The organism is Microvirga guangxiensis (genome assembly GCF_900102135.1).
Lineage (GTDB): Bacteria > Pseudomonadota > Alphaproteobacteria > Rhizobiales > Beijerinckiaceae > Microvirga > Microvirga guangxiensis.
Genome location: NZ_FMVJ01000004.1, coordinates 452,029 through 505,858, shown reverse-complemented (window position 1 = coordinate 505,858; position 53,830 = coordinate 452,029). Strand labels below are relative to the sequence as shown.

The 53,830-nt window shown below is 62.3% G+C and carries 64 protein-coding genes, 2 tRNA genes and 1 pseudogene (2 of these 67 running past the window's edge); 36 read left to right on the top strand and 31 right to left on the bottom strand.

Translation table 11 applies throughout. The annotated features are described in order from the left end of the window. The 8 genes from purC to BLP10_RS08835 form a co-directional block, all read left to right on the top strand. A protein-coding gene (gene purC, locus BLP10_RS08875) for a phosphoribosylaminoimidazolesuccinocarboxamide synthase (RefSeq protein ID WP_091133442.1) crosses the window boundary here: on the top strand, window positions 1-574 show its 3' portion. 221 nt of this gene lie to the left of the window's left edge; 574 of the gene's 795 nt are visible here — the last part of the coding sequence; its start codon lies beyond the left edge, outside the window; the stop codon is at window positions 572-574. Between the two features lie 756 nt (window positions 575-1,330). Then, a complete protein-coding gene (locus BLP10_RS08865) occupies window positions 1,331-1,864 on the top strand; it encodes a hypothetical protein (protein WP_091133438.1) in 534 nt (177 codons plus the stop codon). Between the two features lie 67 nt (window positions 1,865-1,931). Further along, a complete protein-coding gene (gene purS, locus BLP10_RS08860) occupies window positions 1,932-2,171 on the top strand; it encodes a phosphoribosylformylglycinamidine synthase subunit PurS (RefSeq protein ID WP_091133436.1) in 240 nt (79 codons plus the stop codon). Between the two features lie 7 nt (window positions 2,172-2,178). Beyond that, complete coding sequence (purQ, locus tag BLP10_RS08855) at window positions 2,179-2,877, top strand: phosphoribosylformylglycinamidine synthase subunit PurQ (RefSeq protein WP_091133434.1); 699 nt, start codon at window positions 2,179-2,181, stop codon at window positions 2,875-2,877. A 182-nt stretch (window positions 2,878-3,059) separates the two neighbouring features. Next, a complete protein-coding gene (gene purL, locus BLP10_RS08850) occupies window positions 3,060-5,270 on the top strand; it encodes a phosphoribosylformylglycinamidine synthase subunit PurL (RefSeq protein WP_091133432.1) in 2,211 nt (736 codons plus the stop codon). Between the two features lie 12 nt (window positions 5,271-5,282). Continuing rightward, window positions 5,283-5,519 carry a BolA family protein gene (locus BLP10_RS08845; protein WP_091133430.1) on the top strand — a complete coding sequence of 79 codons (237 nt, stop codon included), beginning with the start codon at window positions 5,283-5,285 and terminating at the stop codon, window positions 5,517-5,519. Between the two features lie 44 nt (window positions 5,520-5,563). Then, complete coding sequence (grxD, locus tag BLP10_RS08840) at window positions 5,564-5,899, top strand: Grx4 family monothiol glutaredoxin (RefSeq protein ID WP_009763309.1); 336 nt, start codon at window positions 5,564-5,566, stop codon at window positions 5,897-5,899. Window positions 5,900-6,101: 202 nt separating this feature from the next. Continuing rightward, window positions 6,102-6,419, top strand: coding sequence for a hypothetical protein (locus tag BLP10_RS08835; protein ID WP_091133428.1), 318 nt, complete (start codon window positions 6,102-6,104; stop codon window positions 6,417-6,419). Here BLP10_RS08835 and tlpA read toward each other — a convergent pair. Continuing rightward, a complete protein-coding gene (gene tlpA / locus BLP10_RS08830) occupies window positions 6,416-7,075 on the bottom strand; it encodes a thiol:disulfide interchange protein TlpA (RefSeq protein ID WP_091133426.1) in 660 nt (219 codons plus the stop codon). The genes BLP10_RS08835 and tlpA overlap by 4 nt on opposite strands. A 170-nt stretch (window positions 7,076-7,245) precedes the next feature. Here tlpA and lptM point away from each other — a divergent pair, with 170 nt between their 5' ends. The 10 genes from lptM to BLP10_RS08780 all read left to right on the top strand — a co-directional run bounded on the left by lptM (window position 7,246) and on the right by BLP10_RS08780 (window position 16,763). Next, window positions 7,246-7,488 carry an LPS translocon maturation chaperone LptM gene (gene lptM, locus BLP10_RS08825; RefSeq protein WP_091133425.1) on the top strand — a complete coding sequence of 81 codons (243 nt, stop codon included), beginning with the start codon at window positions 7,246-7,248 and terminating at the stop codon, window positions 7,486-7,488. Between the two features lie 9 nt (window positions 7,489-7,497). Next, entirely contained in the window at window positions 7,498-8,766 is a 1,269-nt protein-coding gene (gene lysA, locus BLP10_RS08820; RefSeq protein ID WP_091133423.1) for a diaminopimelate decarboxylase, read from the top strand. 173 nt (window positions 8,767-8,939) lie between these two features. Beyond that, on the top strand, window positions 8,940-11,519 hold the full coding sequence (locus BLP10_RS08815) for a TIGR02302 family protein (RefSeq protein ID WP_091133421.1): 2,580 nt from the start codon (window positions 8,940-8,942) through the stop codon (window positions 11,517-11,519). A 96-nt stretch (window positions 11,520-11,615) separates the two neighbouring features. Continuing rightward, a complete protein-coding gene (locus BLP10_RS08810) occupies window positions 11,616-11,807 on the top strand; it encodes a twin transmembrane helix small protein (protein ID WP_091133419.1) in 192 nt (63 codons plus the stop codon). 130 nt (window positions 11,808-11,937) lie between these two features. Next, window positions 11,938-12,489, top strand: a complete 552-nt coding sequence (locus BLP10_RS08805) for an acyloxyacyl hydrolase (protein ID WP_244510453.1) — start codon at window positions 11,938-11,940, stop codon at window positions 12,487-12,489. A gap of 27 nt (window positions 12,490-12,516) precedes the next feature. Next, on the top strand, window positions 12,517-13,092 hold the full coding sequence (locus BLP10_RS08800) for a cob(I)yrinic acid a,c-diamide adenosyltransferase (RefSeq protein ID WP_091133417.1): 576 nt from the start codon (window positions 12,517-12,519) through the stop codon (window positions 13,090-13,092). 12 nt (window positions 13,093-13,104) lie between these two features. Continuing rightward, on the top strand, window positions 13,105-13,854 hold the full coding sequence (locus BLP10_RS08795) for a rhomboid family intramembrane serine protease (protein ID WP_091133415.1): 750 nt from the start codon (window positions 13,105-13,107) through the stop codon (window positions 13,852-13,854). Between the two features lie 237 nt (window positions 13,855-14,091). Then, on the top strand, window positions 14,092-14,841 hold the full coding sequence (locus BLP10_RS08790) for an electron transfer flavoprotein subunit beta/FixA family protein (RefSeq protein WP_091133413.1): 750 nt from the start codon (window positions 14,092-14,094) through the stop codon (window positions 14,839-14,841). Between the two features lie 15 nt (window positions 14,842-14,856). Continuing rightward, window positions 14,857-15,798: an electron transfer flavoprotein subunit alpha/FixB family protein gene (locus BLP10_RS08785; protein WP_091133411.1), complete on the top strand. Its 942-nt coding sequence runs from the start codon at window positions 14,857-14,859 to the stop codon at window positions 15,796-15,798. A gap of 83 nt (window positions 15,799-15,881) precedes the next feature. Continuing rightward, window positions 15,882-16,763 (top strand): 3-hydroxybutyryl-CoA dehydrogenase, encoded by an 882-nt coding sequence (locus tag BLP10_RS08780; protein WP_091133409.1) that lies wholly within the window; start codon window positions 15,882-15,884, stop codon window positions 16,761-16,763. Between the two features lie 2 nt (window positions 16,764-16,765). Here the strand turns inward: BLP10_RS08780 and BLP10_RS08775 are convergent, their stop codons facing one another. Further along, the gene (locus BLP10_RS08775) at window positions 16,766-17,284 is read right to left on the bottom strand and encodes a DedA family protein (protein ID WP_091133407.1); all 519 of its coding nucleotides are present in this window, start codon (window positions 17,282-17,284) and stop codon (window positions 16,766-16,768) included. A gap of 294 nt (window positions 17,285-17,578) precedes the next feature. Between BLP10_RS08775 and BLP10_RS08770 the strand changes: the two genes are divergently transcribed. Next, on the top strand, window positions 17,579-18,148 hold the full coding sequence (locus BLP10_RS08770) for an HNH endonuclease (RefSeq protein ID WP_091133405.1): 570 nt from the start codon (window positions 17,579-17,581) through the stop codon (window positions 18,146-18,148). Window positions 18,149-18,154: 6 nt separating this feature from the next. Here the strand turns inward: BLP10_RS08770 and BLP10_RS08765 are convergent, their stop codons facing one another. Both BLP10_RS08765 and BLP10_RS08760 read right to left on the bottom strand, forming a co-directional pair. Next, window positions 18,155-18,655, bottom strand: coding sequence for a disulfide bond formation protein B (locus BLP10_RS08765; RefSeq protein WP_091133403.1), 501 nt, complete (start codon window positions 18,653-18,655; stop codon window positions 18,155-18,157). Window positions 18,656-18,665: 10 nt separating this feature from the next. After that, window positions 18,666-19,247, bottom strand: a complete 582-nt coding sequence (locus BLP10_RS08760) for a YqaA family protein (protein WP_091133401.1) — start codon at window positions 19,245-19,247, stop codon at window positions 18,666-18,668. Window positions 19,248-19,395: 148 nt separating this feature from the next. Between BLP10_RS08760 and BLP10_RS08755 the strand changes: the two genes are divergently transcribed. Beyond that, window positions 19,396-19,480 (top strand) — tRNA-Leu (locus tag BLP10_RS08755). Window positions 19,481-19,700: 220 nt separating this feature from the next. Further along, window positions 19,701-19,880: a hypothetical protein gene (locus BLP10_RS08750; protein WP_091133399.1), complete on the top strand. Its 180-nt coding sequence runs from the start codon at window positions 19,701-19,703 to the stop codon at window positions 19,878-19,880. Window positions 19,881-19,958: 78 nt separating this feature from the next. Here the strand turns inward: BLP10_RS08750 and BLP10_RS23835 are convergent, their stop codons facing one another. The 8 genes from BLP10_RS23835 to BLP10_RS08710 all read right to left on the bottom strand — a co-directional run bounded on the left by BLP10_RS23835 (window position 19,959) and on the right by BLP10_RS08710 (window position 27,231). After that, window positions 19,959-20,648 (bottom strand): DUF1236 domain-containing protein, encoded by a 690-nt coding sequence (locus tag BLP10_RS23835; protein WP_091133398.1) that lies wholly within the window; start codon window positions 20,646-20,648, stop codon window positions 19,959-19,961. A gap of 276 nt (window positions 20,649-20,924) precedes the next feature. Then, window positions 20,925-21,461 carry an RNA pyrophosphohydrolase gene (locus BLP10_RS08740; protein WP_091133396.1) on the bottom strand — a complete coding sequence of 179 codons (537 nt, stop codon included), beginning with the start codon at window positions 21,459-21,461 and terminating at the stop codon, window positions 20,925-20,927. Between the two features lie 208 nt (window positions 21,462-21,669). Then, window positions 21,670-22,986, bottom strand: coding sequence for a S41 family peptidase (locus tag BLP10_RS08735; protein WP_091133394.1), 1,317 nt, complete (start codon window positions 22,984-22,986; stop codon window positions 21,670-21,672). Beyond that, window positions 22,986-24,341, bottom strand: a complete 1,356-nt coding sequence (locus tag BLP10_RS08730; RefSeq protein WP_091133393.1) for a murein hydrolase activator EnvC family protein — start codon at window positions 24,339-24,341, stop codon at window positions 22,986-22,988. The genes BLP10_RS08735 and BLP10_RS08730 overlap by 1 nt, the downstream gene beginning before the upstream one ends. 3 nt (window positions 24,342-24,344) lie before the next feature. Next, window positions 24,345-24,839 (bottom strand): 23S rRNA (pseudouridine(1915)-N(3))-methyltransferase RlmH, encoded by a 495-nt coding sequence (gene rlmH / locus BLP10_RS08725; RefSeq protein WP_091133391.1) that lies wholly within the window; start codon window positions 24,837-24,839, stop codon window positions 24,345-24,347. 15 nt (window positions 24,840-24,854) lie between these two features. Next, on the bottom strand, window positions 24,855-25,184 hold the full coding sequence (gene rsfS / locus BLP10_RS08720; RefSeq protein WP_244510465.1) for a ribosome silencing factor: 330 nt from the start codon (window positions 25,182-25,184) through the stop codon (window positions 24,855-24,857). A gap of 152 nt (window positions 25,185-25,336) precedes the next feature. After that, window positions 25,337-25,963 carry a nicotinate-nucleotide adenylyltransferase gene (locus BLP10_RS08715; RefSeq protein WP_091133549.1) on the bottom strand — a complete coding sequence of 209 codons (627 nt, stop codon included), beginning with the start codon at window positions 25,961-25,963 and terminating at the stop codon, window positions 25,337-25,339. Window positions 25,964-25,989: 26 nt separating this feature from the next. Next, window positions 25,990-27,231: a glutamate-5-semialdehyde dehydrogenase gene (locus BLP10_RS08710; RefSeq protein WP_244510463.1), complete on the bottom strand. Its 1,242-nt coding sequence runs from the start codon at window positions 27,229-27,231 to the stop codon at window positions 25,990-25,992. A gap of 184 nt (window positions 27,232-27,415) precedes the next feature. Here BLP10_RS08710 and BLP10_RS08705 point away from each other — a divergent pair, with 184 nt between their 5' ends. Beyond that, window positions 27,416-28,198 carry a DUF72 domain-containing protein gene (locus BLP10_RS08705; protein WP_244510452.1) on the top strand — a complete coding sequence of 261 codons (783 nt, stop codon included), beginning with the start codon at window positions 27,416-27,418 and terminating at the stop codon, window positions 28,196-28,198. Here the strand turns inward: BLP10_RS08705 and proB are convergent. The 5 genes from proB to rplU all read right to left on the bottom strand — a co-directional run bounded on the left by proB (window position 28,168) and on the right by rplU (window position 31,989). Then, the gene (gene proB / locus BLP10_RS08700) at window positions 28,168-29,283 is read right to left on the bottom strand and encodes a glutamate 5-kinase (RefSeq protein WP_091133383.1); all 1,116 of its coding nucleotides are present in this window, start codon (window positions 29,281-29,283) and stop codon (window positions 28,168-28,170) included. The two genes, BLP10_RS08705 and proB, sit on opposite strands and share 31 nt — an antisense overlap. Next, window positions 29,280-30,317 carry a GTPase ObgE gene (obgE, locus tag BLP10_RS08695; protein WP_091133381.1) on the bottom strand — a complete coding sequence of 346 codons (1,038 nt, stop codon included), beginning with the start codon at window positions 30,315-30,317 and terminating at the stop codon, window positions 29,280-29,282. The genes proB and obgE overlap by 4 nt, the downstream gene beginning before the upstream one ends. Window positions 30,318-30,459: 142 nt before the next feature. After that, window positions 30,460-31,110 carry a GNAT family N-acetyltransferase gene (locus BLP10_RS08690; RefSeq protein WP_091133379.1) on the bottom strand — a complete coding sequence of 217 codons (651 nt, stop codon included), beginning with the start codon at window positions 31,108-31,110 and terminating at the stop codon, window positions 30,460-30,462. A 179-nt stretch (window positions 31,111-31,289) separates the two neighbouring features. Continuing rightward, window positions 31,290-31,556, bottom strand: coding sequence for a 50S ribosomal protein L27 (rpmA, locus tag BLP10_RS08685; protein WP_091133377.1), 267 nt, complete (start codon window positions 31,554-31,556; stop codon window positions 31,290-31,292). 40 nt (window positions 31,557-31,596) lie between these two features. Beyond that, window positions 31,597-31,989, bottom strand: a complete 393-nt coding sequence (rplU, locus tag BLP10_RS08680) for a 50S ribosomal protein L21 (protein ID WP_091133375.1) — start codon at window positions 31,987-31,989, stop codon at window positions 31,597-31,599. Window positions 31,990-32,266: 277 nt separating this feature from the next. On the opposite strand from rplU, the gene BLP10_RS08675 reads away from it, so the two are divergent. Further along, window positions 32,267-32,356 (top strand) — tRNA-Ser (locus BLP10_RS08675). Between the two features lie 161 nt (window positions 32,357-32,517). Here the strand turns inward: BLP10_RS08675 and BLP10_RS08670 are convergent. Then, entirely contained in the window at window positions 32,518-33,153 is a 636-nt protein-coding gene (locus tag BLP10_RS08670) for an ankyrin repeat domain-containing protein (RefSeq protein ID WP_244510451.1), read from the bottom strand. Window positions 33,154-33,305: 152 nt separating this feature from the next. Further along, window positions 33,306-34,115, bottom strand: coding sequence for a pseudouridine synthase (locus BLP10_RS08665; protein ID WP_091133372.1), 810 nt, complete (start codon window positions 34,113-34,115; stop codon window positions 33,306-33,308). Window positions 34,116-34,751: 636 nt separating this feature from the next. Here BLP10_RS08665 and BLP10_RS08660 point away from each other — a divergent pair. Both BLP10_RS08660 and BLP10_RS08655 read left to right on the top strand, forming a co-directional pair. After that, window positions 34,752-35,201, top strand: a complete 450-nt coding sequence (locus tag BLP10_RS08660; protein WP_091133370.1) for a GreA/GreB family elongation factor — start codon at window positions 34,752-34,754, stop codon at window positions 35,199-35,201. Window positions 35,202-35,218: 17 nt separating this feature from the next. After that, the gene (locus BLP10_RS08655; protein ID WP_091133369.1) at window positions 35,219-35,656 is read left to right on the top strand and encodes a GreA/GreB family elongation factor; all 438 of its coding nucleotides are present in this window, start codon (window positions 35,219-35,221) and stop codon (window positions 35,654-35,656) included. 422 nt (window positions 35,657-36,078) lie between these two features. On the opposite strand, the gene BLP10_RS08650 is transcribed toward BLP10_RS08655, so the two are convergent. The 7 genes from BLP10_RS08650 to BLP10_RS08625 all read right to left on the bottom strand — a co-directional run bounded on the left by BLP10_RS08650 (window position 36,079) and on the right by BLP10_RS08625 (window position 40,181). Continuing rightward, the gene (locus tag BLP10_RS08650; protein ID WP_091133366.1) at window positions 36,079-36,498 is read right to left on the bottom strand and encodes a GreA/GreB family elongation factor; all 420 of its coding nucleotides are present in this window, start codon (window positions 36,496-36,498) and stop codon (window positions 36,079-36,081) included. Window positions 36,499-36,551: 53 nt separating this feature from the next. Beyond that, a complete protein-coding gene (locus BLP10_RS08645) occupies window positions 36,552-37,016 on the bottom strand; it encodes a RidA family protein (RefSeq protein ID WP_091133547.1) in 465 nt (154 codons plus the stop codon). A 105-nt stretch (window positions 37,017-37,121) separates the two neighbouring features. Then, the gene (gene speE / locus BLP10_RS08640; RefSeq protein WP_091133364.1) at window positions 37,122-38,006 is read right to left on the bottom strand and encodes a polyamine aminopropyltransferase; all 885 of its coding nucleotides are present in this window, start codon (window positions 38,004-38,006) and stop codon (window positions 37,122-37,124) included. Further along, window positions 38,003-38,521 carry an adenosylmethionine decarboxylase gene (speD, locus tag BLP10_RS08635; protein WP_091133363.1) on the bottom strand — a complete coding sequence of 173 codons (519 nt, stop codon included), beginning with the start codon at window positions 38,519-38,521 and terminating at the stop codon, window positions 38,003-38,005. The genes speE and speD overlap by 4 nt, the downstream gene beginning before the upstream one ends. Window positions 38,522-38,631: 110 nt before the next feature. Next, window positions 38,632-39,054, bottom strand: a complete 423-nt coding sequence (gene rnk, locus BLP10_RS08630) for a nucleoside diphosphate kinase regulator (RefSeq protein WP_091133361.1) — start codon at window positions 39,052-39,054, stop codon at window positions 38,632-38,634. 37 nt (window positions 39,055-39,091) lie between these two features. Next, window positions 39,092-39,256, bottom strand: coding sequence for a hypothetical protein (locus tag BLP10_RS23140; protein ID WP_175493836.1), 165 nt, complete (start codon window positions 39,254-39,256; stop codon window positions 39,092-39,094). 355 nt (window positions 39,257-39,611) lie between these two features. Further along, entirely contained in the window at window positions 39,612-40,181 is a 570-nt protein-coding gene (locus BLP10_RS08625; protein WP_175493835.1) for a PTS sugar transporter subunit IIA, read from the bottom strand. Window positions 40,182-40,685: 504 nt separating this feature from the next. Here BLP10_RS08625 and rnk (BLP10_RS08620) point away from each other — a divergent pair. After that, window positions 40,686-41,138 (top strand): nucleoside diphosphate kinase regulator, encoded by a 453-nt coding sequence (rnk, locus tag BLP10_RS08620; RefSeq protein WP_091133357.1) that lies wholly within the window; start codon window positions 40,686-40,688, stop codon window positions 41,136-41,138. A 45-nt stretch (window positions 41,139-41,183) separates the two neighbouring features. Here rnk (BLP10_RS08620) and BLP10_RS08615 read toward each other — a convergent pair whose 3' ends face one another. Together BLP10_RS08615 and BLP10_RS08610 are read right to left on the bottom strand one after the other, a co-directional pair. Beyond that, the gene (locus BLP10_RS08615; RefSeq protein WP_175493834.1) at window positions 41,184-41,531 is read right to left on the bottom strand and encodes an HPF/RaiA family ribosome-associated protein; all 348 of its coding nucleotides are present in this window, start codon (window positions 41,529-41,531) and stop codon (window positions 41,184-41,186) included. Window positions 41,532-41,813: 282 nt separating this feature from the next. Next, window positions 41,814-42,002 (bottom strand): hypothetical protein, encoded by a 189-nt coding sequence (locus BLP10_RS08610; RefSeq protein WP_091133353.1) that lies wholly within the window; start codon window positions 42,000-42,002, stop codon window positions 41,814-41,816. A 578-nt stretch (window positions 42,003-42,580) separates the two neighbouring features. Between BLP10_RS08610 and BLP10_RS08605 the strand changes: the two genes are divergently transcribed. From BLP10_RS08605 to BLP10_RS08580, 6 genes are all read left to right on the top strand, one after another. After that, window positions 42,581-42,796, top strand: coding sequence for a helix-turn-helix domain-containing protein (locus BLP10_RS08605; RefSeq protein ID WP_139165449.1), 216 nt, complete (start codon window positions 42,581-42,583; stop codon window positions 42,794-42,796). Window positions 42,797-42,843: 47 nt separating this feature from the next. Continuing rightward, entirely contained in the window at window positions 42,844-43,068 is a 225-nt protein-coding gene (locus BLP10_RS08600; RefSeq protein WP_091133349.1) for a hypothetical protein, read from the top strand. Window positions 43,069-43,575: 507 nt separating this feature from the next. Next, a complete protein-coding gene (locus tag BLP10_RS08595) occupies window positions 43,576-44,241 on the top strand; it encodes a CBS domain-containing protein (protein WP_244510450.1) in 666 nt (221 codons plus the stop codon). 17 nt (window positions 44,242-44,258) lie between these two features. Further along, window positions 44,259-44,459, top strand: a complete 201-nt coding sequence (locus tag BLP10_RS08590) for a hypothetical protein (protein ID WP_091133345.1) — start codon at window positions 44,259-44,261, stop codon at window positions 44,457-44,459. 212 nt (window positions 44,460-44,671) lie between these two features. Beyond that, window positions 44,672-45,490: a TIGR02587 family membrane protein gene (locus tag BLP10_RS08585; protein WP_091133545.1), complete on the top strand. Its 819-nt coding sequence runs from the start codon at window positions 44,672-44,674 to the stop codon at window positions 45,488-45,490. Window positions 45,491-45,497: 7 nt separating this feature from the next. After that, on the top strand, window positions 45,498-45,914 hold the full coding sequence (locus BLP10_RS08580) for a hypothetical protein (protein WP_091133343.1): 417 nt from the start codon (window positions 45,498-45,500) through the stop codon (window positions 45,912-45,914). Between the two features lie 132 nt (window positions 45,915-46,046). Here the strand turns inward: BLP10_RS08580 and BLP10_RS08575 are convergent, their stop codons facing one another. Together BLP10_RS08575 and BLP10_RS08570 are read right to left on the bottom strand one after the other, a co-directional pair. Further along, window positions 46,047-47,360: a nucleotide sugar dehydrogenase gene (locus BLP10_RS08575; protein ID WP_091133341.1), complete on the bottom strand. Its 1,314-nt coding sequence runs from the start codon at window positions 47,358-47,360 to the stop codon at window positions 46,047-46,049. 62 nt (window positions 47,361-47,422) lie between these two features. After that, window positions 47,423-48,862, bottom strand: a complete 1,440-nt coding sequence (locus BLP10_RS08570; RefSeq protein WP_091133338.1) for an exopolysaccharide biosynthesis polyprenyl glycosylphosphotransferase — start codon at window positions 48,860-48,862, stop codon at window positions 47,423-47,425. 1,191 nt (window positions 48,863-50,053) lie between these two features. Between BLP10_RS08570 and BLP10_RS08565 the strand changes: the two genes are divergently transcribed. Further along, on the top strand, window positions 50,054-50,884 hold the full coding sequence (locus tag BLP10_RS08565; protein WP_139165448.1) for a heparin lyase I family protein: 831 nt from the start codon (window positions 50,054-50,056) through the stop codon (window positions 50,882-50,884). 23 nt (window positions 50,885-50,907) lie between these two features. Here the strand turns inward: BLP10_RS08565 and BLP10_RS08560 are convergent, their stop codons facing one another. Next, a complete protein-coding gene (locus BLP10_RS08560) occupies window positions 50,908-52,038 on the bottom strand; it encodes a glycosyltransferase (protein ID WP_175493833.1) in 1,131 nt (376 codons plus the stop codon). Window positions 52,039-52,301: 263 nt separating this feature from the next. Here BLP10_RS08560 and BLP10_RS24010 point away from each other — a divergent pair, with 263 nt between their 5' ends. The 3 genes and pseudogenes from BLP10_RS24010 to BLP10_RS08545 form a co-directional block, all read left to right on the top strand. Then, window positions 52,302-52,835: a helix-turn-helix domain-containing protein gene (locus BLP10_RS24010; protein WP_091133332.1), complete on the top strand. Its 534-nt coding sequence runs from the start codon at window positions 52,302-52,304 to the stop codon at window positions 52,833-52,835. A gap of 10 nt (window positions 52,836-52,845) precedes the next feature. Beyond that, window positions 52,846-53,745, top strand: a pseudogene (locus BLP10_RS24005) (polysaccharide deacetylase family protein); the annotation flags it as partial. Window positions 53,746-53,758: 13 nt separating this feature from the next. Continuing rightward, window positions 53,759-53,830, top strand: partial view of a glycosyltransferase gene (locus tag BLP10_RS08545; protein WP_175493832.1) — the 5' end (the start) only. Its footprint extends 2,367 nt past the window's final position; the window shows 72 of its 2,439 coding nt (coding positions 1-72); its start codon is at window positions 53,759-53,761; its stop codon lies beyond the right edge, outside the window.

Sequence of the window (53,830 nt, the reverse complement as noted above, 5' to 3'; positions counted from 1 at the left end):
CGGCATCCCGACCCATTTCATCCGCCGCCTGAACATGCGCGAGCAGCTGATTCGGGAGGTGGAGATCATCCCCCTCGAGGTGGTGGTGCGCAACGTAGCGGCAGGCTCGCTGGCCAAGAGGCTTGGCCTTGAGGAAGGCACCCCTCTGCCCCGCTCGATCATCGAATTCTATTACAAGAACAACGAGCTCGGCGATCCGATCGTCTCGGAGGAGCACATCACCGCCTTCGGGTGGGCCTCGCCGCAGGAGATCGACGACATCATGGCGCTCGCCATCCGGGTCAACGACTTCCTGACCGGCCTCTTCCTCGGCGTCGGCATCCGCCTCGTGGACTTCAAGCTGGAGACCGGCCGTCTTTGGGAAGGCGAGATGATGCGGATCGTCGTGGCCGACGAGATTTCTCCCGACTCGTGCCGTCTCTGGGACATCAAGTCCAAGGACAAGCTCGACAAGGACCGCTTCCGCCAGGACATGGGCGGGCTGGTGGAGGCCTATACGGAGGTCGCCCGCCGCCTCGGGATCCTGTCCGAGAACGAGAACATCATCACCGGCGGCCCTCGGCTGGTTCAGTAAGAACCGCAGCATCTCTTGCGAAAGCCCGGCCTCAGCGCCGGGCTTTTTGTTGCGGCGGCGCGATTTGCCAGATGGCCTCCCAGGATAAGGGGCCGATAGCGTGGTTATCAAAGAGCACGCGGGAACGTCCTCGCAGCGTGTGAGGCCCGAGGGTAATGGGTCGAGGGAGGGCGCGAGGAGGCGTCCGGCTCGTGTGTCTAATGTGTGAAGAACCTGACGGCTCCTCGCGCACGGTTCTTTTAGGCGTACACCGCATCTTGCAGCGATGGGCCTCCCGGCCCGGCTTGCGAGGCCTGACCCAGGACCGCTTCCGGCTCCACAATCACGACGCCTCGCGAGCGCGCCCCTCGGTGAGCCGAGATGAACAAGGATATAGCCCAGGTTAGGAACCTTGTCAAGAACAAAAGAGGAACATAAATCCAAGCCGTCATCCCGGATGGCACAGCCGAGCCGGGATCGTTTGCAGAATGAAGCGCGTGCTTCCCTCCCCTTGTGGGGAGGGCCAGGGTGGGGGTGCCGGCGCCAACCTTGCAGAACGTGGCGCTCACACCCCCTCCTCCAACTCCTCCCCACAAGGGGGAGGAGGGTTCCCGCGCCCTTCTCCTCCAACAATCCCGGGTTCTGTTGCTCGGCCCCGGGATGACGCCCTTTCCGTCATCATTGGCTTTGCGCCGGACGACCACAGCAGCGATTGCGCTCTCGGAGACAACAGCAATCCCATCGACCTCACCCCAGATGTAACGCTAAAAGGGAGCCATGCTCCGCCTGTTCTCCCGCTCCATTCTCGTGCTCCTGACTCTCAGCCTGACAGGCTGCGACTACATCCCGCGCACCGTCGCGGGCCTCCAGGCCGATGCCTCCTGGGGGGCGCTGCCCCTGCGCAAATGGCTCGCCGAGGACAGGACCGAACCTGTCGCTCTCTCCTTCTGCGCCCCTCCCTCCTGCAGTCCGGGCCTGGCCGTCAGCGTCATCCGCTTGAAGGGGAAGGATGCGCGGATCACGGAAAGCCTCCTCAAGGATCCTGAGCGCCTTGCCCGGGCCCTGCGCTCGCCGGTCGGCCGGACGAAACCGGTCAAGACCGACATTGCCGTCGAGCGCCTGAAAGGTACGCCCTATACGGGTTTCACGATCGCTCTTGCTCCCATGGACGGCGGCAAGCCCCCGGCTTACGGCGCGGCTCTGGGGCGGCGTTCGGGCGAGGACCTGGAGGTCGTTCTCGTGATCGGCGAGGCGGCAGATGTCGTCCAGCAGACCGCCCGTCAGGTCGCTGCCCGTGAATTAGGCACCTGAGGCGTTGTTTCTTCCCTTCATTCGCTTTATGGCGTGGGGCAAATCTTGAAACCCTCGAGGCCCCCCCATGAAAGCTCGTGTCACCGTCACCCTGAAGAACGGCGTTCTCGACCCCCAAGGCAAGGCCATCGAAGGGGCCCTGAAGTCCCTCGGCGTGGACGGCATCTCCGGTGTCCGCCAGGGCAAGGTGTTCGACATCGAGCTGGAGACGGGCGACAAGGCCAAGGCCGAGGAGGCCCTGAAGGCGGCTTGCGAGAAGCTCCTCGCGAATACCGTGATTGAAAACTACCGCGTCGAGATCGCGTGAGGCCGACATGAAATCCGCTGTCATCGTCTTCCCCGGCTCCAATCGCGAAGGCGATATGGTGCGGGCTCTCAAGCTGGCGGGCTCCGACGCCCAGAAGGTCTGGCACGCCGAGACCGAGCTGCCGAAGGGCACCGACCTCGTGGTCCTGCCGGGCGGCTTCTCCTACGGCGACTATCTGCGCTGCGGCGCGATTGCGGGACGCGCGACGGTCATGGACGCGGTTCGCGCCCATGCGGCGCGCGGCGGTCTCGTGCTCGGCGTCTGCAACGGCTTCCAGATCCTCTGCGAAGCGGGCCTGCTGCCCGGCATCCTGATGCGCAACGCGAACCTGAAGTTCATCTGCCATCGCCAGTTCCTCAAAGTGGAGCGCAACGACACCGCCTTCACGAAGAACTACGCCAAGGGCCAGGCCATCGATGTCTGCGTGGCGCATGGCGAGGGCAATTACACGGCGGATGCGGAAACCCTGAAGCGCCTCGAAGGCGAAGGCCTCGTAGCCTTCCGCTATTCCGACGCGCAGGGCAACGTGACCCAGGACGCCAACCGCAACGGCTCCATGAACTCAATTGCCGGCATCTATTCCGACAAGCTCAACGTGCTCGGCATGATGCCTCATCCGGAAAACTTGGTCGAAAACCTCGTGGGCGGCACCGATGGACGCGGCCTGTTCGAGAGCCTCGTGTCGAGTTTCAGCAAGGCGGCCTGATTTTCCAACGCGGGGACGAGACGCCCCCGCAGCCCTCATCCTGAGGAGCGCAGCGTCTCGAAGGACGAGGGCGTTTCCAGTGTTCTCTGGACCCTCCTTCGAGACGCCGCTCACGCGGCTCCTCAGGATGAGGACATCCGATTGTTTGTCCCTCCCTGGAGGGTGAAAGAAGCGAGACCCTGATGATCCGCAACGACGTCGCCATCACCCCGGAGCTGGTCAAGGAGCACGGGCTGAAGCCTGACGAATACGAGCGCTTCGTGAAGCTGATCGGCCGCGAGCCGACCATCACCGAGCTCGGCATCGTCTCCGCCATGTGGAACGAGCATTGCTCGTACAAGTCCTCGCGCATCCACCTGCGCGGCCTGCCGACGAAGGCGCCGTGGGTGATCCAGGGCCCGGGCGAGAACGCGGGCGTGATCGATATCGGCGACGGGCTCGCCTGCATCTTCAAGATGGAGAGCCACAACCACCCGTCCTTCATCGAGCCCTATCAGGGCGCGGCGACGGGCGTCGGCGGCATCCTGCGCGACGTGTTCACCATGGGCGCGCGTCCGATCGCGGCGCTGAACTTCCTGCGCTTCGGCGAGCCCGATCACCCCAAGACACCGCATCTCGTGTCCGGCGTCGTCGCGGGCATCGGCGGATACGGCAATTCCTTCGGCGTTCCGACCGTCGGCGGAAGCGTCGGTTTCGACAAGCGCTACAACGGCAACATCCTCGTCAACGCGATGGCGGTTGGCCTCGCGCGCACGGATGAGATCTTCTACGCCAAGGCCACCGGCGTCGGAAATCCAATCGTCTATCTCGGCTCGAAGACCGGCCGCGACGGCATCCACGGCGCGACGATGGCGTCTGCCGAATTCGACGACGCGTCCGATGAGAAGCGCCCCACCGTGCAGGTGGGCGACCCCTTCGCCGAGAAGCTTCTGCTCGAAGCCTGCCTCGAACTCATGAAGTCCGGCGCGGTGATCGCGATTCAGGACATGGGCGCAGCCGGCCTCACCAGCTCCGCGGTGGAGATGGGCGCGAAGGGCAATCTTGGCGTCGAGCTCGATCTCGACAAGGTGCCGTGCCGCGAGGAAGGCATGACCGCCTACGAGATGATGCTGTCGGAAAGCCAGGAGCGCATGCTCATGGTGCTCAAGCCCGGCATGGAGAAAGAGGCCGAGGCCATCTTCCACAAGTGGGGCCTCGACTTCGCCGTCATCGGCAAGACCACCGACACCCTGCGCTTCGTGATCAAGCACGAGGGCGAGGTGAAGGCGGACCTTCCGATCAAGGAGCTCGGCGACGAGGCTCCTCTCTATGACCGTCCGTGGGTGGAGAGCCCGAAGCAGCCTGTCATCGCATCGGAGAGCGTGAAGGCTCCGATGTCGGAAGCCGAAGCGCTTCTCAAGCTCGTCGGCTCGCCGGACCAGTGCTCCAAGCGCTGGGTGTGGGAGCAGTACGACCACCTGATCCTCGGCAACACCGTGCAGACGCCCGGCGGCGACGCTGCCATCGTGCGCGTCGAGGACGGCCCGAAGGGTCTCGCGCTCACCACCGACGTGACGCCGCGCTATTGCGAGGCCGACCCGTTCGAGGGCGGCAAGCAGGCGGTGGCGGAAGCCTGGCGCAACATCACGGCTGTCGGCGGCCTGCCGCTCGCGATCACCGACAACCTCAACTTCGCAAGCCCCGAGCGCCCTGAATCCATGGGCCAGTTCGTCGGCTGCCTGAAGGGCATCGGCGAGGCCTGCAAGGTGCTCGACTTCCCCGTCGTGTCGGGCAACGTCTCGCTCTACAACGAGACCAACGGCCAGGGCATTCTTCCCACTCCCGCCATCGGCGGCGTGGGCCTGCTCGACGACGTGACGGTGAACGCCTCCATCGCTTTCAAGGCTGAGGGCGAGGCGATCATCCTCATCGGCGGCATGGTGGGCTGGCTCGGCCAGTCGATCTACCTGCGCGACGTCTGCGGCCGTGAGGAAGGCGCTCCGCCGCCGGTCGATCTCGCGACCGAGAAGCGCAACGGCGACTTCATCCGCCAGCTCATCCGCTCCGGCCAGGTGAAGACGGTGCACGATTGCTCCGACGGCGGCATCGCCCTCTCGCTCGCCGAGATGGCGATGGCCGGCGGCATCGGCGCCTCGATCACGGCAATGCCCGACAACATGCCTCTCCACGCCTTCCTCTTCGGCGAGGATCAGGCCCGCTATCTCATTGCCGTCGATGAGGACGCGGCCGCCGACATCCTCTACGAGGCCGGCGCCCTCGGCATCCCGGCGGTGACGCTGGGCGTCACGGGCGGCGATTCATTGATTCTGCCAGGTCAGCAGGCCATATCCGTGAAGCAGCTCAAGAGCGCTCATGAGGCATGGCTGCCCGAATACATGACTGGAAAGTCATAAGGAGTTTGATCCATGCCAATGGACGCACGCGATATCGAGAGCATGATCAAGGCCGCCCTCCCCGACGCGGTCGTGGAGATCAAGGATCTGGCGGGCGACGGCGACCACTACGCCGCCACCGTCACCTCCTCGGCCTTCAAGGGCAAATCCCGGGTCCAGCAGCACCAGATGGTCTATGCGGCGCTGCAAGGCCGCATGGGCGGCGTGCTTCACGCCCTTGCATTGACGACTGTGGCACCCGACAATTGAGATGTGAACCCAGCGCCTTGACCGCTGCGGAACAGGAGAATTCCATGGCTGACGCCAACCAGATCATCGACAACGAAGTGAAGTCCAACGACGTCGTGCTGTTCATGAAGGGCACGCCGCAATTCCCCATGTGCGGGTTCTCGGGCCAGGTGGTTCAGATCCTCAACTATCTCGGCGTGCCCTATAAGGGCGTGAACGTCCTCGAGGACGAGACCATCCGCCAGGGCATCAAGGATTATTCCAACTGGCCGACCATTCCCCAGCTCTACGTGAAGGGCGAGTTCGTCGGCGGCTGCGACATCACCCGCGAGATGTTCCAAGCCGGCGAGCTGCAGCAGCTCTTCGCCGACAAGGGTATCCAGGTCCAGCAGAGCGCCTGATCGCGTTCCACACGGATTGCATCGAAGCGGGGTTCAGGCCCCGCTTTTTTGTTGGGCGGAACGGCCACGCTCCACCCGAACGGGGAGCGTCTTATGTCGCATTCCTCAAACGGCTCAGTTTCCGGCAGAATAGGCTCTCGTTCTTTCCAAAGCCGTCGCGAAAAACAACAGAATGCGGCGGCTCCTGTCGGGGGCAAGATCCATGTTCGAACCGGAGACGAATGTTGTCGCGTTCAAGCCGCGCGCGGGGGTGAAGCATCACCCCAAGACGATCCTTGAGCGGGTTTACGCCGCGGGCTCCCTGGCTGTGGGAGCGGACGACGTTTCCACCAAGACCGCCTGCCTGATCCTGCAGGCTTTCGGATTTCTCGTGATCGAGGAAGTCCTGGCGGACGGCACGCCGCGCCTGCTTCAGAAAGGCGAGGCCCGTAAGGCCATGGACCGCCCCTGGCGCCTCTCGAAGCCAGCCTTTTCCGGCGAGCTTGGCCTGCCCGACGGCGAAGGCAGCTTCCGGTCTTAAGTCCGGCCGAGCGCCGTGCGCACGAAGGTCATCGCGTCGGGCGAGGCCCATTCGGCAGGGCCTTTCAGGAGCGCGATCTCGCAGCCCGACGCATCCACCATGAAGGTCGTCGGCAGGCCGACCACGTGGCCGGATTTCTGCAGCACCTGGAGCAGCTTGCCCGACGGGTCCGCGTAATAGGCGAGCTTCCCGATGCCGTTCTCCTGGAGCCAGGCCTTCGGCTTGTCGGTGTTGCGGGTGTCCACGTTGATGGCGACCACCTGGAAGTCGGAACCGCCGAACTCCGCCTCGAGCTTGTCGAGGGCCGGCATCTCCTCGCGGCAGGGCACGCACCAGGTCGCCCAAAGATTCACGAGGATCGTCTTGCCCTTGAAGTCGGCAAGGCTCATCGGCTGCCCCTCGGAGCCCGCAAAGGAGATGACCGGGGCAGGCTTCGGAGACTTGCTTACCCCGAGCGCGGCAAGCTCGCCCTTCGCCAGCGGATCGAGCCGCTCGGTGACGGCCGTCGAGGCGCGGCACTCCCCGGCCGCGGCAACCTGGGAGCCGCTGTGAGACCAGCCGTACCAGGCGGCGCCCGCGCCGACGAGGGCCAGCGCAGCCAGGCCGATGACCCAGGAGCGGTTGCGTGCTTTCGGGATTTCAGGTGCGTTCGACATGAGCCCGATGTGGCCCTTTTTCGGCCAAGCCTCAAGCCCTGGCGGGGAGAAACCCCATCACGAAGCCGTGGAGCGGGAGCGCTCGCGAATCAGGCTCTCATAAGCCTCACCTTGCCTCTCGCATCCGGCGGCGCTTCCCGTTATGGTGCGGCCACGTTTCGGAGCTTTCGATGTCGACCTGCGTTTCTATCTCCCGTGCGGCCCTGGTGGCCGGCCTCATCGTTCTGGGCCTCACGGCCTGCGGCCGTCGCGGCGCGCTGGAGCCCCCGCCGGATGGATCGGCGCCCCAGGCGCAGCAGGCGGCCCCCGCCGATCAGGCCACCCTGCCCTCACCCGTGGGCACGCCCCGCTCGGCGCCCCGTCGCGGCTATACCATCCCCAACAAGCCCTTTATTCTCGATCCGCTGCTGTAAGGCCGCCCGATGCACCATTTCGCCTATCGTGACGGCGTCCTCCACGCCGAGGATGTCAGCCTGCGCCGCCTCGCGGACGAGGTCGGAACCCCGTTCTATTGCTATTCCTCGGCGACGCTCGAGCGGCATTACCGCGTGTTCTCCGAAGCGTTCGCGGATACCGACACGCTCGTCTGCTACGCCATGAAGGCGAATTCGAACCAGGCGGTTCTGAAGACGCTGGCGCGCCTCGGCGCAGGCATGGACATCGTGTCGGAGGGCGAGCTGCGCCGGGCGCTGGCCGCAGGCGTTCCGAGCGAGCGCGTGGTCTTCTCCGGCGTCGGCAAGACGAAGGCCGAGATGGCCTTCGCCCTCGACAGCGGCATCCTCTGCTTCAACGTGGAATCCGAGCCGGAGCTCGAAGCGCTCTCCGAGGTCGCGCTCTCCAAGGGCATGCGCGCGCCGATCTCGATCCGCATCAATCCTGACGTCGATGCCAAGACGCACCAGAAGATCTCGACCGGCAAGTCCGAGAACAAGTTCGGCATTCCGATCTCCCGCGCCCGCGAGGTTTATGCACGCGCCGCTTCGCTCAAAGGCATCGAGATCACCGGCGTCGACATGCATATCGGCAGCCAGATCACGGACCTGTCGCCCTTCGACAACGCCACCGCGCTCCTGGCCGAACTCGCCCGCGACCTGATGGCGGATGGGCACAAGCTCCATCACATCGATCTCGGCGGCGGTCTCGGCGTGCCCTATCGTGACGACAACGCGCCTCCGCCCGATCCGCAGGCCTATGCGCAGATCATCAAGCAGCATACCAAGTCGCTCGGCCTCAAGCTCGTCTTCGAGATGGGCCGCCTGATCGCCGGCAATGCGGGCGTTCTCGTTGCCAAGGTCATCTACGTGAAGGAGGGCGCAGGCCGCACCTTCGTGATCGTCGACGCGGCCATGAACGACCTGATCCGCCCCACCCTCTACGAGGCGTTTCACAACATCAAGCCGGTGACGGAGCCGTCGCCGGATACGCCGCATATGGTCGCCGATGTGGTGGGCCCCGTCTGCGAGACGGGCGACTACCTCGCTCTCATGCGCGACATGCCCGCCGTGAAGCCGGGCGATCTCATCGCCGTCATGACGGCGGGCGCCTATGGCGCGGTTCAGGCCAACACCTACAACACGCGCCTCCTTGTGCCGGAGGTCCTGGTTCGAGGCTCCGACAGCGCCGTGGTGCGCCCACGCCCCACATACGAAGACCTGATCGGGCTCGACAAGCTCCCCGGCTGGCTGGACTGAAGCCCCGGCCTCCGAGCCCGGGCCGCGCCTCTATGACGAGGATGTGAACGCGACACCGGCCTGGAGCTTCCCTTGCGGCGCTTTGTGCCGATTTGGCGGCTGGTCATTCGGGCATGGCGTGCTAGCTTTTCGAGGGGGGCTTTAGCACAACCTGTGCTGCGGAGAGTGTTGGCATGAGCGAAGGCCCGAACCCGTCGCCTGCGCAGAGCAACCTGAGCAAGAGGTTCGGGCGCCTGATCACGCATGCCCGCTGGTCTCTCTGGTGGGAGGAGGCGTGGCCCCGCCTGTGGCTGCCCCTCGCCATCGTTCTGCTTTTCCTGACGCTGTCATGGCTCGGCCTCTGGCTCGATGCCACCCCGTTCTGGCGCTCGGTGGGCCTGAGCCTCTTCACCGCGGCCTTTCTGCTCTCCCTCTGGCCCATCCTGCGCCTGCGGATGCCCAGCCGCACGCGGGCTCTCGACCGCCTCGACCGGGACACCGGCCTGACCCACGGCCCGGCCCGGGTGCTCGACGACAGCCTGGCGCTGGGCTCCAGCGATCCCGGAACGCGGGCTCTCTGGTCTCTCCATCGCAAACGGGCCGAGGAGGCCGTCGGCCGGATGCGGGTCGCCGCGCCCCGGCCCGACATGCCCCGGCGCGACCGCTATGCGCTTCGGGCGGCAGGCGTCCTTGCCCTGGTGACCAGCGCCTTCGTGGCGGGTCCGGAAATCGGCTCGCGCCTCAAGGCGGCCTTCGACTGGCGCGGGGCCTCGGCTTCGGCGCCCTCCTTCCGTATCGATGGGTGGATCGATCCGCCGCTCTATACCCGCATGCCTCCGCTGATGATCGATCTCGCGAAGGGCCAGTCCTTGCGGGCGCCGATCCGCTCCACCATCGTCATCCGGGTGGCCGGCGACGGCACGGCGGAGATCAGCCCCGGCAAGGGCCTCACCGCGCTGCCGCCCAAAACCAACCAGCGCGCGGATCTGCGCGAGGAACGCTACACCCTCGAAGGCAGCACGGAACTCACCGTCAGCACGGGCTTTGCCCAGAGCGTCACCCTCAATGTCGAAGCCATTCCCGACCGAATTCCGGAAATCGCCTTCACCGGGGAGCCGGAGGTCAATGAGCGAGGCACCTTCACCCTGATCTACAAGGGCAAGGACGATTACGGCATCACCTCCCTCGAAGGGAAGGTGGAGAAGGCGGACGGCACCAAGGGCCGCTCCCTCGTGCCCGCTCCCACCCTCACGCTCAGCCTCCCGAGCCACGAGGAGAATGCGCCCGACACCCGTTCTCCCGTCGACCTGACCAATCATCCCTGGGCCGGGGCCCAGGTGACGATCAGGCTCAAGGCGAAGGACGAGGCCGGTCAGGAGGCGACGAGCGACACCCTCACCTTCAAGCTGCCGCAGCGTCCCTTCACCAATCCCCTGGCGAAGGCCCTCGTGGAGCAACGGCGCAACCTCGTGCTCGCGCCCGACGACCGCAAGCGCGTGCAGACCGCCCTCGACGCACTTCTCATCGAACCTGCGGAATTCACGCCGCAATGGGGCGTGTTCCTGGGACTTCGCGCCGCTGCCGAGCGCCTGCGCATCGCCAGGAACGACGAGGGTCTGACCGAGGTCGCCGATTGGCTCTGGAGCATGGCGCTGCAGATCGAGGACGGAAATCTCTCCGATGCCGAGCAGCAGCTGCGCGCGGCCCAGGAGCGCCTCAAGGAAGCCATGGAGCGCGGCGCGGCGGACGATGAGATCAAGCGTCTCACCGACGAGCTGCGCCAGGCCATGGACAGGTTCCTGCGCGAATTCGCCCAGCGCATGCAGCAGAACCGGCAGGCCGAGAATCAGAACCAGCGTACGCCCGACCGGATGATCACTCAGGACGATCTCAACCGCATGCTCCAGCGGATGGAAGAAGCCATGCGCCGTGGCGACATGGCGGAGGCCCAGCGCCTTCTCGACCAGCTGCGCAACATCCTTGAGAACCTCCAGACGGCACAGCCCAACGGCCGCATGACCGATCCGCTCGGGCAGGAGATGAATCAGGCCATGCGCGACCTGGAGGATATGACCCGCGAGCAGCAGAACCTGCGCGACGAGACCTTCCGCGATGGCCAGAACCGGCGCATGCAGCAGGGCGACCGCAATGGTCAGCGCCAGGGACAGCGCCAGCGGGGCCAGCGCCAGCAGGGGCAGCAGGGTCAACAGGGAGAACAGGGCGAAGGCCAGGAGGAGAGCCAGAACGGCACCTCGGACCAGATGGACCCGCTCGGTCTTCGCCAGCGGCAGCAGGCCCTGCGCGAGCGGCTGGAGGAATTGCAGCGGCGCATGGAAGGCATGGGCATGCAGGGCGAGCAGGGATTCGGCGAGGCTGAGCAGGACATGCGTGAAGCCGAAGGCGCGCTCGGACAGGGACGGGACGGCCAGGCGGTCGATGCGCAGGGACGCGCCCTCGAAAATCTGCGCCGCGGCATGCAGGGCATGGCCCAGCAGATGCAGCAGGGCCAGGACGGCAACCAGCAGGCCGGCGATCAGCCCGGGCAAGGCGAGCCCCAGGGTCAGGGACAGGCCGCGCAGAACAACGACGATCCTTTGGGGCGTCCCAGACAGAACAGGGGCTATTCGGACAACACCCGTGACATGTTGAGCGGCCCAGGCGGAGCGGCCGGTGCAGCCCAGCGCATTCTCGAAGAACTGCGGCGCAAGCTCGGCGATCCGGCGCGTCCGCAGGAAGAACTCGATTACTTCGAGCGCCTGCTTCGCAGGAATTAGGTTTAGGGTTAAGAGAGGGCGGCTTCAAAAAGCGTGAAGCCCCCTCCTTCGCCTGGACGCCGCTTGCCGGCTTCCGGGTCCATTCATGGAATCACGATGACAAGTTTTGCCGATATCATTGTGCCGGTTGCGGTTCTGGCCGTGGCCTTCGTCCTGCTGCTCGGTCTCGTCAACATGTTGCGCGGCGGCAGCGCCAACCGGTCGCAACACCTGATGAGGCTACGTGTTCTGCTTCAGTTCCTGGCGATCATTGTGATCATGGGGGTAATTTGGTGGAGAGCGGCCTAGCCTTCTTGGTCTTGACACTTTTTCGCCACGGTTTGTATTAAGAGATCATTAGCCATAAGGGCGTAGCCTGGCGGCCTTAAATCAATAAGCATTGGATTTCTTAATAATGCGCGTCAGCAAAGCCATAGGCATGAGCCTTCTGGTCCTGTTCGCAGGATCGACCAGCCTGCTTGCCTCTGACGCAAGGAAATCGGCTCAGCCGAGCCTTCTTTCCGAGTTCCGGATGGGTTTCTCCGCCCAGGATCCTTGGGGTCCCGAAGGCGAGGATGGCTCCGCCAATCTCACCGGTGAAATCCTTCTCGCGAAGCCCTTCACGGCATCGGACCTGTTCACGAGCTACTTCATCCCCCGCCCCCATATCGGCGGCAGCCTGAACTTCGATGACCGGACGAGCTTCGCCTATGCGGGCCTCACCTGGACGCTCGACATCACCCCGAGCGTGTTCGTGGAAGGCAGCCTTGGCGGCGCCATTCACAACGGCGAGGACAAGGTCAACGACCCGTTCTCGGATCATCAGGCCCTGGGCTGCTCGCCTCTCTTCCGTGAATCCGGCTCCGTCGGCGTGCGTCTTTCCGCCAACTGGAGCGTGATGGCCACCATTGAGCATCTCTCCAATGCAGGCGCCTGCTCCGAAAATCGGGGCTTGACGAATGTCGGCGCCCGGGTTGGGTATTCGTTCTAAGCGAAACCCTTCAAATTCGGGCCTTTCATGGTCGTTCTCAATCGAATCTACACCCGCACCGGGGATAAAGGCACGACGGCGCTCGCCGCCGGCGGACGCCGCCCCAAGCACGATCTTCGCATCGAAGCCTTCGGCACGGTGGACGAAACCAATGCCTGCATCGGCATGGCTCGCCTGCACACGAAGGACATGAGCATCGATGCCATGCTCGGCCGCATCCAGAACGATCTCTTCGATCTCGGCGCCGATCTTGCGACCGTCGAGACGGACAAGCCGCTTCCCTACGAGCCGCTTCGCGTGACGCAAGGGCAGGTCGATCGTCTCGAGCAGGAGATCGATGCCCTGAATGCAGATCTCGAACCCTTGCGCTCCTTCGTGCTGCCGGGCGGCACCCCCGCCGCGGCGGCCCTGCATCTCGCCCGCACCGTCTGCCGGCGCGCCGAGCGCAACGTGGTCGAACTGATCCAGAAGCCGGACGAGAAGGTCTCCGAAGAGGCCGTGAAGTATCTCAACCGCCTCTCCGATTTTCTTTTCGTCGCATCCCGCCACGTCAACGACAAAGGAAATTTGGACGTTCTCTGGGTCCCCGGTCAGAATCGCTGAAAGGCCGGGCTCATGTTCCTTCCGCTCCACGATGGCGTCCCGCTCCAGCACATGAAGACGCCGGTCGTGGCGCGGTCCCTGATCGTGATCTGCATCATGGTCCATCTCGTCTTCGTTTATGGGCCATTGTCGGCCGATGAGATGGTCGGCGGCTTCGGCCTTATCCCGGCGGTGCTGTTCGGTTACGAGAGATTGCCCGAGGGCTACCCTTTCGTGCCGGTGTGGATGACGCTCGTCACCAACATCTTCCTGCACGGATCCTGGTTTCACCTGATCGGCAACCTGCTGTTCCTATGGGTGTTCGGGGACAATGTGGAAGACGCGATGGGGCATCTGCGCTTCCTTCTGTTCTTCCTGATCTGCGGCATCGCGGCGAGCTTCGTGCATGCGGTCGCCTCGTTCTCCATGGTGGGCGCGAGCATGCCGGAGAGCTTCATTCTTCCCGCACCGGAGCGTCCGCTCATCGGCGCGTCCGGCGGCGTGTCGGGCGTGGTGGCGGCCTATGTGATCCTCTATCCGCGCGTGCGGATCTGGGCCCTGTTCCTCGGCGGAATCCCTCTTCGGCTTCCGGCCTATTGGGCCATCGGCTTCTGGTTCGCCGTGCAGTTCGTGTCCGCTTTCTTCGGCGCGGATGAGGGCGTGGGATGGTTTGCCCATCTTGGCGGGTTCATCGCGGGCGCTATTCTCATCCCCATCATGCGTCATCGCTACGATCCGGTTCTGGCGCGCGCCGCAGCGCAGGAATTGCAGACGCCGCGTTGACATTCGAAGACGTAATGCTCGCGCATCGTGCGGACCCAGTGGGCCGCGCCAGGGAAAAGTGGTCCCGGTTTTCCCCACGAGCGGTGCGCTCCCCTATAAAAGGAGCATCGGATTGGCCCCAAAAGTGCATTCCACTTTCAGGTTCGATGCTCTAGGGTCCGTTCCGCCTTTTTCCTATCTGTCCGGAGAGCTTCCCATGGGCCATATCCGGACCTGACCTTCAATGAGGACAGACGAATGAAGCTTCTTGTGTGTGTGAAGCGAGTGGTCGACTACAACGTGAAGATCCGCGTGAAGGGCGATGGGTCTGGCGTTGAACTCGCCAACGTGAAGATGTCGATGAACCCCTTCGACGAGATCGCGGTGGAAGAAGCCGTGCGCCTGAAAGAGCAGGGCAAGGCCACCGAGATCGTTGCCGTCTCCATCGGCCCGAGCCAAGCCGGCGAGACCATCCGCACGGCGCTCGCCATGGGTGCCGACCGCGGCATCCTGGTCAAGACCGACGCCGCCGTCGAGCCGCTGGCCGTCGCCAAGATCCTCAAGGGCGTGATCGAGCAGGAGAAGCCCAATCTCGTGATCATGGGCAAGCAGGCCATCGACGACGATTCCAACCAGACCGGCCAGATGCTCGCCGCCCTCCTGGGCTGGCCCCAGGGCACCTTCGCCTTCAAGGTCAATGTGGGCGAGGGCGAGGTCGACGTGACCCGCGAGGTCGACGGCGGCCTGCAGACGGTGGGCCTCAAGCTGCCCGCCATCGTCACCACGGACCTGCGCCTCAACGAGCCGCGCTATGCGAGCCTTCCCAACATCATGAAGGCCAAGAAGAAGCCCCTCGACGAGACTTCGCCCGAGACGCTGGGCGTCGATGTGGCCCCGCGCCTGAAGGTGCTCAAGACCGCCGAGCCGGGCGGCCGCAAGGCCGGCGTGAAGGTGGGTTCCGTCGCCGAACTCGTCCAGAAGCTCAAGACCGAAGCCGGCGTGCTCTAAGGGAGAACAAGAACAATGACCACGTTGCTGATTGCCGAGCACGACAACACCCAGCTCAAGGACGCCACTCACAAGGCCCTCTCCGCGGCGAAGGCCCTGGGCGCACCGGTTCACGTGCTGGTGGCCGGCTCCAACGCCCAGGCTGCGGCGGAAGCCGCCGCCAAGCTCGAGGGCGTGGAGAAGGTGCTCCTGGCCGATGCTCCAGCCTATGAGCACATGCTGGCCGAGCCCGCCGCCGACCTGATCGTCTCGCTGGCCGGCTCCTACGATGCGCTCGTCGCGCCCTCGACCTCGAACGGCAAGAACATCATGCCGCGCGTCGCGGCCCTGCTCGACGTGATGCAGGTCTCCGACATCACCAAGGTCGTGTCGCCCGACACCTTCGAGCGCCCGATCTATGCCGGCAACGCCATCCAGACGGTGCAGGCCACCGACGCCAAGAAGGTGATCACGGTGCGCACGGCCGCCTTCCCGGCCGCCGGCGAGGGTGGCTCGGCTGCGATTGAGACGGTGAACGCGGCCAGCGATGCCGGGCTGTCGAGCTTCAAGGGCGAAGAAATCGCGAAGTCCGACCGTCCCGAGCTGACCTCGGCGCGGATCATCATCTCGGGCGGACGCTCGCTGGGCTCTGCGGAGAACTTCAAGCAGTATATCGAGCCGATCGCCGACAAGCTGGGCGCGGCCATGGGCGCTTCGCGCGCGGCCGTGGATGCGGGCTATGCTCCGAACGACTGGCAGGTGGGACAGACCGGCAAGGTCGTGGCGCCCGATCTCTACATCGCGGTCGGCATTTCAGGCGCCATTCAGCATCTGGCGGGTATGAAGGATTCCAAAGTCATTGTTGCGATCAACAAGGACGAGGAGGCGCCGATCTTCCAGGTCGCCGATTACGGCCTCGTGGGCGATCTCTTCTCAATCCTCCCTGAACTCAAGGATGAGTTGACCAAAGCCGGTTAATCGGTCCAGGAATAGGTGAGTGAAACAATCCGGGCGGGAGCGCTCGCCCGGATGCTTTGAGCATGGATGGCAGGCGAAGTCAGATGGGCATCGAGATCAAGACGGTTGGCGTGATCGGCGCGGGGCAGATGGGGAGCGGCATCGCTCATGTCTGTTCACTCGCAGGCTTCAGCGTCCTGCTGCACGACCTCTCGGATGAGCGCATCAATGCCGGGCTTGCCACCATTAACGGCAACATGGCCCGCCAGGTCGCCAAGGGGGCCATCGCCGACGCCGACCGCCAGGGGGCGCTGGAGCGCATCAAGCCGGCGCGGGGCTATGACGATCTCGGCGTCTGCGACATCGTGATCGAGGCCGCAACCGAGAACGAGGAGGTGAAGCGCAAGATCTTCACCAATCTCTGCCCCTCCCTGCGCCCGGATGCGATGATCGCGACGAACACGTCCTCGATCTCCATCACGCGCCTTGCCGCAGCCACGGACCGCCCGGAAAAGTTCATCGGCATCCATTTCATGAACCCGGTGCCGGTGATGCAGCTCGTCGAGCTGATCCGCGGCATCGCGACCGACGATCCCACTTACGAATCCGCCAAGGAATTCATCGCCAAGCTCGGCAAGACCTCGACCGTGTCGGAGGATTTCCCGGCCTTCATCGTCAACCGCATCCTGCTGCCGATGATCAACGAGGCGATCTACACCCTTTATGAGGGCGTGGGCTCGGTAGAGGCCATCGACACCGCCATGCGGCTCGGCGCGAACCATCCGATGGGCCCGCTGCAGCTCGCCGACTTCATCGGCCTCGACACCTGCCTGTCCATCATGCAGGTCCTGTACGAGGGCCTGGCCGATTCCAAGTACCGCCCCTGCCCGCTTCTCGTGAAATACGTCGAGGCCGGCTGGCTCGGCCGCAAGACCAAGCGCGGCTTCTACGATTACCGCGGCGAGCACCCGGTCCCGACCCGCTAGGCCTACAGAAAGCGGCGGAACAGGTCGGCGAAGAAATACGCCCCGAGGCTCCAGAAGGACGCCCAGAGCAGCGCCCCCAAGGCGTTCGCCAGTACAAAGCGCGGCCATGGCATGGCGACCGACCCGGCCAGAATGCCGTTGAGCTGGCGCAGCCCCACCACGAAGCGCGCCGTCATGACCATGATGAAGCCCTTGTCGCGGGCGGTTTTCTCAATCCGGGCCAGGCGATCCGGCGTCAACCGGATCTTTGGCGCCAGCCACAACAGCACAGGCCGCCCGCCGATGCGCCCAATGAGATAGCCCGTGCTGTCTCCCAGCACCGCCCCGCACCACGCCGCCAGAATGACATGCCCGATGGCATGATCGCCGTGGGCCGCCAGCAGCGAGACGGTGATCAGGGCGCTTTCACCGGGAAGCGGCACGCCAAAGGATTCGAAATAGAGAATGAGAAAGAGAGCCAGGACCCCATAGGCGGCGATGGCTGCCTCGACCGACCCGAAAACGTGCTGAAGAAGGGCCATTCCTCACCTCTTATCTTCTCCCGCATCCCCCATACCCCTCATCCTGAAGAGACCACGCCGCGATCGTCTCGAAGGACGAGACATCTCCAAAGAGCGCTGGATCCTCCTTCGAGACGCGGACTGGTCTGCTGCTCAGAATGAGGGCTGATGGGGTGGACACTCACAAAAAATGCCATTCTTGGCCGCATTTCCTGTGTGGTGCGTCACAAACGCATTTATCTGCGAACTTCACAACAGCGTCACAATGCCTATAGTCTACTCAGACGGGGCTACTCTTCTTTGAGAGGAGGCGATGTGACGGTACACGTCCAACCTGTTGTAAGGCCGGAAGCCTGTCCGGCCCTTGTGCTCAATGCCGATTACCGGCCTTTGAGTTACTACCCCTTGTCCATCTGGTGTTGGCAGGATGCGATCAAGGCGGTGTTTCTGGACCGGGTCAACATCGTCTCTGAATACGACAAGGTCGTGCGAAGTCCGAGCTTCGAAGTCCGCCTCCCCTCGGTGATTTCTCTGAAGACCTACGTTCAGCCCTCGCGGCACCCGGCCTTCACCCGCTTCAACGTTTTCCTGCGCGACCGTTTCAGCTGCCAATATTGCGGCACCCGTGAGGACCTGACCTTCGACCACGTCGTGCCCCGCTCCAAGGGCGGCCAGACGACCTGGGAAAACGTCGTCGCCGCCTGCGCCCCCTGCAATCTGAAGAAGGGCGACAAGATGCCCCGCGAAGTCGAGATGTGGCCCCGCCAGCATCCCTTCGCCCCCACCGTCCACGATCTGCACTCGAACGGACGGCTCTTCCCGCCGAACTACCTTCACGAAAGCTGGATGGACTATCTCTACTGGGACAGCGAGCTGGAGCCTTAAGAGCCGTCAGCGTCCGAGAAAGAAGCTTTTCCCTGAAGCAGCCTTCGCGGCGACAGCTGCAAGGGCCAGCGAGATCAGCACGTTCCAGCCCGCCAGCGACAGCCCCAGAAAACGCCATGCGGCCTCCGTGCAGCTCACCACGCGCGTGGTCTGAAGCTGGTTGAGGAAATCGCTCACATTGCCCGCGCCCGCGCCGGAGCCGCCTCCGCAATCGGCAGGCCCCGCGAAGAAGCCCCATTCAACGCCGGAATGGTAAGCGCCGAGCCCCGCGCTCACGAGGAAGACCAGCGCCAGCAGCCAGAGTCCTGCCCGGGTCCAGCGCGGCGGCAGAAGGGCCGCCACGATCCCGAGCGGAATGGCGATGTAATAGGGATTGCGCTGGACCAGGCACAGCTTGCAGGGCACGTAGCCGAACACATGCTCGAACACGAGCGCGCCGCCGATTGTGGCTGCGGCGCCGAGCGCCACCGCGAGGGCCGCTTGGCGCAGGGACAGGCTGAAGCGCATCGCCCTCACCTCAGAACATATACTTGAAGGCCACGAAGCCGCCGACGATGGCGATGATAGCCAAGGCGGCGACCAGATTGAAATTGTTGTCGATGATGGACTTGATGCGGGGGCCGAACCGGCTCATCAGCAGCGCCACGAGGAAGAAGCGCGCCCCGCGGGTGATCACCGAGAGCAGGATGAACCAGCCCAGGTGATAGCCTGCGAAGCCGGAGGTGATGGTCACGAGCTTGTAGGGAATCGGGGTCAGGCCCTTCAGCAGAATCACCCAGTGCCCGTATTCCGCATAGGCGTGCCGGAACGTCTCCGCGCTCTCGTTCAGGCCATAGAGCTGGAACAGCCAGGAGCCGATGGAATCGTAAAGCGCCAGACCGATCACATAGCCGAAGATGCCGCCCAGGACCGAAGAGATGGTGCAGATCAGGGCGTAGGACCATGCCTTGTCGGGGCGCGCCAACATCATCGGCACGAGCATCACATCCGGCGGCACCGGAAAGAAGGAGCTCTCCGAGAAAGAAACCAAAGCCAGTGCGTAGGGGGCTGAAGGCCGGGCCGCGAGAGATAGAGTCCAGTCGTAAAGGCGTCTTAGCATGGGGTCCCGGCGGAATTCTGATGAAACAGGGCTACGCGGGCCCTTTGAGCACAAGACGGCCCGGATGGCGAGAGGCAAGGCTTGCGGCGCAGCTTCGCATCAGACTGATTGACCCTGCTTGTACCGTCATGCTACTTCGCACTTCCTTGCCCCTGTGGCGGAATTGGTAGACGCGCTCGACTCAAAATCGAGTTCCGCAAGGAGTGCTGGTTCGATCCCGGCCAGGGGCACCATTTCCCATGACATCGATGGCGCATCCTCAAGCGCCCCACAGCCTGGATCCTGCCGGTCTAGAACTGTTGAGCTACCCCTTTTGCACCTTTGCCAAATCGGGAACCTTTGGCGCAAATGTCTCCGTTGAACGGCCAAGCCCTGTATCGTTGAAACAAATTGTAAAAGTGCGTTGCAGGCGGCTGCAAGAAGCAAACACCTTGAGACCAAGGGGCATCAATCATGGATCTAGAAGTCGAATACGTTGCTCGTGCACTCTATGAGGCCGAGGACAATGCACTCCTGTGGGAAGCCGAGCCGGAAATCGTGAAAGAGGAATTTCGCGACTATGCGCGCACGGCGATTGCGATGCTGCAACGGCAGGACTCGCAGGCGAGGGACCAATTCCCGTACGCCGCGTAAGCTGAGACTTATCTTCTCCAACAGCGCCCGTGGCGGGTTTTCCGCCACGGGCGCTGTCATTTCGAAACGTCTGGAATTCTAGCCGCGGCGCTCGATCACCGTCACGATCTTGCGGGTTTTCGGCTCCACGATCACGACCTGATCGCGAACGATCACATACCGGCATTCCGGCAGGCCGGCGAGGATGCGCACCACCTCATTGGGACATGCACGCAGGTCGGTAACGATCGTCTCCGGCACAACAGTCCCGACGCTCACCGTGAAGTTCACATTGGTGACAGGCTTCGCATCCACGCTGCTGAAGGCACGCGTGATTTCCGTGCGCTGCTCACTCGTGACATTGATGTTGGTGGAGCTTGATGTGCTGCTGGTCGTGTTGGCTGCACCGCCGGTCGTGCTGGAGCTGCCGCCGGTGGAGCCGGATGCGGCTCCACCCGAAGCCGCGCCGCCCGAGTTTGTGCCGGATGTTCCCGATGTTCCACCGGAACCGCTGCCGGACGTCCCCGATGTGTTGCCGGACGTATCGGACGATGCGCCACCCGATGCGGCGCCGGAACTCGTTCCCGACGTTCCGCTCGATGTCGTACCGGATGTCGAACCCGAAGCGCCTCCGGATGCACCGCCAGATGTTCCGCCGGAAACGCTGCCTGATGTGCCCCCCGAGGCCCCACCTGTGCTGCCGCCAGCGCCGCCGCTCGTCTGGGCGATGGCTGCCACACTCAGAGAAAAAGCAGCCGCGGCAACGGTCGTCAACAAAGCTACACGCATAAAGAACCCTCCGCTTCGCCAGGGACAGACCTCCTGCCCCATGGGTGATCGTGTCAACGGAGAGCCCTGGTGTGGGTTCCTCCTCCCAAGCTCGCGTGCAGCAGCATTGGAAAGTCGATACCCAATATTTGATCATGCAATGCGGAATAACCTGGCTGAAGAACGCAACAACCGCAGCGCCACCAAGGTTGCTTGGCAATGGAACCGTTAAATTTTACCGTCGCCCACAGTGCCGTTGCTATGGATGGTGCGTCACGTTCGTAAAATCCGGCCGGATCAGGCTTTGGTATCCTGCAGCACCAGATGATGGAAAGCTGCAACGACGTTCTCGTAGACGCCGCGCTTGAACGGAATGATCAGTTCCGGCAGCCGCTGCATGTCTTCCCAGCGCCACTCGTCGAATTCGGGCTTGTGATGACCGCCGCCGGGCTGCGTGATGTTGATCTCGCTCTCGTCGCCCTCGAAGCGAAAGGCGAACCATTTCTGCACCTGCCCCCGGTAACGGCCGCGCCATGCGCGACCGGCGACCATGGATGGTAGATCGTATGAATACCAATCGGGAGCTTCCGCGAGCAGGCTTACGGAGCGCACGCTGGTTTCCTCGTAAAGCTCACGCAAGGCAGCCTGATACGGATCCTCGCCCGGATCGATACCGCCCTGCGGCATCTGCCATGCATAACCATCGGAGACTTGATCGTTCTCGGAGTGGCGACGTCCGATGAAAACCCGGCCTTGCTTATTGATCAGCATGACGCCGACGCACGAGCGATAAGGCAGTTCCTTCCTGCCGTGCGGGCCCTTGGCGTTTCTCATCAGACACTCACTCCCTTGCTCAGCCCCCGTCGCCTGCCGATCATCTCTAGTATCGCCGGCTTGTGTCGATGGTTCCTTAGGTCAAGGTTCAAGAGTGCCGTTTCACGAAGGACCGCACAAGCCGTTCCTTGCATTTGTCAAAGCCTGAATGGAAAAAGCCTGGCGACCGGAGCCGCCAGGCTTTTCATTTCGTCTCGAGCGGAGCGCCTTAGTTCGGCGTCGGCGTCGTGGTGTTGGCAGCGCCCTTGCGCACGCCGTGGAGCAGATCGTAGGCGGCGAGCAGCTGCTTGTCCTTGGTCGGGTCCGGCGGAACGTAAGCGGAGGAACCGCCGCGCTCTTCCTTCTCGCCGCCATTGCTCAGGTGGCCGCGCAGACCGGCTTCGCCCTTGGTCTCGTCCTTGCCCTTCAGCTCTTCCGGGATGTCCTGCAATACCTCGATATCCGGCTCGATACCCTTGGCCTGGATCGAGCGGCCCGACGGCGTGTAGTAGCGCGCCGTTGTCAGGCGCACCGCGCCGTTGCCGCCCAGCGGAATGATGGTCTGCACGGAACCCTTGCCGAACGAGCGGGTGCCGAGCACCGTCGCCCGCTTGTGATCCTGCAGAGCGCCGGCGACGATTTCGGATGCGGAGGCCGAGCCGCCGTTCACGAGCACGACGATGGGCTTGCCCTTCGCGAGGTCGCCTGCCTTGGCGGTGAAGCGCTGCGTGTCTTCGGCATTGCGGCTGCGGGTCGAGACGATCTCGCCGCGATCGAGGAAGGCGTCGGACACCATGATCGCCTGATCGAGCAATCCGCCCGGATTGTTGCGGAGGTCGATGACGAAGCCTGCAACCTTGTCGGCGCCGATGTCGCTGGTGAGCTTCTCGATGCTCGTGCGAAGATTGTCGTAGGTCTGTTCGTTGAACTGCGTCACGCGCAGGACGCCGATGTCACCCTCGACGCGGGCACGCACCGGACGGACCTTGATGGTCTCGCGGGTGAGCTTCACCTCGATCGGATCCTTGGCTTCCTTGCGCTGGATCTTCAGCGTGACCGAGGAATTGACCGGGCCGCGCATCTTGTCGACGGCCTGGTTCAGGTTGAGTCCCTGAACGGGTTCGTTGTCGATATGCGTGATGACGTCGTTCGCCATGATGCCGGCGCGCGAAGCCGGGGTCTCGTCGATGGGGGTCACCACCTTCACGAGACCCTCCTCCATGGTGACCTCGATGCCGAGGCCGCCGAACTCGCCGCGGGTCTGCACCTGCATGTCGCGGAAGCTCTTGGGATCCATGTAGCTCGAATGCGGGTCGAGCGAGGTCAGCATGCCGTTGATCGCTGATTCGACGAGCTTCGATTCTTCAGGCTTTTCGACGTAGTCCGTGCGGACCTTCTCGAAGACGTCTCCGAAAAGGCTCAGCTGCCGGTATGTATCGGCCGAGGCGGCAACTGCGCCCGAGGAGAGCAGGGCCGTCTGCGACACCATGGTCGCGCTGCCCGCGCCGATAGCCACACCGAGAATCAATAGGGAGAGTTTGCGCATTATCCGCGAACCTTTTCGCTTTGCGATTTCGCCCACCAGGGACCTGGGTCGATCGAACCGCCGTCTTTCCTGAACTCAACATAGAGGACGGGATCGTTCTTTTCTATGGCAGAGCCGGTCAAACTCATGAGAGGAGAATCCCCCATGGTTGCGACTGGCTCGCCCGCGAGCACGAATTGCCCGACATCGACGTTGATTTGGTCCATCCCGGCCAGAAGAATATAATATCCCCCGCCGGCATTGATGATCAAGAGTCGACCATAGGATCGGAAGGGGCCTGCGAAGGCGACCCATCCGTCCGCCGGTGATACGACAGCCGCCTTGGGACGGGTGGTGATCGAAATGCCGCGCGTCGTTCCGCCATAGCCGTCCGCGGCTCCGAAATCCAGCGCGACGGTGCCGCTCACGGGCCGCGGAAGCAATCCTCTCGCCTCCGAGAACGGAATTTTGGGCGCCAGGCGGGCAGGATCGCGGAAAGCAGCCTGGGCGAAACGCTCCTTAGCCTCGCGCTCCTGTGCCTCAGCGGCCTTGCGGGCTTCCTCGGCAGCCTTCTGGGCGCCTGAGATTTCCGCCTCCATGCGGTCGATCAGCTCCTTGAGCGTGCCGGCCTGACGCGCAAGCTCGGCCGTCTTCTCCCGCTCGGTCCCGATGCTGCGCTCCACCTCGGCCATCCGGCCCTGACGGGCCGCCATGAGGGCCGTGAGCCGCTGCTGCTCGGTATTGAGGGCGCCCAGCTCCGTGTTGAGGGTCGAGCGGTCGGTGGCGATCGCCTCCTTGAGGCGCACCAATTCGGCGAGATCGGACGCCAGAACCTCGGCCTCGGCGCGAAGCTCGGGGAGCACCGCTCCCAGAATGATCGAGGCCCGTACGGCTTCGAGCATGTCTTCCGGACGGACCAGGACTGCAGGCGGCGGGCGGCGGCCCATGCGTTGGAGGGAGGCGAACACTTCGACGATGACCCCCCGGCGGCTTTCCAGGGAGCGGCGGATCGCCGCTTCGGAAGAAATCAGCGTTTGCAGGCGCTGTTCGAGGCCCCGGATCCGATCCTCGGTGTCCCGGACACGGGACGCTGTTTCGATCAGGGTCGCGTTGAGCTTGGCCCGGTCCGTCCTGATTTCTTCGATTTCGGCCTCAAGGCGCTTTTGAGCCTGGGCGCTGGCGTTCATCGCCTCTTCCAGAACCTTGAGATCGTTCTGGCGCTTCAGCCTTTCCTCCTCCGTTTCCGGCGCGACCTGAGGGGCCGCAGGCGCAGGCGAAGGCGGCTGCTGGGCCCACGCGGAGCCCGACAGGGAGAAAACCAGCCATGCAGCAAGGCTCAGAAGCCTGCGGGAAGGGAGAACTGAAAAGCGGTCCATGAATCAGGAATCATCGTGTCCGGCACGATGATAAGGGTGCCCGGCAATGATTGTCAGCGCCCGATAGAGCTGCTCGGCCACGAGCGCCCGGACGATCTGGTGCGGCATAGTGAGCGCCCCGAAGGAAACCACCATATCCGCGCGCTGGCGGATCTTGGGATCGAGCCCGTCAGGGCCTCCGATGACGCAGGCCACGCCGGAGCGGCCCTCATCGCGCCAATGCCTGATTCGCTCGGCGAAAGCCTCGCTGGAGGGGCTCTTGCCGCGCTCGTCGAAGATGATCAGCACGGAAGATCCGGCCTTCTCGAGAAGGGCGGCAGCTTCTTCCGCGCGGCGGTCGTCGTCGCGGCGCGCCCGGCTCTCCGGCAGCTCGACAATATCAAGCCCGGCCAGACCCATGGCCCGGCTCATGCCGTCGACCCTCTGCCTGTATCGTTCGACCAGCTCCCGTTCGGGGCCGCTCTTGAGACGGCCCACGGCCAGCAAGCTCAGTCGCAACTTTTCAAGCCTTTATCAGCTTGCGCGATCTTGAGGACGGTCTGCGCCCCACATCTTCTCGAGGTTGTAGAAGCCACGCACCTCGGGACGGAAAATGTGAACGAGAATGTCGCCAGCATCGATCAGAACCCAATCGCAGGCGGGCAGGCCCTCCACGCGCGCATTGCCGAACCCCTTGTCCTTGAGGTCCTTGACCAGACGGTCGGCAATCGCGCCCACGTGGCGGTGGGAACGGCCCGAGGTAACGATCATGGTGTCTGCAAGCGAGGTTTTGCCGGTCAGGTCGATCTCGACCGTGTTCTCGGCCTTCATATCCTCGATGGAAGCCAGGGCGACGGCCCGGATATCCTCATCATGCGGAGCAGCCGCTCCGGAGAGAGGGGGAAGCGTGTTGGTGTCCGCTTCGGCAGTGTTCAGTCGGTTCAGGTTCAAGCCCTTTCTAAGCAGCGCTCAATTGAGGCGCCGATCCTTAAGATAAGATCGAACGCCCTACTTTTTCAACGTCCTCCGGAAGGAGAAGTTCTGCTCATTCGCCGCAGCATTGTGGATGACAGGTGCGAGCGGGGTCCGTGCAGGAACACCCATGCGGGGGCTTTAAGCCCCGCGAGGGCCGTGGCCCTGCCCTCCTCGATGCGCCATTTCGAGAGGGCCTGCGCACTCCGGGCGTTCATGGCCCTCAGGGTCCAGCCCGGCCGGTCGATGATGGCCATGGGCATCATCCGGGCAATGCGCCGCCAGCCGCGCCAGCGGTGGAAACCCGCGAGGTTGTCCGCCCCCATCACCCAGACGAAATGCACGCCCGGACAACGCCGCTTGAGGTAGGCCAGCGTATCGACCGTATAACGCGCGCCGATTTCGCCTTCGAAGGCGGTCACGTCGATGCGGGGGTCGTCGGCGATCTCCCTGGCCTGCGCCATGCGCATCTCGGTCGAAGCGAGTTCGCCCGTATCCTTGAGCGGATTTCCCGGCGTGACGATCCACCAGAGGCGGTCGAGCCTCAGACGCTTGAGCGCCATGAGGCTCACATGGCGATGCCCCGCATGGGCCGGATTGAACGAGCCGCCATAAAGGCCGATGCGCATGCCCGGCGCAGCCGGCGGTAAGCGCGTCAGCCCCGAAGGCATGATGCGGAAGCGGGAGGGAGGAGCGCTCACGGACGCGTCTGACCCGAACCGCGAATGCGATATTTGAACGACGTCAGCTGCTCGACGCCCACGGGCCCACGCGCGTGCATGCGCCCCGTGGCAATGCCGATTTCCGCGCCGAAGCCGAACTCGCCGCCATCCGCGAACTGCGTCGAAGCGTTGTGCAGCACGATGGCGGAATCGACTTCGGCAAGAAAGCGCTCAGCAGCCGCAGCATCGCCCGTCACGATGGAATCGGTGTGGTGAGAGCCATAGGTTTCGATATGCGCGATGGCGTCGTCCAAGCCGTCCACGACGCGCACCGCAATGATCGCATCGAGATATTCCGTACGCCAATCCTCTTCCGTGGCAGCCGTCACGCGCGCATCGGCGCCTTGGGTCGCAACATCGCCGCGCACCGCGCAACCGGAATCGAGCAGCATGGAGACCAGAGGTGTCAGATGCGTTGCGGCGCAGCCGCGATCCACCAGCAGTGTCTCAGCCGATCCGCAAACGCCGGTCCTGCGCATCTTGGCGTTCAGCACGATCTTCCGCGCCATTTCCAGATTTGCCTTTTCGTGCACGAACACATGATTGAGGCCTTCCAGATGCGCGAAGACAGGCACCCTGGCCTCATCCTGCACGCGCGCCACGAGGCTCTTGCCGCCACGCGGCACGATGACGTCGATATTGCCGTCGAGGCCAGAGAGCATCGCGCCCACCGCCGCGCGGTCCCGCGTCGGCACGAGGCGGATGGCGTCGGCGGGCAGGCCCGCCTTCTCCAGGCCCTCGCCCATCGCATCCGCGATGACCGACGAAGTGCGGAAGCTGTCGGAGCCTGTGCGCAGGATGGCGGCATTGCCGGCCTTGAGGCAGAGCGCCCCTGCATCCGCCGTGACATTCGGGCGGCTCTCGAAAATGACGCCGATCACGCCGAGCGGCGTTGCCACGCGCTCGATCTTCAAGCCATTGGGGCGCTCGAACTGCGCCAGCACACGCCCAACCGGATCAGGCAGCGCAGCGACGCTCTCCACGGCGGCGGCGATGGCTTCCAGACGCTCCGGATTGAGAACGAGGCGGTCGATGAAAGCGGAACTCTGCCCCTTGGCCCTGGCCTCCGCGAGATCCTCGTCATTGGCGGCAAGGATAGTCGAGGCCTTCGCGCGGATGCTGGCGGCCATGGCGCGCAGAGCCGCATTCTTCTGCTCGTCGGACGCCAATGCGACCCGCCGGGCCGCCTGACGGGCATTGCGTCCCAACGCGGCCATGAGGGCAGGAACATCCGGATTGCCAACCGAAGCCGCACCTGACGCGTTGAGGTGTTCAGCGAGCGGATTTTCGCTCAAGGCTCGAGTGTCATCCATGTCCAAGTCCCAGCCCTCCGGCATCGAGAGGGAAACCGATCGTCCACGATCCATAGCACGCCAAGCTGCACGAGGACCAAGCCGTTCCATGCGGCCCGATTCCGTCGATTGCGAGATCCGGGTGGGGACCTCGGGCTGGCACTACAAATCCTGGCACGGACCTTTCTACCCGGAGACCTTAAAAATCAAGGACTTCCTGTCCTATTACGGGGAGCAGTTCGATACGGCCGAAATCAACAATTCCTTCTACAGGCTGCCGACCGAACAGGCCGTGCAGACATGGCGGGACAGCGTGCCGGGCGGGTTCCTCTTCGCCTGGAAGGTCTCGCGCTTCATCACGCACATGAAGAAACTGAAGGATGTGGCGGAGAGCATCGACCTCGTGTTCGGCCGCATGGCAGGCTTGGGAGATGCCTTGGGGCCCGCCCTGTTTCAGCTGCCGCCGCAGTTGCGGGCCAATGAAGAAACCCGCGAGCGGGTCGCACGCTGCCTCTCGCTCGTACCGCGCAGCCAGCGCATCGCCTTCGAGTTTCGCCACCCGAGCTGGTACGACGAGGCGACTTTCCGCATCCTGCGCGATCACAACGCGGCCCTCTGCATCTCCGATCATGCCGATGCTCCGGCGCCGTGGCTGACCACGGCCGGCTTCGTCTATGTGCGGGCGCATGGCACCAATGGCCGCTATGCCGGAAGCTACAGCGGGGAAACCCTGCAGGATTGGTCGCGCCGGATCGCGGACTGGCGGCAGGAGGGCCGGAGCGTTTACGTCTATTTCGACAACGACATCAAAAGCGCCGCCCCTGGCGACGCTCGAACCTTGCTCGAATGCCTGGAGAGCGATCAGTCGCTCAGCGCCATGTCGTCCCGGTGAACCATCTCGGCGCGTCCGGCATAGCCGAGGATCGCCTCGATCTCACGGCTCGGGCGGCCAATGATGCGTGAGGCCTCCTCCGCATCGTAGGCCACAAGGCCACGCCCGAGAACCCGGCTTCCGTCGCGGATCGTCACCGCATCGCCGCGATGGAACGTGCCCTCGACGCGCCGCACTCCAACCGGCAGCAGGCTCGCGCCGCCCTGCAGCGCACGGGCCGCGCCGTCATCCACGATGAGCGTGCCGCGCGGCTCCAATGCGCCGGCGATCCATGTCTTGCGTGCGGTCGCGGGATTGGAGGGCGTGAGGAACCACGTGCAGCGTCCGCCATCGGCGACGCGCCGCAACGGATTCTTGGCGCGTCCATCGGCGATGATCATATGCGTGCCGCTGGCGGTCGCGATCTTGCCTGCCTCTATCTTGGTGCGCATGCCGCCGCGCGAGAGTTCGGAGGCCGCGCCTCCCGCCATCGCCTCGATGGTGGGCGTAATGCGTTCGACCACCGGAATATGCTCGGCACCAGGATCGGATGCAGGCGGCGCGGTGTAGAGCCCGTCGATGTCGGAGAACAGCACCAGCAGATCGGCGCCGATCATCGTGGCGACGCGCGCCGCCAAGCGGTCGTTGTCGCCGTAGCGGATCTCGGATGTCGCGACCGTGTCGTTCTCGTTGACCACCGGCACGGCGCGCATCTCGAGAAGCTTCAGTGTCGTCGCGCGCGCATTGAGATAGCGACGCCGCTCCTCCGTGTCGGAGAGCGTCACGAGAATCTGACCGGCCGTGATGCCGTGATGCGCGAGCACCTCCGACCAGGTCCGCGCAAGGGCGATCTGGCCGACGGCTGCGGCGGCCTGGCTCTCCTCGAGCTTCAGCGGACCGGAAGGAAGCCCGAGAACCGTGCGGCCCATGGCGATGGCGCCGGAGGAGACGACGAGAACGTCGGTTCCCTTGCTGTGAAGATCGGCAATGTCCTCGGCAAGAGCGGCAAGCCATGCATGGTTCAAGCGTCCGCGCGCGCGATCCACCAGGAGCGCGGAGCCGACTTTCAGAACGACGCGGCGGAACTGGCTGAGCTGCGGGCTCACGGATGCCACTCTTCCTGGGCCTGGGCGGCGTCTTCCTCCTCGGCCTTCGCCTCATCGATCACGGTGAGCAGGGATTGCAGGGCTTCCTGCACCCCATGGCCGGACGCGGAGGAAAGCACGAGAGGCGTGCGCTTGCAGGCTTTCTTCAGCTTTTTCAGCTGTTCCTTCAGCGTGTCCTCATCGAGTGCGTCAACTTTGGAGAGCGCTACGACCTCAGGCTTATCCGCAAGGCCATGGCCATAGGCCTCGATCTCGTGGCGCACGACTTTGTAAGCCTCGCCCGCATCCTCGCTCGTGCCTTCGACAAGGTGCAGCAGCACGCGGCAGCGCTCCACGTGGCTCAGGAACCGGTCGCCGAGGCCGACGCCCTCGGATGCTCCTTCGATGAGGCCCGGAATGTCTGCCAGCACGAACTCGCGATTATGAATGCGCACGACGCCAAGCCCCGGATGGAGCGTGGTGAAGGGATAATCCGCGATCTTGGGTTTTGCCGCGGTGACAGTCGCCAGAAAGGTGGACTTTCCGGCATTCGGCAACCCGACGAGGCCCGCATCCGCGATCAGCTTCAGGCGCAGGATGATCGTCATCTCCACGCCCTCCTGGCCGGGATTGGCCCGGCGGGGCGCGCGGTTGGTGGAGGTCGTGAAATAGGCATTGCCGAAGCCGCCGTTGCCGCCTTTGGCGAGCAGCACCTTCTGGCCCACATGGGTCATGTCGGCGATGACGGTCTCGCCATCCTCCTCCAGGATCTCGGTTCCGGCCGGGACTTTCAGCACCACGTCCGCGCCCTTGGCGCCGGCACGGTTCTTGCCCATGCCGTGGCCGCCGGTCTTGGCCTTGAAGTGCTGCTGGTAGCGGTAGTCGATGAGGGTGTTCAGCCCCTCCACGCATTCGGCCCACACGTCACCGCCACGGCCGCCATCGCCGCCGTCCGGCCCGCCGAACTCGATGAACTTTTCACGGCGGAACGACACGGCACCACCGCCGCCATTGCCGGAACGAATATAGATCTTGGCTTGGTCGAGAAATTTCATAACCCGTATCCTTTACGGGACAACATGGATGCGAGCAACGCAGACGAAAGAAAAGCGCCCCCGAATGGTTTCCGGGAGCGCCCCGATTTGGTTTCGAGCATCTTTCCAGCGCAACAGCGGATATCCGCTGTTGCGTGGAATCTCAGCTCGCAAGCGAGATGGAACGGTCGAGCTCGACCTCGACCGAGGCGGGCTCGGGGATGAACCCCGTATGGCCCCAGGTCTTGAGGCTCTCCCAGGTCCGCCTGTCGAGGCGGAAATGGTCGACCGGATAGAGGCCGCACCGGGCAGGCAGTTCCGAGAGCCCTGCCCCCTGATAGGCAAAGCCGCACTTCTCCAGAACCCGCCGGGAAGCCGGATTGATGACCCGGGCACAGGCCGTGATCTCGTCCCCGTCGCCATAGGCGAAGAAGGCATCGATCAGGGCGCGGGCCGCCTCCGTGGCATAGCCCTGTCCCCAGGACGGCATGCCGAGCCAGTAGCCGAGATTCGGCTTGCCCGATTCGGGATCGGGTCCGATGCCGACCATGCCGATGAGGCTGTTCGGCTTGCCCTTCGGGGTGATCGCCAGCTGCAGGCCTTCGCCGTCCGCATTGGAGCGCCTCGCCTGGAAGATGAACCTCTCGGCCTGTTCCGGGGAGTATGGATGCGGAATTCGGGCCGTCATGTCCGCGACAGGTTTCTCACCGGCAAGGCGTACGACGGCTTGTGCATCCGCAAGGCGAGGCCAGCGCAGCCACAGGCGGCGCGTCTCGAGACGGAAAACATCGTCACGGGTGAGGTCGGGAAACATGGTCTTGCTCCGATCCGAATGGGCCCTCCCTGGGCCCGGAAAACACGAAGGGGAGGTGGACATCCCACCTCCCCTGTCGGTTTTTGGATCTGAGCTTGGCCTTTAAGGGCCACTTGGAGCTTCTGATCCGCCGGGTCGGTGTGATGCCGGCGGGAGCTCCTTCGTTTTGCTCTCGCCGTTTACTCTGCAGCCTCTTGGGCCGGTACGACCGATACGAATGCTCGGCCCTGACGCGTAAGGAATCGGACTCGGCCATTGGCCGTGGCAAAGAGGGTGTGGTCTTTGCCCATGCCGACGTTAGCGCCGGCATGCCATTTCGTGCCGCGCTGACGAATGATGATGTTGCCGGCGATGACCTGCTGATCGCCGAACTTCTTGACTCCGAGGCGACGGCCTTCGGAGTCGCGACCGTTGCGGGACGAGCCGCCTGCTTTTTTATGAGCCATGGGTATGTACTCCCGTGTTCTGTGTCAGTGAGCCGAACGCTTATTCAGCGGAGGCCGGCGCAGCTTCGTCAGCCGCAGCCTTCGTGGACTTCTTGGCAGCCGCCTTCTTGGGCTTCGCGCCACCGGCGAGGATCTCGGTGATCCGCACCACGGTGTAATCCTGGCGATGCCCGCGCTTGCGGCGGGAATTCTGGCGACGGCGCTTCTTGAAGGAGATGACCTTCTCGCCGCGGGTGTGCTCCACCACTTCGCCTGCCACGGTCACGCCCTCGACGAGGGGGGCGCCAACCTGGGTCGAACCGTCGTTGGTGACCATGAGAACCTGGTCGAACGTAACGGCGGTGCCCGGCTCGCCCGCGAGCGTGGCGACGGTGATGACGTCATTGGCGGCAACGCGATACTGCTTGCCGCCGGTCTTGATCACTGCGAACATCTTGATCCTCGTGTTCTAACCCAAATCTCTAACGAGGCTTTTGGCCCGCAGGATTGGCTTTTTGGCAGTTTCCGGCTTCGTTTCACGGCCGCTTGGCGCAGCCGCATGGATACGAGCAGGCACTCTTACCCGCTCATAGAGGATGCCTACCTACGGGCTCCCCTCGCCTTTGTCAATCAAAAACCCCGTAAAAACCTGCCTCAGGGTGCTTGAAGAGCCGCCAAGCCCATGATATCCACCCGGCCTCAACCAGCGGGCCCCAGGGCCTTCGCGACCCGGAGAGGTGGCAGAGTGGTTGAATGCACCGCACTCGAAATGCGGCATACGGGCAACCGTATCGGGAGTTCGAATCTCCCCCTCTCCGCCATTACCTTCCCAAGACTTCCAGAATAAATCGGAACGCTTGCCGTTCAGCGGCGCGGGTTGCTCCGAAGAGGCCGCCGCTTTTGCGCGCGTTCTCGCGCCAGATCGATGCGCTTCATGGAGGAAGCGATCGGTTGGAGGCGGCGCCCCTCCCCGCCGCCTCGTTCAGCGTGCGCCAGCCGCGGTCAGGAGTTGTTCGATCTCATGGTAGCCACGCCGGCGCGCATGCTGCAGGGGTGTGACCCCGTCGCGGTCGGCAAAGTTGGCGTTCGCTCCTGCATCGAGCAGCAGCCGCACAATTTCCACATGTCTGCGCCCACCATCCCCGAGAATGATGGCCTCGAGCAATGCGGTCCAGCCCAGCTTGTTCACGTGATCGACATCCACGCCAGCAGCGATCAGGGTGCGCACCGTCTCCACGTGCCCGCGCTCGGCGGCGGGAATGAGCGCCGTGCCGCCATAGCGGTTCGTGCTCTTGAGATCGGCGCCATGAGCCAGCGTCAGGTTGAGGATTTCGAGATAGCCCCTTGCACCGGCGAGCAGGTAGGGACTGTCGTTGATCTCGTCCTTCGCGTTCACATCGGCGCCCGCCTCGATCAGGGCTTTCGCCGCGGCAACGTGATTGCTCTGGACAGCGGCCATGAGGGCCGTTCGCTGTCGGCTGTCACGCGCATCGATGCTCGCCCCTTCCCCCAGGGCGCGCCTGACGCCGTCGGAATCTCCCTGCTCTGCGGCGGCGATGAGTTGGCGGTCGAGGGGCGAAGGGGTTCCACTCGAACCAAACCCCGAAAATGTGCTCATCAGCAAGGCTCCCAACACCATCACAGGGAACAGAGATCTCATCATCGTGCCATCCACAATACCGTTCCAGCCCTTCCCGGTCTGGAATATCGGCCCGCCATGCGCATTGGGAAGGGCCGCACCATGCGCAGGGCGACTGATCGCGACACTCCTCAGCGGGCTCCGGAGCGGCCTGGCGGGCGCGCGGCGGTCTTGACTGGGACATCCAGCATCGCCTTCTCGCCCGGCGTGAGGTGCCGGACCTCGCCTCGCGGCAGATCGCCCAGCCGCACACCGCCCACATCGATGCGCACGAGGCGGAACACCTCCGCCCCGACTGCGTCCAGCAGGCGCCGGATCTGTCGGTTCCTGCCCTCATTGAGGACGACTTCGAGCCACGCGTTGCGTGCGCCGGACCGGAGGAGTTTTGCCGATCTTGCGACCAAGCGCTCGCCGTCGAGCATCATGCCGGCTTCGAGCCGTTCCAGCATGTCTTCATCCGGCAGACGGTCGATCTGGACGTGGTAGATCTTTTCGACATTCGATGCGGGGTCCAGAACGCGCTGAGCCCAGCGCGTGTCGTTGGTCATCAGCAGGAGGCCCTCGCTCGCTTTGTCGAGGCGTCCAACGGGCGCGACGAACGGGAGATCGAGGCCCTCCAGGCACTCGTAGACCGTTGCCCGCTCCTGCGGATCGTCGCGGGTTGTGACCAGGCCGCGCGGCTTGTTGAGCATCAGGTAAACCTTGCGCTCCGCCACGACCGGCTCTCCGTCGACAGTAATGCGGGCGCGCCCAGGATCGACGCGAACGGTCGCGTTGCGAACCACGCGGCCATCGACGCGCACTCGCCCTTCCGTGATGAGGGCTTCGGCCTGCGTGCGGGAGCAGAATCCGAGCTTGGACAGGGCGCGAGGCAGGCTGACCACAGCGCCGTCCTGACGCCGCGGCCCACCCGCACCCCGCAATCTGGGCGGCGGCTTCATGATCTCAGCGGTCCTCAGACGGTAGAGGATCGAAACGAACGGCAGAGACCGACATTGCGGAGCAGCAGACCCTTCCTGCCCGGGTCAAGCAAGTGTTCGATCGGATCGAAGCCCCCAATGTCGAAATGAGAATGCCCTCTTGGTTATCGCGATCCGTCAACGCCTGATCCGGCATGGAGGTTGGGTGCAATCTATCTCGCTCCTGTGTGTCTCTGGTGGCGACGTGTTCTTGCCGTCTTGAGCCTCAGAATGCAACGGCCGGATGGGCATCCGGCACGCAGACCCATTGGCCGATGGAAGGCTGCGACTTCATGCCCGACACCACTCGCCTATCTTCCAGACGGCCCCATAGCTTGCCTTCGCAGATAATAGGGCTATCTTGTCAGTGTGATGTTCAAGCTCGTGAAAAATCTTCGCCTTTTGGTGCGCGCGGGCTGCCTCCAAGCAGGCACGTAAGCCCCAGGGGCCGGTCTCGCCCATTGTGGCCTGCCGGCGCTCAGGGGCATCCAATCTCCCTCATACAGCCGTTAAGCCGTCGCATGCGCCGTCCAGGTGCGTGTCGGCCTTTCACGTCCGTCTGCCCTGCGGGAATGCGCATCTCATGCGTCCGCAGCTGACCGCTTTGAGGAGGCTTTGATGAACACACAGCACGAACTCCCCCCGATCACCCTCGCAGCCAGCGACTACAACCGCCTGCTGTTCACTGCGATGATCCAGCAGAAACAGGGCTGGCGAACGCCCAACTTCCTGCTCAAGGAGCTGCGCCGCGCCAATGTCTGCCACCCAGGAGCCCTGCCGGAAGACGTCGTCTCGACGGATTGCCGCGTAATCTACCGGGTTGACGACGAACCGAAGTCGCGAGCGCACCTGCTCGTTCACCCCGAAGACCTGATCTGGCCTGGCGCGGAGCTCTCGGTGACCACACCGCTCGGCACCGCGCTGCTGGGCCTGCGCGTTGGCGACAGCATGTCATTCGTCGAAGCGGACGGCACGGTTCATGACGTTTTCGTGGAGGGCATCGGCCTTCGCTTTCTGGACGACGGCTCGACAGTCACGCGCGCTCCTGGCGGCATCATCTGGACTTGAGGCAAGTGGAGAACACGATGATCAAGCAAGAAGGCCTTCCACCCGTGACGATCTCGACGGGCGATTACGACCGCCTTGCCTTCGTGGCATCGTTCGGGCTGAGCTTTCAGCAGGGCCACCCGGCAGCGGCGATGCTCGCCAATGAACTGATCCGGGCGACGGTCGTAACGCCGCGCGTCATTCCACCGTCGGTGGCGACGATGCACTCGCGGCTGGAGTTTCGCGATGACGTCACGTGGAATGTCCGCTGCGTAACGCTGGTCTATCCTGACGAGGATGACGGCGAGGCGGACCGGATGTCCGTGCTGTCGCCGGAAGGCGCAGCGCTGATCGGCCTCAGCGAAGGACGTTCGATCACGTGGCGAACGCCGAAGGGATGGCGCAGCCTGACGCTGTTGCGCGTTCTCTATCAGCCGCATGGACGCTTTGTGGAGCCATGGAAGGAATTGTCATGAAACGCTTCCAAGCAGCATCGCTAGAGTTGTCCTGCATCGGAATGCTCATGGATGGAGGCCTGAATTGTTGAGTCAGGTTCTTGCTTCCATCGTGCTTATCGTGGGCTGTTTCCTGATTTATCAGATGGTCATCCGCCAAGCCCGATGATGGAGCACGTGATGCGCTGGCTGGCTTGGGGCCTCCTGTTTCTCGGCACAGCCGCGGGCTTGTGGGAACACTGGCCGGGGTAAGCAGACGCAAAGCGGCGGCAATCCTGCGCCGTGAGCGCCAGGCGCGGAATAGCCGCGATCACATCATCCATGCATGGTGGCGCGGCGATCAGGCTCCGACCAGGAATCCGCCGCCGCCTGGGTAGCGCATTGCGACCTCTGTCATGCGGCTGCATGAGCAATACCCTCATCAGATCACTTGTCTTTGCATGCTACTGAACCCCAACCGGCACGAAGGCGCCGACGACCCTCGGGCCAACGGCTTCGACGCGCACGTCAAGCAAGTCGTCCGAGCCGATCAGCGGCATCCTGTCTCCGGCACGCAGGCCGAGCAGGGACAGGCCGATCGGAGTCAGGACCGACAGCTCGGCCGGCGGCCACATGCGGTCCTCCGGGTGAATCAACATGCGCTTTTCCGGCGTGTCTTCGCCCGCAAGCCGGTAGGTCACGAACGTGTCGAGAGTGACAACATCATCCGGCAGCCGGTCCGGCTCGCATAAGGCGGCCCGCTGCAATTCATGCAGGAGCTGCGCCGCGAGCGGATGAGCGTGCTCGGCGAGCTCACGAGCTGTCCGCATCAGGCGCCGGTGATCATGCGGCGTCATCGTGATAGCTGGCAAATGGGCGGTCATTGGAAACCTCTTGGAAACCTCGTCGATAAACTCGGTCAGGGGAAAGAGCAGGCTTACGGGATTGGCGACCCGGTGACGGGCGAAGACGGCGCCCCAACCGGCAGGATCGCCGTGGCGGCGATCTCCACGACCGCTGCCGGATTCACCAATCCAGTGACCTCCACCAGCGCCATTGCCGGATAATGATGGCCCATGACCTCCTGGTAGACCACGCCGATTTCCTTGAGCAGCATCCGGTAATGATCGATGTCGAGCACGTACCAGGTCATCTGCGCGATATCCTCGGGCGCGCCGCCCGCTTCGGCGAGGACCGTGCGCACGTTTCGCAACGCCTGGCGGGCTTGGGGCACGAGTCCGATGGATGTCACCCTGCCCGCATTGTCGGTGGCGATCTGCCCGCCGATGAACACGAACGTGCCGGTGCCTGCCATCGCATGCGAATAGCCGCGGGGGCTCGGCCACTTCGGCGGATTGATCTCGCGCAGCGGGGGCGCCAGAGACGGTGTCGCGATAGTCATGTTGTCCTCCTGCTCGGCTCCGTCGCGGGACGAAGCCTTGTTGATCCGAAATGCCGCCAAGAGGGTTCCCCGGGACGGCGGCTCAGTGGCCGCCGCCCGCGGGGCTCAGGATCCCGTTTTCAGGAACCTCGTGGCCACCGGATCCTCGCGCAGCGAGAACGGCTCGTATGAGGGTGCCAGCGCAAAAGCGGCCCGGTGCACCTCGGGCGAGTAGTAGCGGGTCCGGCCCTGCAGCACGCCGAAGCGCTCCCGCAGAGCATCGATCGGGGGACGCAGCGCATCGCGGGATTCGGCTGCGGCCACAAGTGCGAGCATGCCGCCGGCATAGGTTGGCACTGGCGCAAGGTAGGGCCGCACACCAGGGAAGGAACCGGAGAGCCGTTGGCACACCATCTCCAACTCGCCGGGCTGGAAGAACGGCGCGCCGCTCTGCACAACGATCATACCGCCTGGGCGAAGGCGACGTCGGCAGGCCTTGTAGAAGTCGGCCGTAAAGAGCGGCTCGCCCGGTCCCATGGGGTCTGTCGAGTCGATGATGATGACATCGAACCTGTCCTCGGTCTCGGCGATGTAGCGCGTCCCATCCATGACGAGCACGTTTGCACGCGGATCGTCAAAGGCGCCGCTCGAAACGTCGGGCAGGAAGCGCCGCGACAGATCGATCACTTCGCCGTCGATTTCCACGAGAGTAGCGCGTTCGACTGGATGCTTCAGCACCTCCTTCAGGGTGCCGCCATCCCCGCCGCCGATGATGAGCACGTCCCGTGCGGAGCCATGGGCCATCAGCGGTACGTGAGCGATCATCTCGTGATAGATGTGATTGTCGCGTTCCGTCAGCTGCAGAATGCCATCGAGTACCAGAACCTTGCCGAAGGTCGCGTTCTCGAAGATCAGGACATCCTGGAACTCGGTCCGCCAATGGTACAGCACGCTGTCCATGGAGAGCATCTGCTTGTGATGCTCGTAGAGCTTCTCCTGAAACCAGTTCATAGGACCACTCCACGCTTGTGCTCGGCGAGTGTGACGACACCGGGCAGGAACGCGCCTTTGAGAACCTCGATGGCCTTGTGCGGCTGCGCGCCGCCGCACATGAAAACGTCAACGGCCGCGTAGGAGACCTCGGGCCAGGTGTGGATGGAGATATGGCTTTCGGCGAGAACGGCCACGCCGGAGATGCCGCCATTGGGAGAAAAGTGATGGAGGTCGATGTTGAGCAGCGTCGCGCCGGCACGACCCGCTGCGTCACGAAGAGCCTGCTCGACCAACGGAAGATCGTCCAGGTTCGACGCGTGCCAGAGGTCAACGATCAGATGCGTCCCGGCAAACAGAATGCCGTCGCGTTGAATGAAATGGTCGAGGCGGCCATCATTGGCCGGAAAAGGGGTCTTGGGAGGGATCGCAAGGGGCGTGGTCCGGTCAGCATGACGCGGGTGGCCCTCATAACCGTGAGCCGGCGGGCGCGGGTCAGGGGCGGCAATCACGCTGAGGCGGTTGGTTTCGGCCATTCAGTTCTCCATTGGCAGGATTTCTGCCGGTTGCAAGACAAGGGCGGGCCACGCGGCCGGTGGAGGTCGCGTGGCATATCGTTCGCATGACGTGCGCAAGGCATGCGTGCTTACGCGGGCTGGAGCTCCGCAGCGGCGGGATCACGCACCTGCAGCACGGTCAGCCGCTTTGTCTCTCCGGTGCGCGTGGTCCAATCGATTGACTTTCCGACAGGCAGTCCGATCAACGCAGTACCGATGGGTGTGAGCACCGAGATGCGCCCCCTCGAGATGTCGGCCTCGTTCGGATAAACGAGGGTCACCGTCTGCACGCGGCCGGTCATATCGTCTCGGAATTCGACCATGCAGCCCATACACACAGTGTCGGCGGGCTGGCGGCCTTTGGCCAGAATATGCGCGCGGTCGAGTTCTTCGCTGAGTGCGGCAGCAACCTCGGGCATGGTGTGCGCAGCCGCATTTGCGAGCACCGACAGCTTGTCGTGGTCGGCTGCAGTCAGGGTGATGCGCGGCTTGGCGCTTGCTTTATTCGTCATCTCAAGTCTCCAGTTTTGGTGTGGACGTCAGCGCCAGTCATGCGGCGCTCGGTCCGGGATCGTCGTCATCGCCTTGCGGCGGATCGGGAAGCCGCTCCGGCGCCGGTCGGCTCCGTGGCATCAATCGAACCACTTTTCCGTCAGGCTCCTCTGCTCCGTGCGGATCTGGCTTTGATGGCGGCTCGTTCTGGGACTGATCCATGGCATGGCCTCCTTTGCGCCGGATTGAAACGGGAGCGGATGCGGGTTGGAGCATCTGCGTCGGGAATTCGGGAGCAACTGGCTTCAACGCCGGGCGCGCATCTCCGGACGACGGGCCGGGCTCTGCGCCCGCCGCCGGAAATTGTCTGCGCCACATCACGTGGGGCACAATATTGAAAAAACGTTGAAGCATACCGCTGCGCCAGCTGCCGCAGCAGCCAGCCTCACAAGATGTCCGAAGGTTTGGAAACTTGCACTGCCCCGAACTCGGGGCGCGGATGCGCGTCGAGCTCGGGGCTAATTGCCCGCGATGAGGTTGCCTGCACGCAGCAGGCCATGACGGTGATGTACGAAGCTCAACATAATGCCCCTAAGCTGGTGCACATTGCCCCGTTTGTCAAATCGTTGACGAGGCGTGTGGCGGAATGCCCTGGCTCAGGCTCATCATCGGGCTCACGCCAGGCGTCGCTCGTGAGTACGACATGGATCGCCTCCGCGTCCTTCGCGGACCTCAATCGCGCGGCCACCTCGCGGTCGCGCAACCGTCGCGCCACGCAGGCCAAGGCCCGCAGATGCGTGGGATCGTCGCCATCGGGACTCAACAGCAGAAACACGAGATCGGCGGGAATATCGTCCGCCGCGCCGAAATCCTGCGCTGGCTTGAGACGCGCGAAAGCGCCGATGGGCTGGTCAATGCCGCGGGTCGCGGCGTGAGGGATCGCGATGCCGCGCCCGAAACCGAAGGTGGACGCATCACCACGCTCCAGAACCGCACGGCAGACGGCATCGCAATCCAGAGAAACCTCCGTCGACGCGAGGCGAACGAGCTCGCCAATGATCTGCTGAACGTCGCGGGCGTGCAGTCGCGAAACCACACGAGCGGGAGATATCAGGGTCGTCATCATGGTGGATGCCATCGTCACCATCGGCCGGATTCCAGGCCGCCTCATATTTCCAGGAACAGGACAGAGTCATTCGCCCGGGCGGCATGCCGCCGCGGGTTCAGATGCCCGTTTGCAGGATTCCCTTTCGGCGCAGCATGCGCCGGATGAGAAAGCGTACGTTCATGGCAATATGGCAACGCTTGTCCGCAGAGTAAGTTCGAGCTCGCACACGAGACTGTCCCTGAAGGCCTCAGCATCCCGTTCCATCTGCATGAACTCCATAGCTTGAACAAGCGCTTTTAATATCTATCTTGAGGATATCATGCCAACGTCAGCCATGGTTCTTCGAACCGCCGCCCGGACCTCCCGCCGCGCCTCAAGCGCCTGAGCCGGGGCAAGACGCCCGTCTTGCGCCCGGGAGATTTCACTACACAGCAAATTTTCGTCAGCCGACGATCAGCGGCCGTATGCTGTTCGTGCCCGTCGGCGGCATATGCCCAGGCGTTGAAGCCGCTTGGCCGATGATACTCGTTTCAGGAGGATGAGGTGTCCGCGTCTTCAGTTATCCCGACCGTTTCCGCACTCGACCATGAGCGGCTTCAAAGGGTCGCTTCAGCTGGCATGCAGATCCGCAGGCTGCCGCCATCCGCTAAATTTCTTGCATCAGAGCTCGAACGAGCCAGGGTTGTCAGCCCAGCCAGCCTTCCTCCGAATGTGATCTCCATGCATTCGGTTTTCGACTTTCAAGACGGAATCACGGAGCAGATCCGACGCGCAATGCTGGTTTATCCAGGCGAAGAGGATGCAGGTGCGGAGCGCATTTCCGTGCTGTCGCCACTCGGCGCGGCGCTGATCGGATTGGCTGAGGGGCAATTGTTCCCATGGCGTAGCGCTACGGGCGTGCGGCGGACGCTGCAGGTTATCCGCGTGGTGCATCAACCCGAACGCGCGAACGGCCATGGGGATCATCACGTTGGAGCAGCGACAGCAGTGACTTGAGCTGACGTGAACCGGGCCGGAGGTTTCTCCGGCCCGGCATAGGGTCTAAGCGTGTGCCGCGGCCGGCGGTTGAACCCGCCTGCTGTCTGCAGCCCGCTTCTTCCTGCGAAGCAACTGATTGCCGATCTTGGCAAGCGCTAGGTCAAACGCCTGATTGCAGTTCGTAGCCGTGGCTTCTGCAATGATCATCTTCAAATTGCCGACCTGAACATTGATGGTGCAGCAGTACCAATGCCCGTCGCGCGTGAACCCGACGGTCGCATGCTTCAGGTGCCCGAAATGAGTTTCTGCGACATGCAGGATCTCCTCCTGAACCTTGCGCGGCAGCGCCTCGCCAAGATCGATGTTGGAGCTGTTGATCCTGATCGGAGCGAGTGTGGCGTTCTGCTTCATGAGAGTCTCCTTCTTGAGATTAAGGGATGGGAGCATCCTGATGCGGTCGTCACGTCATCAGGAGGCATGGGAACATGTGGAGTGTCGGGTTTGGCCGGTTTGCTACTTCTGTCGGAACACCAAGGGCACCGGGCCGCGGCCCTTGGCAGATTACGCTTGCAGATCCTGCAGACGTCCCGTCGGGCGCGTCTCAGCATCATCGTTCTCCTTTCGCGAGCCTCTGCTCGGCAAAGCTATCGTCGAGTTTTGTGAAGGCGGGTGGTCACCACGGCCGCATCCGTGTCATCGGCCTTTTCCGCCGAGGAATATCTGAGTCAGAGCAACGCGGGCCATCGCGATCAACGTGAGGGATATGGACAGACCCAGGAGGCTGAGCGACGCCGCGTAGCCGAATGCTTCACCGAGCCGCTCCCAGAAAATGAATTGCGCAAGCGTCAGCGCAAAGACGATTGAAAGGATTGCGACGGACATGACCTCACCATGCGGCTGTCCCAGCGAGACGGCCGCTCATCATGATTGGATTGTGATTGCGAAAACCCGCGCGCCGGATCAGTCCACTCAGTGGATGACGACGAGATTATAAGCGGTCGGGTTTTGCCGTGTACCGATCATCCCCGGACTGAAAACGTCCGGGGCTCAGGCTCCCGTCTTCAGACGGCCTGCACGCAAAGCGGAAATGGTACGGATCTTGGACATGACACCATCAATGTCGGATGCGTGCGCATTATTGTCAACGGTCATTGCCCGCGTCAGAAGGCGCGATTTGACAAAGCGCCGATGCAGCCTAAGCTTGCCTCGTCATGATGCCGTTTGCCATACATCATCGCGGCCGTTGCCGCGCCGGAACCCTAGTCGCAGGACGATAGCCCCGCGTCCGCTGCGCAGGCGCGCGGACCCGGGGAGATGAAATCTATCAAAATATCGAGTCGGGCTGGGATGCAGGCGAACGCATGTTCCGGAGCCGCGCCCGCATTGGCATTGCGCTTGGGCAGCGGACATCTGTCGGACAATGTTGCTGCTTTCCGGCATTTGCATTTCAACAGGACATCATGAGCAAGGAATCGAAAAAGAGATCTTTGAGCTATCGGGTGACGACGCCCGACGAACGTACACGGCGCGAGGCCGAGATAGAGCGGCGGTCCGAGCGCATCATGGCGCTGAAGGCGCATGGTCTGAACTATGCTACCATCGCAATCCGGCTGGGCCTGAGCGCCAGCACCGTGAGTAGGCTGGCGCGCGAGTATGTTCAACGGGCGCAAAGTTAGGCTCTGACCGCGCGCAGCCGGAGCCGCAATTGTGAAAGGAGCGAAAAATGTCCAGTCATGCTCAAAACGCGCTGAGCCTGCGCAACGGGGCTTACATGCCTTCGGAGATTGAAGCGCTGGCCTGCGAATTGTTCGAGCGTGTCTGCCGCGATGACAGCTTCGAGGACCTCAAGCGGCGTGCTGCCTTCGATCGTCAGGATGCAGGTCGCCTCAGACACTGGATCAGAGCCGCACACGCCATGCTGGCGGAGGAACAGTCCCAACGTCGCTGATCAGCTGAACTTGATTTCGTGGAACTTCTACTTACCTTAGGAGTGTCATGATCACGCTGCATCACATCTCCCGTCATTGTGTGGAGCGCCTCCTCCGAGGCCACTGACCCCCGAAGGCCGGCCGTGCCCAATGCGGCGGCCCGCCATTCGGGGCCATGACGATTCCTGAGCCATCGTCTGACTTGTAGCGCCCTTTCAAGGGCCGGCGCGGCATGCGCCTCATCAGGATCGTCCTTCAATCTTTCGCATGCTGCGCTGCGCGGAGGAGAAGACATGATCGCACGCTATCACCAATCGACCGAGCCCCTTTCGCCGCACCGGTTGCTATCCTTGGCCCTTGGCCAATCGTCATTTCCGGACGATAGCAGTCGCATCGCGCCGATGCCATGGCGTCTGAAGCGGGAAGCCCTAGGCCGCTCGACACCAGATAAATCACAAGTCCAAAATAACTGGACGCAACATCCGCGCGCAGCCACGTTACCATCCCCGCTTACTGTTGCAGACGTGATGACGCGCGACGTGGTTTCCGTCTCGACAGCAACTCCAGTGAGCGAGATCGCCAGCCTGATGGCAGGCAAGCGGATCAGTTCCGTACCTGTGGTCGGAGTCGACGGAAGTCTCCTTGGCATCATCAGCGAGGGGGACCTGATCAGGCGGGCCGAGATCGGAACGGAGCGCCGGCGTCCTTGGTGGCGCAGGATCTTTGCGGATATCGAGGCAGAGGCCGCTGACTACGTGCGAAGCCACGGCCGGAAGGCACGACACGTGATGACGCCGGAGGTGGTCACGGCCACCGAAGACAAGGCACTGCCGGACCTCGCCGACATCATGGAGAAGCGGCGGCTCAAGAGGCTTCCCGTCGTACGTGGGAAGCGTCTCGTCGGCATCGTCAGCCGCAGCGACCTCGTCAAGGCGGTGGCCCGCCATCGCGCTCCCCTCTTCGCGCAACCTCCCACGGACGATGCGATCCTGCAGGACCTGATGGACCGCGTGAAGGCAGTGACGCCCTCTCATCTGGTCATCAACATCTCGGTGCATCGCGGCAACGTGGACATCGCCGGGGTCCTGGACTCGACGGCCGAACGGGAGGCGGTCCTCGTCGCCGTCGAAAACACGCCGGGGGTCCGTTCAATACAGAACCGTCTCATCCTGCGCCCCCGCTCCGTTTCCTGAACTGGGAGGACAATACGATGACGCGATCTCGCGCAATCCTCAATGCCGTCATCCTGTTTGGCGGCGTGTGCCTGCTGCTCGGAGTCCCGGGAATGATCATGATCGATTCCTGGAGGGTCCTTGCGATCTACGCCGTCGCAGTCCTCGGCTTCGCCGCGTGGGTGTCCCGGGAGACGTATCAGGGCTCCCGCACAACATCGGATAGGCTCAAGTCTTAAGAGGCCTCGGGACGGGCTCCCTAGCCCTTGGTTCATCGGCCTCGAAAGAGGTCGATGAACCATTGTCTCCGGCAAGGGAAATGGCGCGAGGAACCCAGGCGAAGGAATACATGCCAAATGAGAGGAGGAACCTGGAGCCGGGAAGCGGGTTTCTCCTCAAAGCCAAGCTTTCCTGGTCTGCAGTGCGAGTCGGGCCGGCAAACGAGGTGACTGTGACCAGCGAACGCTACGCCATCGGTCTCGCCCGCGCCTTCGGCGGCGCGATTCTATTTGGCCTCCCGCTGCTGATGACAATGGAGATGTGGTCGCTCGGCTTTTCGATGGGGCGCGGCCGGCTGCTGATGCTCATGATGTTCACCCTCATGATGCTCGTGGGCCTCTCCTACTTCTCAGGCTTCGAAAAGACGTTCAGCCTGAAGGAGGACGCCATGGACGCGTTCGCTGCCTTCGGTGTCGGCATAACGACCTCCGCCCTGCTGCTCGTGACGCTCGCCGTGATTACATTCGACATGAGTTGGGGCGACATGGTCGGCCGAGTGGCGCTGCAGAGCGTACCGGCCAGCATCGGTGCGATGCTCGGGCGCAAGCAACTCGGGGATGAGCAGGACATGAAAGCCGAGGAGGAGCGCAAGCAGGAAGCCGGTTATGCCGGTGAGCTCTTTCTGATGGTGGCTGGCGCACTGTTCCTGGCCTTCAATATGGCTCCCACGGAAGAGATGGTCCTGATCGCGTTTCAGATGACGCCATGGCATGCCCTGGCGCTAGGCGTCCTCTCCCTCCTCCTCCTGCATGCCTTTGTCTACAGCATCGGGTTCTCTGGTCAGGAAAATCGGCCCGAGGGCGGGACGTTCGTGTCGACCTTCCTGCATTTCACCCTGGCCGGATACGGCATCGCCCTCCTGGTGAGCCTCTACGTGCTCTGGAGCTTCGGGCGCACGGACGGCGTGGCCGTTGCCGAGATTGCGAACATGCTGGTCGTGCTGGGCTTCCCGGCTTCGCTCGGCGCCGCAACAGCGCGGCTGGTGGTGTGAGGCATCGATGACCCAGGACCATCAGGCAGACGAGAACCGGGCCGGCAAGCCGGCGCAGCAGGTGCCGTGGCTGGAATGGCTGGCCGCTGGCATTGGCTCCCTCCTTGTCCTCGGCGTCTTCACCGTGATCGGCTGGCAGGCACTCAACGGCTCTACCCCACCCGCGATCACCGTTACAGTCGATACCGTGGCGCCTGTGGAAGGCGGCTATCGAATCCTCTTCCGGGCGCTCAACCGCGCTGACGAAGCGGCTGCTCAGGTGGAGATCGCAGGCACGGTTTCCACGGATGGCGGCGAGGAGGTCAGCCGGGTTGTCCTTGACTATGTGCCAGGCCATTCGGAGCGGCATGGCGGGCTGTTCTTTACCCGTGACCCGCGAGGTGGCTCCCTCGCCGTGCGCGCGACAGGTTTTGTCGCGCCTTGAGCCATGGGCCTGCAACTGGGCGGCAAGGATGAACCGCGCTTGGTTAAGCAAACTTGATCGAGGCTCCCGATCCTGCTTGTCGCCGGGGCCGAGGCATTGTTTGCCATGAGGATGAGAAGTCGGCCCAGGTGATCACCAATGGAAACCGTCGTAGCGGTCTCCTAATTTTTCACTCCCTGGAATTCGGGCGAAGTCGAGCAGCCTTTGTTCCGGCCTGATCGTTTCTATGGCGTGGATATACTCCGGAGCATGAGCTGTCGTTACAATGACTTCCGCTCCGTCCAGCACTTCATCGAGGCTGCCAACCATAAGATCCGCGATGTGCGGAATAACATGATACAGGTATTCCCTGTTGGCCCCCATGAGGCGGGCCAGCTCGACATTTCTATCGAAGATACGGATGGAGCATCCTTTCCCTATCAGCTGCTCAATAACGGTGACATAGGGGCTCTCGCGCAGGTCATCGGTGCCTGCTTTGAAGCTGAACCCGAGAAACGCGATCTTTTTTGCTCCTGTATTCAGGATCCAATCGACACCCCGCTCCACCAGACGTTTGTTACTCGTCATCAAGTTGGCGATGATGGGGGCATCAACATCCTTGCTGACGCAAAATTGCGCCAGTGCCCGCGTATCCTTCGGCAGGCAAGAACCACCGAAGGCAAACCCTGGGCGAAGATAAGCCTTTGAGATGTTGAGCTTGGTGTCCGAGCAGAATATGTCCATAACCTCATGGCTGTCGATGCGAAGCGTCTTGCAAAGGGTGCCGATCTCATTCCCGAAAGCTACCTTCAGGGCATGCCAGACATTGTCCGCATATTTAGCGAGCTCGGCAACTTCCGTTGAAACGCGGAAAACAGGAGCGGACATGTTGCCATAGAGTTCGTTCAGCAAATCCGACGTAGGCTCATCCATCGCCCCCATCACAGTCTTGGGAGGGTTTTTAAAGTCTGCGACGGCGGTGCCTTCCCGCATGAATTCAGGATTGCTTGCAAGCCCGAACGCGACCCCGAGCTGGCCGCCCGTTCTTGCTTCCAGAATTGGAAGCAGGCGTTCCCGGGCCGTGCCAGGAAGGACAGTGGAGCGGATGACGACAGAGTGATATCGCTCCTTGGCCGCGATGGCATCTCCGATCTGTGCGACCACCGCCTCAACTGCACTCGTATCAAGCGAGCCGTTATGACGGCTCGGAGTGCCAACGCAGACGAGAGACAAATCCGTCTCGGCGACAGCCTCAAAGCTATCCGACGTTACCTTTAATCGGCCTTCGGCTACGTTACGCGCGACCAGGGCATCGATATCCTTTTCCACGATGGGAGCGTGACCGCTTCTCAGGATATCGATCTTCTCCTGGTTGATATCGACTCCGATCACCGTATGCCCCTGGTCTGCCAGGCAGGCAGCACATACTGTTCCTACATATCCAAGGCCAAAAACACTGATTCTCATGCGTTCCTCGTAAATCACAGTACCCTGGTGAGAAGTCGACGCATTTCCTGTCACAGCACAGATCAGTAGGCGCGGGGGTCGTGCCACATTCTGACAGCAGTCATCAGGATGATTTTGAAGTCCACGAGAAGCGACCAGTTCTCGATGTAGTGAAGGTCATAATCGACCCGCTTCTTGACCTGCTCCCGCGAGCAAAGCTCTCCACGCGCACCATTGACCTGCGCCCACCCTGTGATCCCAGGTTTTACCCTGTGTCGGGAGACATATTCCTCAACGAGAGAATCGAGAGCTTTCCCTTCTGCGCAGGTCGCGAGGGCGTGAGGCCGTGGACCAACCACAGACATCTTCCCTTCGAGAACGTTCCAAAGTTGAGGAAGCTCATCGATGCTGGTTCGCCGTATGAACCGCCCTACTCGGGTAACGCGTGGATCGCGCTTGCTGGTTTGTCGGGAGGCATGAGCATCCGTGGCCTCTACGTACATGGACCGAAACTTCCAGATCTCGATTGTCTGTCCGTTGAAGCCGGCTCTCGTCTGCCGGAAAAGTACGGGACCTCGGCTATCCAGCTTGATCGCGATAGCGGTCAGAATCATCAATGGGGAAAGGAGGAAGAGCGAAAGGCTCGCAACCACCACATCTTCAATTCGCTTGATGGTGACATCCCAATCAGTCAGCGGCGGCTCTGCGATTTGGAGCAGGGTCTGCTCCCCGATTCGGCGCAACCGAATGGCTTTCCGGAGATCGAGAGCTGCCTGAGGCAGAACTAATACCTCGACGGCATGCTGAGAAAGCGCTTTGAACTTTTTGAGAGCAGTCTCAATTTGCGACAATGGGATGCAGAGAATAACGACGTCTGGGTTGAGCTTCTTCAGATAAGGCGCCAGATCAGGCGTCGAATCCAGATCGCTGACGGTGATTGCACCAATCGGACGGATCCAGCGGGCAGCCTCCAGGGCAGATTGCCTGCCTGTCGAAGAACTTTCACCGCAACTTACGATAAGAGCTCGCTGGAGGCATGCGCCGTTTGCGAGCTTGCCCGCCACCCGCGCCAGCAGCAATATACGCGCAACCACGATCAGGATTACGGAAAACACTGCCCAAGAGAAAAACCATACTCGCGAGTATTCTGCAGTTGTCTTCGTGGCAACACCGATAACCATCAGCATCGCAAATGTCAGCAGAACCGACGCGACGCCTCTCTGCAGGGACCAGCTCCAATCGAACACGCGCTTTGTCGCGTGAGCCTTTACCGCTTGGCAAGCGAGCAATTGGATGAAGGCTGCGACAATGATTGCGTGAAGGTAGCGAGTATATGATCCCGCATCGATATTTTCGTAAAGGATGGCTGGAGTAAGCCCGCTGACAAGCAGGATAAAAGTGTCGATCAAAAGCAGAGAGGCGGCGAAAGAATAGGCCGATATCCGATCCGGGAAGGCGCGCGCATCGCTCGTCCCAGACGCAGAAACCGTCTCATGAAAGCCTGCAAACTTGACAGATCCCATCGCTTCAGCTCCGTCAATCTTCGGACACGTCAATACATTCCGCGGCTCCGATCCGTTTCCCGCCGCATAACCCAGCCCTTCTCGGGCGCCCCTCTGTGGGAATAGCCACTCTTAGGCCAAACAGGCCTCTGTTGATCAGAAACAGAGCGATCCGGTTGAGAGAGTAAATGGAGCGGTGAATGGCGATTGAGCTTCCATACCCCGAAGCCACACGGACAAGTGCGAGAGGAAAGGAAGGAGTGGAGAGCAAGGCATTTTGCTCGGTTTTGTCGAGCTGGAGTCTAGGGGAGCGCATCGAAGATCCTCACGAAGCGCATCGACGCCGGCTGCTGTGACAGCGCGACGGGATGCCTCGACAAGTCTTCGCCCGAGAGCCCTGACGCGGGTCAGGGAATAAAAGCCGTTAAGTGAACTGTGTACTGCTGTTGGATGGGCCGCGCTGCGTCGGCCTTGAGTAATACATAGATTAAATTATGCTTAATCTCAAGCCGTCTGAGGTTTTGCAATGAACTTCAGGAACACGTTGCTTATGCTGACGGAATTTTAAATCCCCATCCACCTGTCCGGTAACTCCTCCGTAAGAGCACAATGCGCTCTGAGTCGTTTACTGATGCGTGCCGCAGAAACACATTTCTCGACGCGTGAGGGGAACTTTTAGGCCTGTGCAATCGAACTATGCATATCTGCGGCTAGACTGTTCATGGAATGGCGAGTAGCTCTTAATCCTGTTCCGGTACGCTTGGTTGCCACAGCTATTTCCCGGATGATCTCATGCTGCCGGTTTCCAAAAAAGAACCCGCCACGGAGGGCGGGTTAACGGCAAGTTAAAGTGCACGTCGGGCTGATCAAGCACCTTGAAAATGAGAATAGTCCCCTGCCGTCTGCAGGTCATATGCAATTCTGCTGTACCCCCTAATTTGCTGAAATTCGCTCAAAGAGCAACTCGCATTATGTATTGGGAGGACTACAAGACCTTCTGTGGCACCATGCAAAAGGCGTCGGTCTGCCCAAAAGCCGGACTGTAACTCGATCTGAGTTTCGTGCGAGTGGTCAACCTATCGGCCTCTGCTCTATCCTGAATGAGCAGCGGATTCACATACCTTTTTCCATACTTCTGGAGTGAGAGATAAGACCGGTCTGGATCCAAGTTCCGTATCGTTCCATCTGCGCAAATTTCATTTGGGATCTTCGATGTCTAGCCAGAAGCATTCGCAGCATATTCTCTTAAATCATACTCCAAAAACATTCCTGTCCAGCTTGATCGCCGCGTGTATTCTCTACAGTGCGCCAAGCCGCGCCGAGCCGAAGATCATCTACAGCGACAGCTTCGAGGCTCCAAAAGTTTCAGGTCTTTTTGCGAAGGACCTTTCCGGTTGGACCAATTCTCAAAAATCCTTCCCTCAGAATGAGGTCGAGATCGTATCTGAGCCCCGGCGCAGCGGCTCTGGAGCTCTGCGCCTTTATGCAATTCCATCGAACTCCACCGTATCCAAAGGCGATGTCGAAAAGGAACTGCCAAGCATCCGTCAGGGGCAGACAATTGTCATTTCCGCGTGGTTCTTCATTCCGCCCGGCCCCGAGCTGAATAATCTTTTTCTGCTCGATATCGAATGCAATCAGTGTTGGCCGGAGCGGTCTACCATTCCCGACAAAGGTCCTGGCGTGCGCATCCGGTTGAACGGGCCCACCGGGCGACCGGCTGTAGAGCGGCGCAAGATCGGTCTTCGCGACATGCCGAATGAGTTGGGATCCAGCGCGCCGCTACCAAGGGGGCGATGGTTCAAATTCGAATGGCGGCTGCTCTTGAGTCCAGACGAAAATGGATTGACGGAAATCACGATCGACGATGAGGCGGTATTCCGCGGCCGCGGCCCCAACCTTCCCGATCCGGAAGTTTTCAGGCGCTATGGTATCGAACTGAGACAAGTCCTTTATAATCGACTTCAGGTGGGTATCACGGCCAACAGTTCGTCGAATCCAATAGAGCTTTTCGTCGATGATGTATCTGTCGCGGTTGATTGAAAACTGAAGCGGGACACACGGCGCTACGGCTTTGCGAGAATCTCCGTGTAGAGGCGCAAATAGTTATCGGCCATGGCTACCGAGGAGTAGTCTCTGATCACCTTATTTCTTGCGGCCGACCCCATCCGTGCAGCTTCGCTTGGATGACGCGCCAGATGAATGATCTGCCCCGTGAGGGCATCCACGTCATCGAAAGGCACAAGGCAACCATCGATATTATCCTGAACGACATCCCGATGACCTGGGACATCGGAGATGATGACAGGAAGTCCCCAGCTCATCGCCTCGAGCACGGAAACCGGCAATCCTTCATAAGAGGACATTGAGACGAATATGTCTGCCTGGCTGAGGAACTCCCCAACATCGTTGATGGAGCCCAGCAGGGTCACATGTGAGCCTAGGTTCAGTCGATCGATACATGCGGCCAGCGTCTCTCGCTCGGGTCCATCGCCCGCAATGGCGAGATGAGCATCCGGCAACGTATCTCTGACTCGGCTCAAGGCTTCTATCATCATGACGTGCCGCTTTAAACCAACGAGACGCCCGAGGGCGACAATGCGCGGCCCGCCCTGCGCAGTGAAACGGTTCTGTCTGTGATAGCCGGAAGCGATGATTCTCGAATCGTCCGGAATAGCGATGCCATTGGAAATCGTCTCAAGCCTTTCTCCTGAGACACGCAGTTCAAGGGAGAGACGCTCGCTCACTGCATTTGTGACGCCGATATTTCGCGAAGCACGACCTGTGGCCCATTTGGTCAGAGCAGACCGCAAAGCGCTTTTCACGGGCCTCTCCTTCGGTAGTAGGCGATTGCTATGATGGGTTACGATGAACGGGATCCCGGTTCCGGAGAGGGCTGCCGCAGCCAGGACGGCGCTGTCCGACATATGAGCATGCACGAGATCGATCTGCTGCTGTTGAGCGAAGCGCCGCAATTTCATTGTCGCATACGCCCGGGGAGCACCCTCCGCTCCAGGCCATTCCAATACCGACACACCAGCGTTGCGAAGATCCTTTGCATAGGACCCGCCACCGCGCCAGGGACATACGAACGCCTCAACGCGGGATGAGTTGCTCGCCATCGCGAGCGTCGCAACCATTGTTTGGGCTCCTTCACGTTTGAGATTATGGATCAGATGGAGTATGCGCAGCGCCATGGACCAGCTCACCGCAAATAACATAGCAAGGACAGCGTGTTCCTGAAGTTCGTTGCAAAACCTCAGGCGGCTTGAGATTAAGCATAATTTAATCTATGTATTACTCAAGGCCGACGCAGCGCGGCCCATCCAACAGCAGTACACAGTTCACTTAACGGCTTTTATTCCCTGACCCGCGTCAGGGCTCTCGGGCGAAGACTTGTCGAGGCATCCCGTCGCGCTGTCACAGCAGCCGGCGTCGATGCGCTTCGTGAGGATCTTCGATGCGCTCCCCTAGACTCCAGCTCGACAAAACCGAGCAAAATGCCTTGCTCTCCCTCTCTCTCTCTCAGCCGCAAAGCCGCGGGATTGCCTTGCGCGCACGCATCGTACTCCTCTGTGCTGCAGGCCAGACAAACAGCGCCGTCTCAGCCCAGCTCGGCGTTTCACTGCACACAGTGGGAAAGTGGCAACGCCGTTATCGGGAAGCAGGAACAGAGGGCCTCAAGGATCAAGCCCGATCCGGCAAACCACGCCAGATCGAATGGAACGCCCTTGCAGAACTGATCGAAAGCAAACTTGCGAGTTCACCGCCTGAAGGCGAGCGATGGACGATGCGCAGGATGGCCTCGGCAATCGGCGTTCCTCTTACGACAGTCGCGCGTACGTGGCGCCATTTCCAAATCCAGAAACATGACGACGATTTGTCCTCAGGTATTGGTGCGGATCGGGGATCGCAGTCCGCCCCCGAGTTACCTGTAAACTCTCGCGGACATTCTGCCCCGGCAGAAGGCGCTTCAGCCGAAATGCGTGGGTAGGAGCGATCTTATGAGCTTGATTCCCTCCGAGAGCATGCGTCCGCACCAGGAAAATGTAATCGGATCTACGCAACTGCAGTTCGATCAAGGCAGCCAACCTCGCCTTCGCGTCGTCACGCATACAGCGAAAAGCATCTTGGTTCGCTTTGGAATCGTCGGCCTTGCGAGACAGTGGCCGAGCTCGCAAAGGCAAGCGACGATCCTGCGGTATCATTCAGTCAGCTCGGCAGGTGACTATCGCTCGCCAACAATCTCCGTCCATCCTGAGATGTTCAGGCGTCAGATGGAATTCCTGTCCCGCCACTACGATGTGCTCACTCTGGATGAGCTTGTAAGCGGCTTGGAAACAGGGTCCTTGCCACCCAAGGCGGTCGCAATCACATTTGATGATGGCTACAAGGATAATGCGACAGAAGCCCTGCCGATTCTTGCTCGCTACAACCTCCCTGCGACATTCTTTGTGACATCCGATGCGGTTCTCGGGAAGAGCGCCTTCTGGACCGGTTGGCTCCATCGCGCTGTGTCCTCCGCCTCCGAGGAAACTCTGCGAAAGGCTTCTGATTCCTTGATCGGTGGGATGTCATCCGTCCTGAGCCGTGAGAAAATATATGCGGCCCTGGCATCGCAAGTCGATCACGCTCATGGCAGCAAGCGTCAACAACGGTTTCTCGCGCTGAGTCGTGCTTTTCATCATATGCCGCCCCTATCGTCGCCCAGCGACTTCATGATGGATATCGATGACCTGCGCGCGCTCCTGAGCGCCGGAATGACGATTGGCGCGCATACAGCAACGCACAAAGTCCTCGCAGGCCTGCCTGAGGATGACGCACGAGAAGAGCTGTCGAGGTCAAAGCAGGAGCTTGAGCAAGCTCTCGTTACGCCCATCGTTCACTTCGCATATCCGAATGGACATGTGGCGTCCAATGTCGACGACGCTGCGATACGTCTCACGCGGGAAGCCGGATACCGGTCGGGCGGAACCTCCCGTCGCGGTG

Coding starts and splice junctions, on each gene's coding strand:
- BLP10_RS23140 (WP_175493836.1), bottom strand. CDS start 39,256: ATGGATCAGTCCCAGAACGAGCCGCCATCAAAGCCAGATCCGCACGGA.
- BLP10_RS08785 (WP_091133411.1), top strand. CDS start 14,857: ATGACCACGTTGCTGATTGCCGAGCACGACAACACCCAGCTCAAGGAC.
- purL (WP_091133432.1), top strand. CDS start 3,060: ATGATCCGCAACGACGTCGCCATCACCCCGGAGCTGGTCAAGGAGCAC.
- BLP10_RS08845 (WP_091133430.1), top strand. CDS start 5,283: ATGCCAATGGACGCACGCGATATCGAGAGCATGATCAAGGCCGCCCTC.
- BLP10_RS08780 (WP_091133409.1), top strand. CDS start 15,882: ATGGGCATCGAGATCAAGACGGTTGGCGTGATCGGCGCGGGGCAGATG.
- BLP10_RS08690 (WP_091133379.1), bottom strand. CDS start 31,110: ATGTTTCCCGACCTCACCCGTGACGATGTTTTCCGTCTCGAGACGCGC.
- BLP10_RS08835 (WP_091133428.1), top strand. CDS start 6,102: ATGTTCGAACCGGAGACGAATGTTGTCGCGTTCAAGCCGCGCGCGGGG.
- speD (WP_091133363.1), bottom strand. CDS start 38,521: ATGGCCGAAACCAACCGCCTCAGCGTGATTGCCGCCCCTGACCCGCGC.
- BLP10_RS08670 (WP_244510451.1), bottom strand. CDS start 33,153: ATGAGCACATTTTCGGGGTTTGGTTCGAGTGGAACCCCTTCGCCCCTC.
- BLP10_RS08800 (WP_091133417.1), top strand. CDS start 12,517: ATGGTCGTTCTCAATCGAATCTACACCCGCACCGGGGATAAAGGCACG.
- BLP10_RS08730 (WP_091133393.1), bottom strand. CDS start 24,341: ATGGACCGCTTTTCAGTTCTCCCTTCCCGCAGGCTTCTGAGCCTTGCT.
- BLP10_RS08790 (WP_091133413.1), top strand. CDS start 14,092: ATGAAGCTTCTTGTGTGTGTGAAGCGAGTGGTCGACTACAACGTGAAG.
- BLP10_RS08655 (WP_091133369.1), top strand. CDS start 35,219: ATGATCAAGCAAGAAGGCCTTCCACCCGTGACGATCTCGACGGGCGAT.
- rplU (WP_091133375.1), bottom strand. CDS start 31,989: ATGTTCGCAGTGATCAAGACCGGCGGCAAGCAGTATCGCGTTGCCGCC.
- BLP10_RS08650 (WP_091133366.1), bottom strand. CDS start 36,498: ATGACCGCCCATTTGCCAGCTATCACGATGACGCCGCATGATCACCGG.
- grxD (WP_009763309.1), top strand. CDS start 5,564: ATGGCTGACGCCAACCAGATCATCGACAACGAAGTGAAGTCCAACGAC.
- BLP10_RS24010 (WP_091133332.1), top strand. CDS start 52,302: ATGCGCTCCCCTAGACTCCAGCTCGACAAAACCGAGCAAAATGCCTTG.
- BLP10_RS08815 (WP_091133421.1), top strand. CDS start 8,940: ATGAGCGAAGGCCCGAACCCGTCGCCTGCGCAGAGCAACCTGAGCAAG.
- BLP10_RS08580 (WP_091133343.1), top strand. CDS start 45,498: ATGACCCAGGACCATCAGGCAGACGAGAACCGGGCCGGCAAGCCGGCG.
- BLP10_RS08805 (WP_244510453.1), top strand. CDS start 11,938: ATGAGCCTTCTGGTCCTGTTCGCAGGATCGACCAGCCTGCTTGCCTCT.
- BLP10_RS08710 (WP_244510463.1), bottom strand. CDS start 27,231: ATGGCCGCGTTGGGACGCAATGCCCGTCAGGCGGCCCGGCGGGTCGCA.
- BLP10_RS08665 (WP_091133372.1), bottom strand. CDS start 34,115: ATGAAGCCGCCGCCCAGATTGCGGGGTGCGGGTGGGCCGCGGCGTCAG.
- BLP10_RS08865 (WP_091133438.1), top strand. CDS start 1,331: ATGCTCCGCCTGTTCTCCCGCTCCATTCTCGTGCTCCTGACTCTCAGC.
- purS (WP_091133436.1), top strand. CDS start 1,932: ATGAAAGCTCGTGTCACCGTCACCCTGAAGAACGGCGTTCTCGACCCC.
- BLP10_RS08705 (WP_244510452.1), top strand. CDS start 27,416: ATGCGGCCCGATTCCGTCGATTGCGAGATCCGGGTGGGGACCTCGGGC.
- BLP10_RS08565 (WP_139165448.1), top strand. CDS start 50,054: ATGTCTAGCCAGAAGCATTCGCAGCATATTCTCTTAAATCATACTCCA.
- BLP10_RS23835 (WP_091133398.1), bottom strand. CDS start 20,648: ATGCGTGTAGCTTTGTTGACGACCGTTGCCGCGGCTGCTTTTTCTCTG.
- BLP10_RS08660 (WP_091133370.1), top strand. CDS start 34,752: ATGAACACACAGCACGAACTCCCCCCGATCACCCTCGCAGCCAGCGAC.
- lysA (WP_091133423.1), top strand. CDS start 7,498: ATGCACCATTTCGCCTATCGTGACGGCGTCCTCCACGCCGAGGATGTC.
- BLP10_RS08605 (WP_139165449.1), top strand. CDS start 42,581: ATGAGCAAGGAATCGAAAAAGAGATCTTTGAGCTATCGGGTGACGACG.
- BLP10_RS08610 (WP_091133353.1), bottom strand. CDS start 42,002: ATGTCCGTCGCAATCCTTTCAATCGTCTTTGCGCTGACGCTTGCGCAA.
- BLP10_RS08590 (WP_091133345.1), top strand. CDS start 44,259: ATGACGCGATCTCGCGCAATCCTCAATGCCGTCATCCTGTTTGGCGGC.
- lptM (WP_091133425.1), top strand. CDS start 7,246: ATGTCGACCTGCGTTTCTATCTCCCGTGCGGCCCTGGTGGCCGGCCTC.
- speE (WP_091133364.1), bottom strand. CDS start 38,006: ATGAACTGGTTTCAGGAGAAGCTCTACGAGCATCACAAGCAGATGCTC.
- BLP10_RS08740 (WP_091133396.1), bottom strand. CDS start 21,461: ATGAGAAACGCCAAGGGCCCGCACGGCAGGAAGGAACTGCCTTATCGC.
- BLP10_RS08810 (WP_091133419.1), top strand. CDS start 11,616: ATGACAAGTTTTGCCGATATCATTGTGCCGGTTGCGGTTCTGGCCGTG.
- BLP10_RS08570 (WP_091133338.1), bottom strand. CDS start 48,862: ATGGGATCTGTCAAGTTTGCAGGCTTTCATGAGACGGTTTCTGCGTCT.
- BLP10_RS08775 (WP_091133407.1), bottom strand. CDS start 17,284: ATGGCCCTTCTTCAGCACGTTTTCGGGTCGGTCGAGGCAGCCATCGCC.
- BLP10_RS08735 (WP_091133394.1), bottom strand. CDS start 22,986: ATGCGCAAACTCTCCCTATTGATTCTCGGTGTGGCTATCGGCGCGGGC.
- purQ (WP_091133434.1), top strand. CDS start 2,179: ATGAAATCCGCTGTCATCGTCTTCCCCGGCTCCAATCGCGAAGGCGAT.
- BLP10_RS08600 (WP_091133349.1), top strand. CDS start 42,844: ATGTCCAGTCATGCTCAAAACGCGCTGAGCCTGCGCAACGGGGCTTAC.
- BLP10_RS08715 (WP_091133549.1), bottom strand. CDS start 25,963: ATGCCTTCGGGGCTGACGCGCTTACCGCCGGCTGCGCCGGGCATGCGC.
- BLP10_RS08575 (WP_091133341.1), bottom strand. CDS start 47,360: ATGAGAATCAGTGTTTTTGGCCTTGGATATGTAGGAACAGTATGTGCT.
- tlpA (WP_091133426.1), bottom strand. CDS start 7,075: ATGTCGAACGCACCTGAAATCCCGAAAGCACGCAACCGCTCCTGGGTC.
- BLP10_RS08760 (WP_091133401.1), bottom strand. CDS start 19,247: ATGCTAAGACGCCTTTACGACTGGACTCTATCTCTCGCGGCCCGGCCT.
- BLP10_RS08765 (WP_091133403.1), bottom strand. CDS start 18,655: ATGCGCTTCAGCCTGTCCCTGCGCCAAGCGGCCCTCGCGGTGGCGCTC.
- obgE (WP_091133381.1), bottom strand. CDS start 30,317: ATGAAATTTCTCGACCAAGCCAAGATCTATATTCGTTCCGGCAATGGC.
- BLP10_RS08645 (WP_091133547.1), bottom strand. CDS start 37,016: ATGACTATCGCGACACCGTCTCTGGCGCCCCCGCTGCGCGAGATCAAT.
- rnk (WP_091133361.1), bottom strand. CDS start 39,054: ATGACGAATAAAGCAAGCGCCAAGCCGCGCATCACCCTGACTGCAGCC.
- BLP10_RS08750 (WP_091133399.1), top strand. CDS start 19,701: ATGGATCTAGAAGTCGAATACGTTGCTCGTGCACTCTATGAGGCCGAG.
- BLP10_RS08625 (WP_175493835.1), bottom strand. CDS start 40,181: ATGGTGACGATGGCATCCACCATGATGACGACCCTGATATCTCCCGCT.
- rpmA (WP_091133377.1), bottom strand. CDS start 31,556: ATGGCTCATAAAAAAGCAGGCGGCTCGTCCCGCAACGGTCGCGACTCC.
- BLP10_RS08795 (WP_091133415.1), top strand. CDS start 13,105: ATGTTCCTTCCGCTCCACGATGGCGTCCCGCTCCAGCACATGAAGACG.
- BLP10_RS08560 (WP_175493833.1), bottom strand. CDS start 52,038: ATGGCGCTGCGCATACTCCATCTGATCCATAATCTCAAACGTGAAGGA.
- BLP10_RS08615 (WP_175493834.1), bottom strand. CDS start 41,531: ATGAAGCAGAACGCCACACTCGCTCCGATCAGGATCAACAGCTCCAAC.
- BLP10_RS08595 (WP_244510450.1), top strand. CDS start 43,576: ATGACGCGCGACGTGGTTTCCGTCTCGACAGCAACTCCAGTGAGCGAG.